The sequence below is a fragment of the Streptomyces sp. NPDC004539 genome (assembly GCF_040610055.1).
Classification (GTDB): domain Bacteria; phylum Actinomycetota; class Actinomycetes; order Streptomycetales; family Streptomycetaceae; genus Streptomyces.
Map to the genome: position 1 here is coordinate 56,297 of NZ_JBEXLS010000001.1, position 56,438 is coordinate 112,734.

General features: G+C 71.0%; 50 protein-coding genes and 5 tRNA genes (2 of these 55 running past the window's edge). 19 read left to right on the plus strand and 36 right to left on the minus strand.

What is annotated here, in order from left to right:
* The 4 genes from ABZX85_RS00280 to ABZX85_RS00295 form a co-directional block, all read right to left on the minus strand.
* Positions 1–1,211, minus strand: partial view of a [protein-PII] uridylyltransferase gene (locus tag ABZX85_RS00280; RefSeq protein ID WP_355861062.1) — the beginning only. It extends 1,228 nt beyond the left edge of the window; 1,211 of the gene's 2,439 nt are visible here — the first part of the coding sequence; the start codon lies at positions 1,209–1,211; its stop codon lies beyond the left edge, outside the window.
* A 26-nt stretch (positions 1,212–1,237) separates the two neighbouring features.
* Complete coding sequence (locus ABZX85_RS00285) at positions 1,238–1,576, minus strand: P-II family nitrogen regulator (RefSeq protein ID WP_003997576.1); 339 nt, start codon at positions 1,574–1,576, stop codon at positions 1,238–1,240.
* Complete coding sequence (locus tag ABZX85_RS00290; RefSeq protein WP_355861064.1) at positions 1,573–2,910, minus strand: ammonium transporter; 1,338 nt, start codon at positions 2,908–2,910, stop codon at positions 1,573–1,575. The genes ABZX85_RS00285 and ABZX85_RS00290 overlap by 4 nt, the downstream gene beginning before the upstream one ends.
* Positions 2,911–3,226: 316 nt before the next feature.
* On the minus strand, positions 3,227–4,705 hold the full coding sequence (locus ABZX85_RS00295; RefSeq protein WP_355861066.1) for a hypothetical protein: 1,479 nt from the start codon (positions 4,703–4,705) through the stop codon (positions 3,227–3,229).
* A 461-nt stretch (positions 4,706–5,166) separates the two neighbouring features.
* On the opposite strand from ABZX85_RS00295, the gene ABZX85_RS00300 reads away from it, so the two are divergent.
* A complete protein-coding gene (locus ABZX85_RS00300) occupies positions 5,167–5,820 on the plus strand; it encodes a bifunctional DNA primase/polymerase (protein WP_355861068.1) in 654 nt (217 codons plus the stop codon).
* 133 nt (positions 5,821–5,953) lie between these two features.
* On the opposite strand, the gene ftsY is transcribed toward ABZX85_RS00300, so the two are convergent.
* Complete coding sequence (gene ftsY / locus ABZX85_RS00305; RefSeq protein ID WP_355861070.1) at positions 5,954–7,138, minus strand: signal recognition particle-docking protein FtsY; 1,185 nt, start codon at positions 7,136–7,138, stop codon at positions 5,954–5,956.
* Positions 7,139–7,259: 121 nt separating this feature from the next.
* Between ftsY and ABZX85_RS00310 the strand changes: the two genes are divergently transcribed.
* The gene (locus ABZX85_RS00310; protein WP_355861072.1) at positions 7,260–8,231 is read left to right on the plus strand and encodes an LLM class flavin-dependent oxidoreductase; all 972 of its coding nucleotides are present in this window, start codon (positions 7,260–7,262) and stop codon (positions 8,229–8,231) included.
* 103 nt (positions 8,232–8,334) lie between these two features.
* Here the strand turns inward: ABZX85_RS00310 and ABZX85_RS00315 are convergent, their stop codons facing one another.
* The 4 genes from ABZX85_RS00315 to ABZX85_RS00330 form a co-directional block, all read right to left on the minus strand.
* Positions 8,335–9,753 carry a sugar porter family MFS transporter gene (locus ABZX85_RS00315; RefSeq protein ID WP_355861074.1) on the minus strand — a complete coding sequence of 473 codons (1,419 nt, stop codon included), beginning with the start codon at positions 9,751–9,753 and terminating at the stop codon, positions 8,335–8,337.
* A gap of 167 nt (positions 9,754–9,920) precedes the next feature.
* Positions 9,921–13,646, minus strand: coding sequence for an AAA family ATPase (locus ABZX85_RS00320; protein ID WP_355861076.1), 3,726 nt, complete (start codon positions 13,644–13,646; stop codon positions 9,921–9,923).
* A gap of 209 nt (positions 13,647–13,855) precedes the next feature.
* A complete protein-coding gene (locus ABZX85_RS00325) occupies positions 13,856–14,059 on the minus strand; it encodes a hypothetical protein (protein ID WP_010353869.1) in 204 nt (67 codons plus the stop codon).
* A 378-nt stretch (positions 14,060–14,437) separates the two neighbouring features.
* Complete coding sequence (locus tag ABZX85_RS00330; protein WP_355861078.1) at positions 14,438–14,719, minus strand: acylphosphatase; 282 nt, start codon at positions 14,717–14,719, stop codon at positions 14,438–14,440.
* A 259-nt stretch (positions 14,720–14,978) separates the two neighbouring features.
* On the opposite strand from ABZX85_RS00330, the gene ABZX85_RS00335 reads away from it, so the two are divergent.
* Positions 14,979–15,914, plus strand: coding sequence for a CAP domain-containing protein (locus ABZX85_RS00335; RefSeq protein ID WP_355862269.1), 936 nt, complete (start codon positions 14,979–14,981; stop codon positions 15,912–15,914).
* Between the two features lie 76 nt (positions 15,915–15,990).
* The gene (locus ABZX85_RS00340; protein ID WP_355861080.1) at positions 15,991–16,389 is read left to right on the plus strand and encodes a helix-turn-helix domain-containing protein; all 399 of its coding nucleotides are present in this window, start codon (positions 15,991–15,993) and stop codon (positions 16,387–16,389) included.
* Here ABZX85_RS00340 and mutM read toward each other — a convergent pair.
* The 8 genes from mutM to recG all read right to left on the minus strand — a co-directional run bounded on the left by mutM (position 16,362) and on the right by recG (position 23,565).
* Complete coding sequence (gene mutM / locus ABZX85_RS00345; protein WP_355861082.1) at positions 16,362–17,222, minus strand: bifunctional DNA-formamidopyrimidine glycosylase/DNA-(apurinic or apyrimidinic site) lyase; 861 nt, start codon at positions 17,220–17,222, stop codon at positions 16,362–16,364. The genes ABZX85_RS00340 and mutM overlap by 28 nt on opposite strands.
* A 73-nt stretch (positions 17,223–17,295) precedes the next feature.
* The gene (gene rnc / locus ABZX85_RS00350) at positions 17,296–18,084 is read right to left on the minus strand and encodes a ribonuclease III (protein WP_355862271.1); all 789 of its coding nucleotides are present in this window, start codon (positions 18,082–18,084) and stop codon (positions 17,296–17,298) included.
* A gap of 17 nt (positions 18,085–18,101) precedes the next feature.
* Positions 18,102–18,275, minus strand: a complete 174-nt coding sequence (rpmF, locus tag ABZX85_RS00355) for a 50S ribosomal protein L32 (RefSeq protein ID WP_007493396.1) — start codon at positions 18,273–18,275, stop codon at positions 18,102–18,104.
* A gap of 2 nt (positions 18,276–18,277) precedes the next feature.
* Positions 18,278–18,925, minus strand: coding sequence for a YceD family protein (locus tag ABZX85_RS00360; protein WP_355861084.1), 648 nt, complete (start codon positions 18,923–18,925; stop codon positions 18,278–18,280).
* A gap of 135 nt (positions 18,926–19,060) precedes the next feature.
* On the minus strand, positions 19,061–20,143 hold the full coding sequence (locus ABZX85_RS00365; RefSeq protein ID WP_355861086.1) for a cell division initiation protein: 1,083 nt from the start codon (positions 20,141–20,143) through the stop codon (positions 19,061–19,063).
* Between the two features lie 67 nt (positions 20,144–20,210).
* The gene (coaD, locus tag ABZX85_RS00370; protein ID WP_355861088.1) at positions 20,211–20,690 is read right to left on the minus strand and encodes a pantetheine-phosphate adenylyltransferase; all 480 of its coding nucleotides are present in this window, start codon (positions 20,688–20,690) and stop codon (positions 20,211–20,213) included.
* A gap of 26 nt (positions 20,691–20,716) precedes the next feature.
* Entirely contained in the window at positions 20,717–21,364 is a 648-nt protein-coding gene (gene rsmD, locus ABZX85_RS00375) for a 16S rRNA (guanine(966)-N(2))-methyltransferase RsmD (RefSeq protein WP_355862273.1), read from the minus strand.
* Complete coding sequence (gene recG / locus ABZX85_RS00380) at positions 21,361–23,565, minus strand: ATP-dependent DNA helicase RecG (RefSeq protein ID WP_355861090.1); 2,205 nt, start codon at positions 23,563–23,565, stop codon at positions 21,361–21,363. The genes rsmD and recG overlap by 4 nt, the downstream gene beginning before the upstream one ends.
* Before the next feature lie 170 nt (positions 23,566–23,735).
* On the opposite strand from recG, the gene ABZX85_RS00385 reads away from it, so the two are divergent.
* Both ABZX85_RS00385 and ABZX85_RS00390 read left to right on the plus strand, forming a co-directional pair.
* Entirely contained in the window at positions 23,736–25,568 is a 1,833-nt protein-coding gene (locus ABZX85_RS00385) for an HSP90 family protein (RefSeq protein ID WP_355861092.1), read from the plus strand.
* Positions 25,561–28,548: a tetratricopeptide repeat protein gene (locus tag ABZX85_RS00390; RefSeq protein ID WP_355861093.1), complete on the plus strand. Its 2,988-nt coding sequence runs from the start codon at positions 25,561–25,563 to the stop codon at positions 28,546–28,548. The genes ABZX85_RS00385 and ABZX85_RS00390 overlap by 8 nt, the downstream gene beginning before the upstream one ends.
* A 4-nt stretch (positions 28,549–28,552) precedes the next feature.
* On the opposite strand, the gene ABZX85_RS00395 is transcribed toward ABZX85_RS00390, so the two are convergent.
* Complete coding sequence (locus ABZX85_RS00395; RefSeq protein WP_355861095.1) at positions 28,553–30,235, minus strand: DAK2 domain-containing protein; 1,683 nt, start codon at positions 30,233–30,235, stop codon at positions 28,553–28,555.
* Between the two features lie 204 nt (positions 30,236–30,439).
* Between ABZX85_RS00395 and rpmB the strand changes: the two genes are divergently transcribed.
* The gene (gene rpmB / locus ABZX85_RS00400) at positions 30,440–30,625 is read left to right on the plus strand and encodes a 50S ribosomal protein L28 (protein ID WP_003973430.1); all 186 of its coding nucleotides are present in this window, start codon (positions 30,440–30,442) and stop codon (positions 30,623–30,625) included.
* 82 nt (positions 30,626–30,707) lie between these two features.
* On the opposite strand, the gene thiD is transcribed toward rpmB, so the two are convergent.
* Positions 30,708–31,496 carry a bifunctional hydroxymethylpyrimidine kinase/phosphomethylpyrimidine kinase gene (gene thiD / locus ABZX85_RS00405; RefSeq protein ID WP_355861097.1) on the minus strand — a complete coding sequence of 263 codons (789 nt, stop codon included), beginning with the start codon at positions 31,494–31,496 and terminating at the stop codon, positions 30,708–30,710.
* Positions 31,493–32,455: a thiamine-phosphate kinase gene (locus ABZX85_RS00410; protein ID WP_355861099.1), complete on the minus strand. Its 963-nt coding sequence runs from the start codon at positions 32,453–32,455 to the stop codon at positions 31,493–31,495. The genes thiD and ABZX85_RS00410 overlap by 4 nt, the downstream gene beginning before the upstream one ends.
* A gap of 206 nt (positions 32,456–32,661) precedes the next feature.
* Between ABZX85_RS00410 and ABZX85_RS00415 the strand changes: the two genes are divergently transcribed.
* Together ABZX85_RS00415 and ABZX85_RS00420 are read left to right on the plus strand one after the other, a co-directional pair.
* Positions 32,662–32,895 carry an Lrp/AsnC ligand binding domain-containing protein gene (locus ABZX85_RS00415; protein WP_355861101.1) on the plus strand — a complete coding sequence of 78 codons (234 nt, stop codon included), beginning with the start codon at positions 32,662–32,664 and terminating at the stop codon, positions 32,893–32,895.
* 20 nt (positions 32,896–32,915) lie between these two features.
* A complete protein-coding gene (locus ABZX85_RS00420) occupies positions 32,916–33,398 on the plus strand; it encodes a DUF3515 domain-containing protein (RefSeq protein WP_355861103.1) in 483 nt (160 codons plus the stop codon).
* Here ABZX85_RS00420 and ABZX85_RS00425 read toward each other — a convergent pair.
* From ABZX85_RS00425 to ABZX85_RS00435, 3 genes are all read right to left on the minus strand, one after another.
* Positions 33,395–34,549: a D-alanine--D-alanine ligase family protein gene (locus ABZX85_RS00425; protein ID WP_355861105.1), complete on the minus strand. Its 1,155-nt coding sequence runs from the start codon at positions 34,547–34,549 to the stop codon at positions 33,395–33,397. The two genes, ABZX85_RS00420 and ABZX85_RS00425, sit on opposite strands and share 4 nt — an antisense overlap.
* Before the next feature lie 106 nt (positions 34,550–34,655).
* Positions 34,656–35,666, minus strand: coding sequence for an NAD(P)H-dependent glycerol-3-phosphate dehydrogenase (locus ABZX85_RS00430; protein ID WP_355861107.1), 1,011 nt, complete (start codon positions 35,664–35,666; stop codon positions 34,656–34,658).
* Complete coding sequence (locus ABZX85_RS00435) at positions 35,663–36,427, minus strand: lysophospholipid acyltransferase family protein (RefSeq protein WP_355861109.1); 765 nt, start codon at positions 36,425–36,427, stop codon at positions 35,663–35,665. Before ABZX85_RS00435 ends, ABZX85_RS00430 begins: the two co-directional genes overlap by 4 nt.
* 160 nt (positions 36,428–36,587) lie before the next feature.
* Between ABZX85_RS00435 and cofC the strand changes: the two genes are divergently transcribed.
* Both cofC and ABZX85_RS00445 read left to right on the plus strand, forming a co-directional pair.
* Positions 36,588–37,226, plus strand: coding sequence for a 2-phospho-L-lactate guanylyltransferase (cofC, locus tag ABZX85_RS00440; RefSeq protein ID WP_355861111.1), 639 nt, complete (start codon positions 36,588–36,590; stop codon positions 37,224–37,226).
* 9 nt (positions 37,227–37,235) lie between these two features.
* Entirely contained in the window at positions 37,236–37,439 is a 204-nt protein-coding gene (locus tag ABZX85_RS00445) for a hypothetical protein (RefSeq protein WP_355861113.1), read from the plus strand.
* An 82-nt stretch (positions 37,440–37,521) separates the two neighbouring features.
* Here ABZX85_RS00445 and ABZX85_RS00450 read toward each other — a convergent pair whose 3' ends face one another.
* The 4 genes from ABZX85_RS00450 to leuC form a co-directional block, all read right to left on the minus strand.
* Complete coding sequence (locus tag ABZX85_RS00450) at positions 37,522–38,109, minus strand: HU family DNA-binding protein (RefSeq protein ID WP_355861115.1); 588 nt, start codon at positions 38,107–38,109, stop codon at positions 37,522–37,524.
* Positions 38,110–38,245: 136 nt separating this feature from the next.
* The gene (locus ABZX85_RS00455; protein WP_355861117.1) at positions 38,246–38,476 is read right to left on the minus strand and encodes a hypothetical protein; all 231 of its coding nucleotides are present in this window, start codon (positions 38,474–38,476) and stop codon (positions 38,246–38,248) included.
* A gap of 254 nt (positions 38,477–38,730) precedes the next feature.
* Positions 38,731–39,324, minus strand: coding sequence for a 3-isopropylmalate dehydratase small subunit (gene leuD / locus ABZX85_RS00460; RefSeq protein ID WP_355861119.1), 594 nt, complete (start codon positions 39,322–39,324; stop codon positions 38,731–38,733).
* Positions 39,325–39,329: 5 nt separating this feature from the next.
* Positions 39,330–40,763: a 3-isopropylmalate dehydratase large subunit gene (gene leuC / locus ABZX85_RS00465; protein ID WP_355861121.1), complete on the minus strand. Its 1,434-nt coding sequence runs from the start codon at positions 40,761–40,763 to the stop codon at positions 39,330–39,332.
* 185 nt (positions 40,764–40,948) lie between these two features.
* On the opposite strand from leuC, the gene ndgR reads away from it, so the two are divergent.
* Complete coding sequence (ndgR, locus tag ABZX85_RS00470; protein WP_007384919.1) at positions 40,949–41,665, plus strand: IclR family transcriptional regulator NdgR; 717 nt, start codon at positions 40,949–40,951, stop codon at positions 41,663–41,665.
* A gap of 122 nt (positions 41,666–41,787) precedes the next feature.
* Here ndgR and ABZX85_RS00475 read toward each other — a convergent pair.
* The 9 genes from ABZX85_RS00475 to ABZX85_RS00515 form a co-directional block, all read right to left on the minus strand.
* Positions 41,788–41,860: transfer RNA gene (locus ABZX85_RS00475), tRNA-Glu, on the minus strand.
* 4 nt (positions 41,861–41,864) lie between these two features.
* A tRNA-Gln gene (locus ABZX85_RS00480) sits at positions 41,865–41,936 on the minus strand.
* A gap of 21 nt (positions 41,937–41,957) precedes the next feature.
* Positions 41,958–42,030: transfer RNA gene (locus tag ABZX85_RS00485), tRNA-Glu, on the minus strand.
* A gap of 62 nt (positions 42,031–42,092) precedes the next feature.
* Positions 42,093–42,165: transfer RNA gene (locus tag ABZX85_RS00490), tRNA-Glu, on the minus strand.
* A 25-nt stretch (positions 42,166–42,190) separates the two neighbouring features.
* Positions 42,191–42,262 (minus strand) — tRNA-Gln (locus tag ABZX85_RS00495).
* Between the two features lie 94 nt (positions 42,263–42,356).
* Complete coding sequence (locus ABZX85_RS00500) at positions 42,357–43,088, minus strand: HAD family hydrolase (protein ID WP_355861123.1); 732 nt, start codon at positions 43,086–43,088, stop codon at positions 42,357–42,359.
* 68 nt (positions 43,089–43,156) lie between these two features.
* A complete protein-coding gene (gene gltX, locus ABZX85_RS00505) occupies positions 43,157–44,641 on the minus strand; it encodes a glutamate--tRNA ligase (RefSeq protein WP_355861125.1) in 1,485 nt (494 codons plus the stop codon).
* Positions 44,625–45,401, minus strand: a complete 777-nt coding sequence (locus tag ABZX85_RS00510) for a fumarylacetoacetate hydrolase family protein (protein ID WP_355861127.1) — start codon at positions 45,399–45,401, stop codon at positions 44,625–44,627. The genes gltX and ABZX85_RS00510 overlap by 17 nt, the downstream gene beginning before the upstream one ends.
* Before the next feature lie 434 nt (positions 45,402–45,835).
* Complete coding sequence (locus tag ABZX85_RS00515) at positions 45,836–46,003, minus strand: hypothetical protein (RefSeq protein ID WP_355861129.1); 168 nt, start codon at positions 46,001–46,003, stop codon at positions 45,836–45,838.
* A 558-nt stretch (positions 46,004–46,561) separates the two neighbouring features.
* Here ABZX85_RS00515 and ABZX85_RS00520 point away from each other — a divergent pair.
* The 7 genes from ABZX85_RS00520 to ABZX85_RS00550 all read left to right on the plus strand — a co-directional run.
* On the plus strand, positions 46,562–50,368 hold the full coding sequence (locus ABZX85_RS00520; RefSeq protein WP_355861131.1) for a nitrate- and nitrite sensing domain-containing protein: 3,807 nt from the start codon (positions 46,562–46,564) through the stop codon (positions 50,366–50,368).
* 9 nt (positions 50,369–50,377) lie between these two features.
* Entirely contained in the window at positions 50,378–50,791 is a 414-nt protein-coding gene (locus ABZX85_RS00525) for a roadblock/LC7 domain-containing protein (protein ID WP_003993189.1), read from the plus strand.
* A 121-nt stretch (positions 50,792–50,912) separates the two neighbouring features.
* A complete protein-coding gene (locus tag ABZX85_RS00530; RefSeq protein WP_355861133.1) occupies positions 50,913–51,311 on the plus strand; it encodes a DUF742 domain-containing protein in 399 nt (132 codons plus the stop codon).
* A complete protein-coding gene (locus ABZX85_RS00535) occupies positions 51,292–51,867 on the plus strand; it encodes an ATP/GTP-binding protein (RefSeq protein ID WP_010354691.1) in 576 nt (191 codons plus the stop codon). The genes ABZX85_RS00530 and ABZX85_RS00535 overlap by 20 nt, the downstream gene beginning before the upstream one ends.
* A gap of 369 nt (positions 51,868–52,236) precedes the next feature.
* Positions 52,237–55,488, plus strand: coding sequence for a nitrate- and nitrite sensing domain-containing protein (locus ABZX85_RS00540; protein ID WP_355861135.1), 3,252 nt, complete (start codon positions 52,237–52,239; stop codon positions 55,486–55,488).
* Between the two features lie 10 nt (positions 55,489–55,498).
* Complete coding sequence (locus ABZX85_RS00545) at positions 55,499–55,912, plus strand: roadblock/LC7 domain-containing protein (protein WP_007384910.1); 414 nt, start codon at positions 55,499–55,501, stop codon at positions 55,910–55,912.
* A gap of 99 nt (positions 55,913–56,011) precedes the next feature.
* Positions 56,012–56,438, plus strand: the 5' portion of a protein-coding gene (locus tag ABZX85_RS00550) for a DUF742 domain-containing protein (protein ID WP_355861137.1). The gene runs 152 nt beyond the window's last position; only the first 427 of its 579 coding nucleotides appear in the window; it begins with the start codon at positions 56,012–56,014; its stop codon lies off the right edge, out of view.

Genomic DNA, 56,438 nt, shown 5'->3' on the forward strand with positions numbered 1-56,438 from the left:
TCCAGCGCCTCCCAGACGTCGATGGTGGGCTGCCCGGAGCCGAGGAGGGTGACGAGCTGTTCGCGGGCCTCGGCGGGCCAGGGCGTCGGCAGGGGCCGTACGGTCGCGGCGAGGCGGCGTACGGCGTGCAGGGAGAGCGGGAGTCCGGCCTGGGCGGCTGCCGCGGCGGCGCGCAGCGGGAGGACCGGGTCGCGTTCGGGGCGGGCGGCGCGGGCGAGGACGACCTCGCCGTCCTGTTCGACCACGCCCTCGGCGAGGGGCGACCGTTCGACGACCTGTTTCCCGCCGCCGAGCATGGCCCGCAGCCGGGGCCGGACGGCGCGGGAGCGCAGCACCCGGCTCACCTCGCGCCAGGTGACGTCGCTGGCGTAGGAGATGACGCGGGCCGCTTCGTATACCTGCCGCAGCAGGGTGTCGGCGTCGAGGAGGCCGAGTTCGGCGGCGACCTGGTCCTGTTCCTGGAGGGCGAGGCGGTCGGTGGCGCGGCCGGTGGTGAGGTGGAGGGCGTCGCGGACGTCGAGGAGCCGGCGGCGGGCGTCGTCGAGTCCTTCGCGGGGTGCGTCGGCGAGCCAGGAGGCGGCTACGGCGCGCAGGGCGGTGGCGTCGCGCAGGCCGCCGCGGGCCTCTTTGAGGTCGGGTTCGAGGAGGTACTGCAACTCGCCCTGGCGTTCGGCTCGTTCGGCGCAGAGTTCGCGGAGTTCGGGGAGGCGTCTGGGGGCCTGGTTGCGCCAGTCGGCGAGGATCGCGGTGCGCAGTCCGGAGGTGAGGCCGAGGTCGCCGGCGAGGTGGCGGGCGTCGAGGAGGCCGAGGTGGACCTTGAGGTCCTCGCCCGCGGTCTTGCGGGCCTCTGCGGGGGTGCGCACGGAGTGGTCGAGGTCGAGGCCGAGGTCCCAGACGGGGTACCAGAGGCGGTCGGCGACGGTGGCGACGGCTTTGGGGTCGCTGCCGTCGTGGAGCAGGAGGAGGTCGAGGTCGCTGCGGGGGGAGAGTTCGCCGCGTCCGTAGCCGCCGACGGCGACGAGGGAGACGCCCTTGAGGTCGGCCGCGGCCGAGGTGAGGAGCCCTGCGAGCCAGTCGTCCGTCAGTTCGGAGAGGGCGGTACGGCGCGGCGGCCCGGACCGCGCCCCCTCGGTGAGGAGGTGCAGCCGGGCCGCCGCGTAGCCGCTGGGTCCCGAGTCCTCTGTTTCGCTTCGCTCGTCCGTACTCGTCACCCAGCGACTCCTGTTCTGTTCTTCGGTCAGAGCGCGTCCGGGCCGCGCTCGCCGGTGCGGACCCGTACGGCCGTCTCGACCGGGAGGGACCAGACCTTGCCGTCACCGATCTTGCCGGTGCGGGCGGCCTTGACGATGACGTCGATGAGCTGCTCGGCGTCGTCGTCCTCGGCCAGTACCTCGATACGGATCTTGGGGACGAGGTCGACGGTGTACTCGGCACCGCGGTAGACCTCGGTGTGTCCCCGCTGACGACCGTAGCCGCTCGCCTCGGTGACCGTCAGTCCGTGGACCCCGAACGCCTGGAGGGCTTCCTTGATCTCGTCGAGCCGGTGGGGCTTGACGACGGCGGTGATGAGCTTCATGCGTCCACCTTCTTGGAATCGGCTCCGACTCCGGCCGGGACGGCGGTGGCGGACTTGACGATGCCGCCGCCGGCGCCGCTGAAGTCGTAGGCGGTCTCGGCGTGTTCGGCCTGGTCGATGCCGGAGACCTCCTCGTCCTCGTCGACGCGCATGCCGATCGTCTTGTCGAGGAGGAAGGCGAGGATCGCGGAGGCGATGAGGGAGTAGGCGAGGACGCCGAAGACCCCGGCGCACTGCTTCCAGAACTGGTCGAGGCCGCCGCCGTAGAAGAGGCCCTTGACGTCGGACTGGCCCTTGCCGCTGGCGAAGAAGCCGATGAGGAGGGAGCCGAGGATGCCGCCGACCATGTGGACGCCGACGACGTCGAGGGAGTCGTCGTAGCCGAACTTGTACTTGAGGCCCACGGCCATGGCGCACAGGACGCCGGTGATGACGCCGATGGCGATCGCGCCGACGGGGGTGATGGCGCCGCCGGAGGGGGTGATGGCGACGAGGCCCGCGACCGCGCCGGAGGCGGCGCCGAGGGTGGTGAAGGCGCCGTGGCGGATCTTCTCGTAGGCGAGCCAGCCGAGCATGGCGGCGGCGGTGGCGATCTGGGTGTTGACGAACATCAGCGCGCCGACGCCGTCGTCGTTGCCGAGCCAGGAGCCCGCGTTGAAGCCGAACCAGCCGAACCACAGGAGGCCCGCGCCGAGCATGACCAGCGGGAGGCTGTGCGGGCGCATCGGGTCCTTCTTGAAGCCGACGCGCTTGCCGATGACGAGGATCACGCCGAGCGCCGCGGCGCCCGCGTTGATGTGGACGGCGGTACCGCCGGCGAAGTCGATGACGCCGAGTTCGAAGGCCCAGCCGCCGGTGCCCCAGACCCAGTGGGCGACGGGGAAGTAGACGACGGTGGCCCACAGGGCGACGAAGAGCGCCCAGGCGGAGAACTTGACGCGGTCGGCGACGGCGCCGCTTATCAGGGCGGGGGTGATGATGGCGAACATCATCTGGAAGACGGCGAAGACGAACACCGGGATGGTGTAGCCGGACCAGATGTCCATCTTGTCGATGCCGGACCAGCCGACGAAGTCGGATTCCCAGCCGATGAGGGAGCCGTGGTCGGTGCCGAACGCCATGGAGAAGCCGTAGAGCACCCAGAGGATGGTGACGATGCCCATGCTGATGAAGCTCATCATCAGCATGTTCAGGGTGCTTTTGACCCGGACCATGCCTCCGTAGAAGAAAGCCAGGCCAGGCGTCATGATCAGCACGAGCGCTGAACAGATGAGCATGAAGCCTGTGTTGGCGGCAGACAGCTTGTCTGCGGCGAGCGTGATGGCTGGAGCCATCGGCGTCTCCTCGTCGTCGTACGGCCCCGTGCGGGCGAAGCCTCGGCTGCGGAGTGGGGGCGGGCCGGTTATGAGCCTTGAGATTGGCGCAGCGCGGTTTCGGTCGGCGCCCCTCGCTGTTTCACGGCGGTGACGAAGGAGTCGTGTGTGTTACGCGTCGATGAATTGCCTGATGTCCGGCTCGGGGATCGTTATCGTGGCGCAACCTTCCCCTTCCGGACACAGGCCGGCCGCGGCAGGACCTCCGAATGACCGGGCATGGGGGAGCCGAGTCGGGCAGTTCGGGAGGGCCGGCCGCGGCCGGGGTCTCGGTGGGTCAGACCGCTTCGGCGGTCTCGGGGAGTTCGGCGGCGAGGCGGTCGGTGAGGTCGACGACGTCGGTCAGGTCGCCGAATTCGCGGGCGGCGTTGTCGACGGTCTTTCGGATACGAGTGTTGACGCGTTCGGAACGGACCCGCTTGGCGGCGGCCATCGCCTCGGTGGCGTATTTCGCGCTCTCCTCGGGCTCGCGCTTGAGGAGGTGGACGGTGGCGACGCCGATCAGGTTGAGGGCGTAGGAGCGCTGGTAGTCGTCGGACTCCCGCGCGAAGAGGTCGACGGCGCGCAGCATGAGGGGTTCGGCGAGGGAGGCGTACGTGGGGCTGCGGCCGGCGACGTAGGCGAGGTCGCGGAAGGAGTGGGAGTTCTCGCCGTACAGCTCGGCCTCGGTGAAGAAGCCGATCCAGTCGGGGTCGGGCTCGTCCCAGTCGGCGGCGTCGGAGAAGGTGTCCTCGGCCATCCGCACGGCCCTCTTGCAGCGGCCCGGCTGGCCCATGTTGGCGTAGGCGCGGGCCTCCATCGCATACAGCATCGACTGGGTGCGCGGGCTCGCGCAGTCGCGGCTGCCGTACTGCGCGAGGTGGATGAGTTCCAGGGCGTCCTCGGGGCGGCCGAGGTGGATCATCTGGCGGCTCATGTTGGAGAGGATGTACGACCCGAGGGGCCGGTCCCCGGCTTCCTTCGCGGCGTGCAGGGCGAGGACGAAGTACTTCTGGGCGGTGGGCTGGAGGCCGACGTCGTACGACATCCAGCCGGCGAGTTCGGCGAGTTCGGCGGCGACCTTGAAGAGGCGTTTGGCGGTGTCCTCGGGGTGGGGTTCCTGGAGGAGGTCGGTCACCTCGTGGAGCTGGCCGACGACGGCTTTGCGGCGCAGGCCGCCTCCGCACTGGGCGTCCCACTTGCGGAACATCGTGGTCGTCGCCTCCAGGAGCTCCAGTTCCTGCCGGGAGAGGCGGCCTCGGGCGCGGCTGGTGGGGAGGGGGCCGCTGGCGCGGGGGGTGCTCGGCGGGGAGGGGACGAGCCAGCGCTGCATCGGTTCGATGAGGGTGGGTCCGGCGGAGAGGGCGAGGGAGGTGCCGAGGAAGCCGCGGCGGGCGAGCATGAGGTCGCTGCGGGAGAACTCGCTGAGCAGGGCGATGGTCTGGGGGCCGGTCCAGGGGAGGTCGACGCCGCTGGCCGAGGGGGACTGGCGGGCGGCGCGCAGGCCGAGGTCCTCGACGGAGACGACGCAGCCGAACCGCTCGGAGAACAGCTCGGAGAGGATGCGCGGGATGGGTTCGCGGGGGTTCTCGCCGTCGAGCCAGCGGCGGACGCGGGAGGTGTCGGTGGAGATGTGGTTGGCGCCGAGCTGGCGGGCGCGGCGGTTGACCTGGCGGGCGAGTTCGCCCTTGGACCAGCCGCTGCGGACGAACCAGGAGGAGAGCAGCTCGTTGGGGCGCTTGTCCGCGCTCGTCCCGCTGCCTTCGTTGCCGCTCACTGGAACGCCCCCATCCCTGAGACCACCTGCCGTACGGACCGCGTCGCCCGTACTGCGCCAAGCCTTATCAGAATGCCGGTAAATAGCCCTGCCGTCCGGCGTTTGTCACCCTTCGAACAGAAGGGCGACTTGCCTCCGGCATACCCACCGGTGCGTGTACCCCCAGGCCCCGCACACTCAAAGTAATCCTACGATCACCCGTCCGGCCATGGCGTTCCGGGAATCGCCACCATTCGCCACCCCTTCGGATGAACTCAGGGTGGCGCGCACGCGATTGACTTGACGTGGGACAGCCCGAGCGAACGGAAGGATGCACTCGGGGGCGCGCACGGGCGGGTTCACCACCCTCGCGCTTCAGTGCGCCGCCCCGGTCCGAGGGCATTCCGGAGATCATGAGTACGGAGAGTCACGCCTCACGTCTTTTGCGTGACCACCGGTGCGTCGGACCCGTTGGAGGGGGCATGGGCTTCACGATCGGCGGCATTCGCGAGATCCGTTCCGGCGCGCGCAGGCGCGGTCGCTCCCCCGAGTGCACGGCCATCGCCGAGTTCACGGGCCTGTGGGGATGGGACGTCGTCCCCGGAGCGCACGTCCTGGCCGGCGCCTGCTCCTGCGGCCGTCCCTGCCGCACCCCCGGCGCACACCCCCTCGACCACACCCCCCACCTCCCCGCGGGCGCGACCCTCGACGAGGTCACGTCCCTCTGGTCCGACCTCCCCGACGCCGCGGTCATGCTCCCCGTCGGCCACAGCTTCGACGTCATCGAGGTGGCGGAAGCGGCGGGTCGCCGCGCGTTAAGCCGCCTGGAGCGCATGGGCCTGCCCCTGGGCCCGGTGACAGCGACTCCGGAAGGCCGCGCCCACTTCTTCGTCGCCCCGGGCGCCGCAGCCTCCCTCCCCGACCTCCTCTACCGCATGGGCTGGGACGACCCCACAACCCTGGACCTACGGGGCCTGGGCAAGGGCTCCTACATCACGGCCCCGCCCTCGGATCGAGCGGGCCTGGGCCCGGTGACCTGGCTCCGCCCCCCGGACCTGGACTCAGCGACGAAGCCCCCGGCGGCAAGGCTGCTACTGGGCACGCTGGCGTACGTGGCACACAGATCGAGGGCGTAGAAAAGGCAAAAGTGCCCGCTCCTATGAAAGAAACGGGCACTATCTGCCGCCCAGGGGCGCGGGGAACTGCGCGACAAGCCACATCGGACCCGCACCCGCCCCACCACAGAACCAGGCACCCCAATAGGCGCCCCTAGTCCCCGATAAGCGCATCGACGAACGCCTCAGGCTCGAACGGCGCCAGATCATCCGCCCCCTCCCCCAGCCCGATCAACTTCACCGGCACCCCCAGCTCCCGCTGCACCGCCACCACGATCCCGCCCTTCGCGGTCCCGTCCAGCTTCGTCAGCACGATCCCGGTGATGTCCACGACCTCCGCGAACACCCGGGCCTGAACGAGCCCGTTCTGCCCCGTGGTCGCGTCCAGCACGAGCAGCACCTCGTCGAGCGGCGCCTGCTTCTCGACGACCCGCTTGACCTTCCCCAGCTCGTCCATGAGCCCGGTCTTCGTGTGCAGCCGCCCGGCCGTGTCGATGAGCACCACGTCGACGCCCATCTCCTTGCCCTCCTTCACCGCGTCGAACGCGATGGAGGCGGGGTCACCGCCCTCGGGCCCGCGCACGGTGTACGCCCCGACCCGCTCCCCCCACGTCTGCAACTGATCGGCGGCGGCGGCGCGAAACGTATCCGCAGCCCCGAGCACGACGGTCCGCCCGTCCGCGACGAGGACGCGCGCCAGCTTCCCGGTCGTGGTCGTCTTCCCGGTCCCGTTGACCCCGACGACCATGACGACACCCGGCTTGCGCCCCTCGGGCTCGGTCTTCACGACCCGGTCCACGTCCGTGCCGACCAGCTTGAGCAGCTCCTCCCGGAGCAGCCCGCGCAGCTCCTCCGGCGTCCGCGTGCCGAGCACCTTGACGCGCTCGCGCAGCCCGTCGACGAGCTCCTGCGTCGGCGTGACACCGACGTCGGCGGTCAGCAGGATCTCCTCGATCTCGTCCCACGTGTCGTCGTCGAGGTGCTCGCGCGACAGCAGCGTGAGGAGGCCCTTGCCGAGGGCGTTCTGGGAGCGGGAGAGCCGGGCGCGGAGCCGGACGAGGCGGCCGGCGGTGGGCTCGGGGACCTCGATCGCGGGAGACTCGGGGGCCTCCTCGACGGCGACCGGGAGGTCGACTTCCTCTATGGTGCGCCGCTCTTCGTCGCGCGGCGTCTCGGCCTCGTCCCCGACGTGGGGTTCGGCCGGCGGCGCGGTCAGGTCGGGCGTGGCGGAGGGCGGCGGCGCGGGCAGCGACTTCTTGCGCCGCCCTCCGACCACGAGCCCGCCGATCGCACCGAGCAGGACGACGGCGATGATGACTACAAGGATGACGGTTTCCATAACCCGTCCAGTATGCGTGACCTCTCCCGTCCCGCACGGTCCCCGGCGCCGCTGTGCCATGCCCCTGGTCACCTGACGCACTGTCAGCTATGGTCCCTCCCCGTCGACGAAGGGGCCTGCCATGCCGGTGTCCGTGCTCCGCTTCAATCTGGCCGCGCCGGGTGCCACGCCCGCCGAGCTGGCGGACCGCTATCAGGGGGCGCTGCGGATGGCCGCGCACGCCGACGCGCACGGGGTGACGACCGTGCAGACGGAGGAGCATCACGGCGCGGAGAACAACTGGCTGCCGTCGCCGTTCACGTTCGCGGGGGCGGTGCTGGGGGCGACGGAGCGGATGTCGGTGACGGTCTCGGCGGCGATCGGTCCGCTCCACGACCCGCTGCGGCTCGCCGAGGACATCGCCGTCCTCGACCTGCTGGGCGGCGGGCGGCTCATGACGGTCGTCGGCATCGGCTACCGCCGCGCGGAGTACGACCGGGCGGGCGTCCCCTGGGAGCGGCGGGGCCGCCTCCAGGACGAGCTGCTGGAGACCCTCCTGCAAGCGTGGACGGGCGAGAGGTTCACGTACCGAGGCCGTACGGTACGGGTCACCCCGCGCCCGGCGACCACCCCCCACCCCCTCCTCCTGGTCGGCGGCTCCTCCGAGGCGTCGGCCCGCCGCGCCGCCCGCCTCGGCCTCCCCTTCTTCCCCAGCGCCCACCTCCCGGCCCTGGAGACGTACTACGAGGCCCGCCTCGCGGAGTACGGCACGGCGGGCTGGACCCTGATGCCCCCGGCGGAGACCCCGCTGCTCCACCTCTCCGAGGACCCCGACAAGACCTGGGCCGCCTATGGCCACCACTTCCTCCACGAGGCCCGCACGTACGCCGCCTGGCAGTCGACGGACATCCACTCGGTGGTCCGCTCGACGGCGGCCACGATCGACGAACTCCGCGCCGAGGGCATCTACCGCGTCCTCACCCCGGACCAGTGCCTGGCCCAGAACCTCGACAACCTCGTCCTCCACCCCTTGGCCGGCGGCATGCCCCTGGACGAGGGCTGGCGCAGCCTGCGCCTGTTCACGGAACGGGTACTGCCGGAGGCCGGCCGCTGAGCCTTCGTACACAAAACCCGCCGCCCCGGGAATCCGGGAGCGGCGGGAGTGTTCGGGGAGAGGGACAGCGGGGGATGTGGTCCCTCTCCCCGGGATCAGGGGGTCAGCCCATCTCCTCCAGGGACTTGCCCTTGGTCTCCTTGACGAACTTGAGGACGAAGGGGATGGAGAGGGCGGCGAAGGCGGTGTAGATGATGTACGTGGCGGAGAGGTTCCAGTCCGCGAGGGACGGGAAGCTCGCCGTGATGGCCCAGTTGGCGATCCACTGGGCGGAGGCGGCGACGCCGAGGGCGGCTGCGCGCAGGCGGTTGGGGAACATCTCGCCGAGGAAGACCCAGACGACGACACCCCAGGACAGCGCGAAGAAGAGGACGAAGATGTGGGCGGCGATCAGGGCCGTCCAGCCCTGGGCCGTGGGCAGCTTGCCGTCCACGAGGTCGTACGAGAAGGCCCATGCCTCCAGCGCGAGGCCGATGACCATGCCGACGGAGCCGACGAGGGCGAGCGGCTTGCGGCCCACCCGGTCGACGAAGATCATCGCGATGACCGTACCGACGATGTTGATGATCGACGTCGTGAAGGAGTAGAAGAACGAGTCCGTCGGGTCGACGCCCACCGACTGCCACAGGGTGGACGAGTAGTAGAACGCGACGTTGATGCCGACGAACTGCTGGAAGACGGAGAGGCCGATGCCGATCCAGACGATCGGCATGAAGAAGAAGCGCCCGCCGAGCAGGTCCTTGAACGTCGACTTGTGCTCGCTCTTCATCGCCTGCTCGATCTCGGCGACCCGCGCGTCCAGATCCGCGCTCTCCCCCTCGACCTCCACGAGGATCTCCCGCGCCCGCTCCCGCTTCCCCACGGACAGCAGGAACCGCGGCGACTCGGGGATCGCGAACGACAGCAGCCCGTACAGCACGGCCGGTACGACCATCACGCCCAGCATGACCTGCCACGCCTCAAGCCCCATCAGCTTCCCGCGCTGGTCCCCGCCGGCCGCGTTCAGCAGCCCCCAGTTGACGAGCTGCGAGATCGCGATGCCGATGACGATCGCGGCCTGCTGGAAGGACCCGAGCCGCCCCCGGTACGCCGGCGGCGCGACCTCGGCGATGTAGGCGGGGCCGATGACGGAGGCCATCCCGATGGCGAACCCGCCGACGACCCGCCACAGCGCGAGGTCCCACAGCGCGAACGGCAGCGCCGACCCGACGGCGGAGATCGTGAACATCACGGCGGAGATCTGCATGCACCGGATACGCCCGATCCGGTCGGCGATCCGCCCCGCGGTCGCCGCCCCGATCGCACAGCCGATCAGGGCGATCGCGATGACCTGCGCGAGCGCGGCGGAACCGATGTCGTAGCGGTCCCGGATCGCCTCGACCGCGCCATTGATGACGGAGCTGTCGTACCCGAAGAGGAACCCGCCCATCGCGGCTGCGGCGGCGATGAAGATGACGTGCCCGAGATGATCGGGATGAGCCGGGGCTCCCCCTGAGGTGGACGCCTGCGCTGTGCTGGTCACGATCAACTCCTCGGTCGGCCCCCTCCAGTGGCGCACAGCAGGCCGCCGCCCACCACCCGAAGGGAAAAGCAACGAACCAGAGACTATGCCTTCAAGTTATGAACTCCAACGCGGGGTGATGTGAGATGGCAGTCACTCTCAACCGGGAATGAGTTCAAGACTTGAACTCATCGCAGCCGCTGCGAGATCACCTTCGACACCCCGTCCCCCTGCATCGACACCCCGTACAGCGCGTCCGCGACCTCCATCGTCCGCTTCTGGTGCGTGATGACGATCAGCTGCGACGACTCCTGGAGCTCCTGCATGATCCGGATCAGCCGCTGGAGGTTCGTGTCGTCGAGGGCCGCCTCCACCTCGTCCATCACGTAGAACGGACTCGGCCGCGCCTTGAAGATCGACACCAGCAGCGCGACGGCCGTCAGCGACCGCTCCCCGCCCGACAGCAGCGACAGCCGCTTCACCTTCTTGCCCGGCGGACGCGCCTCGACGTCCACCCCCGTCGTCAGCATGTTGTCGGGGTCCGTCAGGATCAGCCGCCCCTCGCCGCCCGGGAAGAGCCGCCCGAAGACCCCCTCGAACTCCCGCGCCGTGTCCCGGTACGCCTCGCTGAAGACCTGCTCGACCCGCTCGTCGACCTCCTTCACGACCTGAAGGAGATCCGTGCGCGTCTTCTTCAGGTCCTCAAGCTGCTCGCTCAGGAACTTGTGGCGTTCCTCCAGCGCCGCGAACTCCTCAAGGGCCAGCGGGTTCACCTTCCCGAGCTGCTGGTACGCCCGTTCGGCCGCCCTCAGCCGCTTCTCCTGCTCGGCACGGACGAACGGCACCGGCCGGGGCTCCTCGTCCGCCGGGTCCTCCCCCTCCGCCGGGGGTGAGGGCGGGACGAGCTGATGCGGGCCGTACTCCGTGACGAGGCCCTCCGGTTCGACGCCCAGTTCCTCCAGCGCCTTCGTCTCGACCTGCTCGATCCGCATCCGCTTCTCGGCGCCGAGCACTTCGCCCCGGTGCACCGAGTCGGTCAGCTTGTCCAACTCGCCCTTGAGTTCCCGGCCGACGGTCCGTTCCGCGGCCAACTCCTGTTCCCTCGCGGCCTTCTCGGCCTCGGCCTCGGCGCGGTCGGCCGCCGCCTGTCGCACGGAGGTCTCGACGTGGGCCAGCAGCCGCCGCGCGCCCTCCGCGACCGCGCCGGCGACCTCCGCCTCGTACACCAGACGCCGTTGCCGCTGCTCCGCACGCGACCTCGCGTCGCGCTCCGCCCGTGCCGCGCGGTCCAGTGAATCGCCCCTGCCCGCAAGGCCCTTCACCCGTTCCTCGTGCGTACGGGCCTGGAGGCGGGCCTCCATCTCGGTCTGCCGCGCGTTCGCGCCGTCCGCCGCGAGGCGGTCCCGGACGGAGGTGTCGGGTTCCTCCTCGACGGGCAACTCCTCGGCCACCGCCAGGCGTTCGGCGAGGATCTCGACTTCCTCCAGGGCTTTGTCGAGGGCGTCCTGTGCGCGGGCGGCTGCCGCCGTGGCTCGTTCTGCCTCGCCTGCCGCGCCTCTCGACTGGCCCGCGAGGCGGCCGAGTTGCTGGGCGACGGTGGACTTCTCCTTGTCGGCGGCGCGTCGGCGGTCGGTGAGGTTGTCGAGCGACTCGGCGCACTCCGCGCGGCGTTGCTTCGCCGTGGCCTGCCGCTCCGTCAACTCCTCGCACGTGGCCGCCAGTTCCTTCAGCTCCGCCGCCGCTTCGTCCACGGACGCCTGGACTTCGAGGAGGCTGGGGGCGCCCGCGGAGCCGCCGTGGGCGAAGTGGGCTGCCAGGAGGTCGCCTTCGGTGGTGACTGCGGTGAGGTGGGGGTGGGTGCGGATGAGTTGTTCGGCCTGGTCGAGGGTGTCCACCACGGCGATGTCGTGGAGGAGGTGGTGAATCGCGGGGGTGAGGTGGGAGGGGGCGCGGACGAGGGTGGTGGCCAGGGGGGCGTGGGCGGGTGCGGGTTGAGTGTGGCTGATCGCGCAGTTCCCCGCGCCCCTAAATGATGTGGTTGCGCTTGGTTCGTCGGCCGCGGGATCAACGTCGCTGGTCGCGCCCACGCGGCGGCAGCCGCACGTCGGACACAGCCCCGCGCCCCTGAAGGACGTGGTGGCGCTTAGTTCGTCGGCCGCGGGTTTGCTGTGGATTCCCCCACCGCTGAAAGACTCGCCCCCCGCCAACACCAGCGTCGCCCGTCCCCCCTCCTGCTTCCTCAGCAACCTGATCGCCTCCGCCGCCGCCGACGGACCGCTCACCGCCACCGCGTCCGCCGCCGCTCCGAATGCTGTCGCCAGCGCGACCTCGTACCCCGGTGTGATCGTCAACAGCTCTGCCGCCGGGCCCAGTACACCCGTGAGGCGGTCCTTCGCCGCGAGCAGTATTCCCGTGCCGTCCTTGCGGCGGAGGCCCAGCGACAGGGCCTCGTGTCTCGCCTTGGTGGCCGCTCGGCGGCGTTCCGCTGTCGTGAGCGTCTCTCGGGCCGCGCTCGAAGCGGCCTCCGCCTCCGACAGTTCGCGCTTCGCCGTCGCGTGGGCCTCCGCCAGGTCCGCGTCGTCGGCGTCGAGGCCGTCCACCTCCGCCTTCAGCGCCTCGTACTCCTCCTGTGCCGTCACCGCGCGCTCGACCGCCTCGTCCCGTGACGCGGTGAGGCGGTCGATCTCGGACTGGGCCGAGGACGCGCGGGAGCGGGCCGCGTTGACCTGGCCGGTGAGGCGGGCGAGACCCTCGCGGCGGTCGGCGATGGCGCGGGCGGCGTCCTTGAGGCGGCGCTCCTCGGCGGCCAGCTCGCGTTCGAGGTCGGCGCGGTGGGCGACCGTGTCCTCCAGGGCGCGTTCGGCGGCTTCGAGGGCGGCCTCCAGCTCCGCTTCCTGCTCGCGGACGCGGGCCGCCTCACGTTCGAGGTCCTCCGGGTCGCGGCCCCGGCGCTCCTCGGGGGGCGCGGACGTCGCGCTCTTCACCCGGGCGTCGGCGAGGGAGATGGTGCCCCGGACACGTTCGGCGAGCTGGGACAGCTCGTACCAGGTCTGCTGGGCGCGCTGGAGGCGCGGGGTGAGGCGGCGGACCTCGTCCTCCAGCTGCCCCTCGCGCTGGAGGGCCTTCTTGAGGTCCTGCTCGGCCGTCTCCTTGCGCTCCTTGAGGGCGGCCTCGTCCGCGATCTCGGTCTGGAGGGCGGCGCGCAGGCGGACGAGGTCGTCGGCGAGCAGCCTGAGGCGCGCGTCCCGCAGGTCCGCCTGGATGACGGCCGCCCGGCGGGCGACGGCGGCCTGCCGGCCCAGCGGCTTGAGCTGGCGGCGGAGTTCGTCGGTGAGGTCCTGGACGCGGGAGAGGTTGGCCTGCATCGCGTCGAGCTTGCGCAGCGCCTTCTCCTTGCGCTTGCGGTGCTTGAGGACCCCGGCCGCCTCCTCGATGAAGGCGCGGCGGCCCATGGGATCGGCGTGCAGGACGGAGTCGAGCTGGCCCTGGCCGACGATGACGTGCATCTCGCGGCCGATGCCGGAGTCGGAGAGGAGTTCCTGGATGTCGAGGAGGCGGCAGGTGTCGCCGTTGATCTGGTACTCGCTGGAGCCGCCCCGGAACATGATCCGGGTGATGGTGACCTCGGCGTACTCGATGGGCAGCGCGCCGTCGGAGTTGTCGATCGTGAGGGAGACCTCGGCGCGGCCGAGCGGGGGGCGGCCGGTGGTGCCGGCGAAGATGACGTCCTCCATCTTGCCGCCGCGCAGGGACTTCGCGCTGTGCTCGCCCATGACCCAGGTGAGGGCGTCGACGACGTTGGACTTGCCCGAGCCGTTGGGCCCCACGACGCAGGTGATCCCCGGTTCGAACCGGAGCGTGGTCGCGGAGGCGAACGATTTGAACCCGCGGAGGGTCAGGGCCTTGAGGTGCACGCCGTCGGACTCTACCCGCCGGGTCGGCGGCGCCCGGTGAACGCCGGGCGGCCTCGCGGTTTCGCGGGTGAACGCTCCGGGCACACCACACGTTAAAGAGAGGGGCAGGGCGAGCGGGGGCTCGGGGGAAGAAAGAAAAGAAGGGACGCCTGGGCGTCCCTTGCAGATCTTGACAACTCAAACGGTGCCGTGGAGCGGTGCAGCAGCGATCAGGTGAACGCGGGCTCCGGCTGGTGTGCGTCGATGCTCTCCATGAGCCTGTCGTGAGAAGCGGCAGCCGTCAGAGCGTCGTTCTCGGCCTGGATGCGGCCGAGCTCGGATTCCAGATCCTGGACGCGCTGCTGGAGCCGTCGCATCTCGGCGAGGAGTCGCGGGTCGGAACCGCCGACGTAACCGAGAAGCGCCTTTGCCATGATGGATGGTCCTCCACACTGAGTGACCGACCGAAACGGTGTGGGTCGTGAGGGATTCGCACCCGACCTCTGGGCAGGATCTGGTTGTTGCTGCCGTTCATCCATGCCAAACAGCTAGGTGCGCGGGGTTCCCTCAGAGTCTCACCAAAAAGTTTGACGGTCAACACGATCACGCCCCGTGCGGAGGGCTCCGCGGGGCGGACGGAACGGTGAGCGGCGGCGGCACGGCTCCGGGAGGACACGGGGCCTCGGCGATCACAGTTGAACGGGGAGCCTGCCAGAGCACGCGCTTCTTGGCAACCACCTGCTTCTTTCCGCCCGGAGCCACCCTCGGCCACCACCCCCGGCAGACCTCCGAGGCGCCGGTGCCCGCCGGGCTCACCGGATCGCGAAGCCGTCGTACCCGCCGCGCGGTGTGTCCCAAATCTCGGTGACACCGTCCACGCGGCCGGGCGTGTCGGCTCCCGTCAGCCAGTCGAGCAGCCCTTCGCAGTCGCCACGGGCCCCTTCGGCGACGACCTGTACGCGCCCGTCGGCCAAATTGAGAGCAAAACCACTCAGCCCGCCGATCTCCAGCGCCTTGGCCCGGGTGAACCAGCGGAATCCCACGCCCTGTACGTGTCCTCGGACCCAGGCGACCAGTCGCGCATCCTCACTCATGGAGGCAACCTAACCGGCCCGATGTCGCACAGGACACTTCCTCCCCGGGCGTCATGGGGTACCGTCCCCACCCGACGAAACTCACCCGATCGAGTGATTCAGGGCGACCGCGAGGAGTCAGCGACACAGGGGCTCGGGGACCGCAGTGCTCAGGAACGCCGCAGGACGAGGAAGGCCAGACATGGGACGCCACCGACGCTCAGGCGCCGAGACGGGCCATACGCACGCCGCCGAGACCCCCGCGCAGCACACCCCGGGCATGGGCACCCCGCTCCCGGAGGCGTACGCCGACGCCAACGCGAGAAGCGCCGAGTACCTGTACGCGACGGAGACCGACCCGGACGGCCACGGCGACGGCCCGCGCCGGCGTCGTAGGCGCGGCAGGAAGACCGTGCGGACCGGGCTGCTCGGGGTCTCCGCGGCGGTCGCGCTCGGGACGGTCGCGGTGACCTCGGGGCTGATTCCGGGGCTGGAGAGCTACAAGCTCGGCGGGGACAGCGCCTCGGACGCCTCCGGGGACCGGGTCCGGGTCTCGGACTCGCCGACCAACGCGGCCTCCGAGCAGGGCGGCGCGGCGGGTACGGCGGACGGCGCGAGCGGTACGGCGCCGCGGGCGTCCGTGCCGTCGGCGGCCCCGTCGGCCTCCGCGACGCCGTCCTCGGCGCCGGAGAAGGAGAAGAAGGCCCCGGCGAAGAAGACCGCCGAGGCGAAACCTTCCGCCACCCCGTCGAAGACGCCGGTGGCGGAGGAGACGCCCGCGAAGGCGCCCGCCGCGCAGCAGCCGGAGAGCTCGAAGGCGGCCACGGCCGTGTCGGCGGAGCTCCAGGCGGCGGCCCAGGTCCTCGTGCTCGTCAACGAGGAGCGCGCGAAGGTGGGTTGCAGCGCCCTGTCCGCGAACAGCGCCCTCGCCGACCTCGCCCAGAAGTTCAGCGAGGACATGGCCGCGCGCGGTTTCTTCGACCACACCGACCCCGACGGCAAGTCTCCCTGGGACCGGGCCGCGGCGGCCGGGATCACCGATCTCGCGGGCGAGAACATAGCCCGCGGCCAGGCCGACCCCGCCGCCGTGATGGAGGCGTGGATGAACAGCCCCGGCCACAAGGCGAACATCCTGAACTGCGACTTCAAGACGCTGGGCGTGGGGGTGCACTTCGGTTCGGGCGGGCCGTGGTGGACGCAGGACTTCGGGTACTGACCCGCCCGCCCACTGCTCACTAACCGAAAGAAAGTGCAACCTGCCGGTTAGCGCTGAATTCGCTTACCCTTTTCCTATGACCAGCACCCAGGAGACTCCCGCCGAGGAGCTGCCGTTCAACGTGTTCGCGCGGGCCTGTCCCTCACGGACGACGCTCGAACACGTCACCGGCCGCTGGGGCGGGCTGACGCTCGGGGCGCTGTACGAGGGCTCGCTCAGGTTCAACGAACTGCGGCGGCGGGTGGACGGCGTCAGCGAGAAGATGCTCTCCCAGACGCTGCACGCGCTGGAGCGCGACGGCCTCGTGCACCGCGAGGCCCAGCCCACCAACCCCCCGCGCGTCGACTACGAGCTGACGCCGCTCGGCCGCCGGGTCGCCGAACGCCTGCTGTCCCTCATCGACCTCGTCGAGGGACACATGGACGAGGTGATGACCGCCCGCGTCCGCTACGACGAGACGCGCGGCGGGCGCTGACACCTCGGGCAGAAGTAGCTGGAGCGGTTCATCCACGCCCGCCGGGCCATCGGCGTCCCGCACCGCTTGCACGGCTCGCCCTCGCGGCCGTACGCGTCGAGGGAGCGGTCGAAGTAGCCGGACTCGCCGTTGACGTTGACGTACAGGCTGTCGAAGCTGGTGCCGCCGACGGCGAGGGCCGCGGTCATCACGTCCCGGACATGGCCGAGGAGTTCCGCCGTGCGGGGGCGGGTGAAGCCGGGGGTCGGGCGGTCGTAGTGCAGCCGGGAGCGCCACAGCGCCTCGTCCGCGTAGATGTTGCCGACCCCGCTGATCAGCGACTGGTCCAGCAGGGCCCGCTTGACCGTGGTGCGCTTGCGGCGCAGGGCCTCGTGGAACGCCTCGTCGTCGAAGAGCGGGTCCAGGGGGTCGCGGGCGATGTGCCCGATGACGTCCGGCAGCCCGTCGTCCGTCGTCTCGTGCAGCGAGAGCCCGCCGAAGGTCCGCTGGTCGACGAAGCGCAGTTGCGTCCGTACGTCGTCGGCGAACCGGACCCGGATGCGCAGGTGCTTCTCGTCGGCCGCGTCCGGCGGCTGGACCAGGAGCTGGCCGCTCATCCCGAGGTGCGCCAGGATCGCCTGGCCGCCGTCGTCCAGCGGCAGCCACAGATACTTGCCGCGCCGGGCGGGCGTACCGATCCGGTGGCCCTTCAGCCGGTGCGCGAAGTCGTCGGCGCCCGCGAGATGGCGGCGTACGGCCCTGGGGTGCAGGACCTCCGCGTCGGCGACCGTGCGCCCGGCCACCCACCGCTCCAGACCCCGCCGGACGACCTCGACCTCGGGCAATTCGGGCATGGCACTCCCCCGGAAGGTGAACGGACCGAGCGCCCGGCCCCGTTCGGCGGGGCGGGCGCTCGGCACTGCGTACTTATGCGGAGGCGGACTCGGCGTCGGTGGCGGCGGCTTCGGCAGCCGCGGCCTCCTGCTTGATCCGTTCGTCCGCCGCGGCGCGGATGGCGCGCCAGGCGGACTCGGCGGCTTGCTGCTCCGCCTCCTTCTTGCTGCGGCCGGTGCCGGTGCCGTACGAGACGCCTCCGACGCGGGCGGCAGCAGTGAAGGTCTTCTCGTGATCGGGACCGGTCTCCGTGACCAGGTACTCGGGGACTCCGAGCCCTTCGGTCGCGGTGAGCTCCTGGAGACTGGTCTTCCAGTCCAGGCCGGCACCGAGGTTCGAGGACTTCTCGATGAGCGGGTCGAACAGGCGGTGCACCAGTTCGGAGGCCGCGTCGAGGCCCTGGTCGAGATAGACCGCGCCGATCACCGCTTCGAGGGTGTCGGCGAGGATGGACGCCTTGTCCCGGCCGCCCGTGCCCTCTTCACCCCGGCCGAGCCGGATGAAGGAGCCGAGTTCGAGGCCGCGGCCGACTTCCGCCAACGCGCGCGAGTTGACCACCGCGGCCCGGAGCTTGGCCAACTGGCCTTCCGGGAGGTCCGGGTGGGTCGTGTACAGCGTGTCGGTGACGACGAGACCGAGCACGGAGTCCCCGAGGAACTCCAGCCGCTCGTTCGTCGGCAGACCGCCGTTCTCGTACGCGTAGGAACGGTGCGTCAGCGCACGCACCAGAAGGGCGGACTCCAGCTGATAGCCGAGCCGCCCTTCCAGAAGCGTGTGGGACGAGGCCGTGTTGTCCGCTGAGTTTTTCTTCGGCGTGGACACAGTGCCTCTCACCAGCCTCAGACTTCGAGGACCTGGCGCTTGTTGTAGGTGCCGCAAGACGGGCACGCGATGTGCTGCAACTTGGGCTCGTGGCAGCGCTCGCACGCAACCAGGGTGGGGACCGCAGCCTTCCACTGCGACCGGCGGTGGCGCGTGTTGCTGCGCGACATCTTCCGCTTCGGAACAGCCACGGCTACTTCTCCTGCTTCTCGTCGACGCCGGTTTCAGCGCCGCTGGTCTTGTTCTTCTCGTCGGATTCGAGCGAACCCGAGAGTTCCTGCAATGCCGCCCAACGGATGTCGACGGCGTCGTGACGGTGGCCCGGGTCGTCCGCGAGCCGTACTCCGCACTCGGAGCACAGGCCCTGGCAGTCTTCCCGGCACACCGGCTGCATCGGCAGTGCGAGCACCACCGCGTCCCGCAGCACGGGTTCGAGGTCGAACAGGCCGTCCTCGATGAAGAGCCTGTCCTCGTCGTCCTCGGCGTCGTCGTCGGGCTCCGCCTTCTTCGGGCGGCCCCGCTCATCGGCGTCGGGGTACGAGAACATCTCCTGGAACTCCGCGTCGAGCTCCAGCTCGACCGGCTCCAGACACCTTACGCACTCCCCTTCGGCCTGTGCACGGACGGTGCCTGTGACAAGCACCCCTTCCATGACCGACTCCAGACGGAGTTCCAGCTCCACGGGGGCGCCTTCCGGCACCCCGACGACTCCTTGGACACCGAGGTCCTTGGGGGCGTCGATCTCACGGGTCAGGCGTTGGAGCGCGCCAGGACGCCGGCCCAGCTCGTGCGTGTCGAACACGAGGGGGTTGCGGTGGTCGAGGCGGGCGTTCGCGGCCATTCCTGTTTTCGATCTCTTCCGAGCGGGAGGGGACGCCGCCCAGCGGTGCTTCGGGGCAGCGGTGATCGCGGACGTGCACGCGACCGAAGAGCCAGGATACTGGAGCTTTCCCGCATAGCCCAATCCGGGTCCTGGCTAGAGCCCTCGCCCCTGCTCGTAGGCGCGGAGCTGCTCCGGGGTGATCATGCCGGTGTCGAAGAGGCTGGTCTCGTCGAGGGCGTACGCCTGCTGCGCGTGCTGCTGCTGGGCGTGCTGCTGCGGCTGTGCCTCGTACGTCTGCTGACCGCCGTCGTAGCCCTGGCCCTGGTAGGCCGCCGCCGCGTAGGGGTCGGCCTGCTGGTAGCCGTACGGGTCCGGCTGGGCGTACTGCTGGTCGTAGCCGGTGTAGCCGTCCTGGTAGCCGTAGGCGGGCTGCTGCTCGTAGCCGTGGACGACGGGCTGCTCGGCCGGGGGCCGGGGCGGGGCCGGGGTGGAGCCGGTGCGGGAGGACTCCTCGCGGTCGGCGAGGGCCGCGAGGTCGGCGAGGTAGTCGGCGTCGGAGGAGTGCTGGTAGGTCGTGTTGTCGTCGGCGAGGGCGCTGAGGTCGTCGGTGGCGATCCGGCCGTGCAGTTTGTCGCGGCCCCGGCCGACCGCCTCCAGCGTCTTGGCGAGGACCGCCTCGAAGGCGCCCAGCTTGGCGTCGACGTACGCGTCGGCGTCCCGGCGGAGGGTCTCGGGGTCGTGGCTGCGCTCGGGGGCGTCCTCGTCCTCGTAGCCGTTCTCGTCCAGGCCCGGGCCCGTGCCGAGGAGCTTCTCGCGGCCCCGGCCGACCGAGCCGAGGGTCTTGGTGAGGACGACCTCGAAGTTGGCGAGCTTGGAGTCGACGTACTCGTCGGCCTCGGCGCGGACCTCCTCGGCGTCCCTGCGGGCCTCCGCGAGGATGCGGTCGGCCTCGGCCTGGGAGCGGCGGGCGACCTCCGTGCCGGAGATCAGCGAGCCGCGTTCGGCGTGCGCGGTGGTGATGATGCGGTCCGCCTCCTGACGGGCCTGCTCGACCATCTGGTCGCGTCCGCCGATCAGCTCCTGGGCCTGGGCGAGGGAGTCGGGCAGCGCGGCCCGGACCTCCTCCAGCAGGGCGAGCAGGTCGGCGCGGTTGACCACGCACGAGGCCGACATGGGCATCGACCTCGCACCGGACACCGCGGCGACGATCTCGTCGAGCTTGTTCTGTACGTCCACCTAGGCTCGCCACTCTCTACCGCTGTGTTGGAGACGGACAGGGCCGACTGTAGCCCCCGGCGTCCCATCAGTCCTTGCGCAGGCGTTCGTTGAGGGCTTCGAGCACGGCCGGGGGCACCAGGTGCGCGATGTCCCCGCCCCACGTCGCGACCTCCTTGACGAGCGAGGAGGACAGGAAGCTGTACGCCGGGTTCGTCGGCACGAACAGCGTCTCCACCCCGGAGAGGCCGATGTTCATCTGGGCCATCTGCAACTCGTAGTCGAAGTCGCTGACCGCCCGCAGCCCCTTGACGATCGCGGGGATGTCCCGCTGCTTGCAGAAGTCGACCAGCAGCCCGTGGAAGGACTCCACCCGTACGTTGCCGTACTCGGCCGTGACCTGGCGGATCAGGTCGATCCGCTCCTCGACCGTGAAGAGGCCGTGCTTCGATTTGTTGATCATCACCGCGACGTACACCTCGTCGTAGAGGCGGGAGGCGCGGGAGATGATGTCGAGGTGTCCGTTGGTGATCGGGTCGAACGACCCGGGACAGACGGCTCGGCGCACTGGTGATCCCTCGCTCTCCGGTCCGGTCATCGTGCGTCTTCGCACGTAGAGGCGGTGTCGGCCTCGGCGGCGCGACCGTACCAAAACGTTCCCTCGCCGTAGCGACGGGTCTTGACCGACTCGAATCCCGCCGGCCAGTGGAATTCTCCGCCTCTGGTGCTGCGCTCCACGGTGACGATCGCGTCGTGCGTGAGCCAGCGTTCGGTGCGGAGTGTGAGGAGGATCTCGCGAAGATCGTGATCCGTGACGGCGTAGGGGGGGTCGAGGAAGGCGATGCCGTACGGGGCGGGTGGAGAGGTCCGGATGAGTTGTTCGGCTTTCCCCGGTCGGACTTCGGCGCCGGGGAGACCGAGGTTCTTCACGTTCTCGCGGATGGTTCTGACCGCTTTGGGGTCGGCTTCCGCGAGGAGGGTGTGGGACGCGCCTCGGGAGAGCGCCTCCAGGCCGACCGCGCCTGAGCCCGCGTAGAGGTCGAGGACCCGTTCGCCGGTGAGGGGCCCGCCGAGGAGGGACTCCCAGGTGGACATGAGGGCTTCGCGTGCGCGGTCCGATGTCGGGCGAGTGCCGGTTCCCGGGGGGACGGCCAGTCGACGTCCGCCGGCGGTACCGGCGATCACGCGAGTCATCTTTGAAGTCCTTGGTAGAGGGACGAGTACAGCTCCAGTGTGGCTCAGCCCTTTTCCAAGTACTGCTCCCTCTCCTTGTCCAAGAGAGCGTCCAGCGCCGTCCGCAGAGCTGGGTACTTCTTGAGTTCGGGGTCTTCCAGGACAACCGCCGTCGCCTCCTCCCTCGCCTCCGCGATGACCTCCTCGTCCTCGATGACCTCCAGGACCCGCAGGGACGTGCGCGCTCCCGACTGTGCCTGCCCCAGCACGTCGCCCTCTCGCCGCTGCTCCAGGTCGATGCGGGACAGTTCGAAGCCGTCCAGCGTCGACGCGACCGCGTTGAGGCGCTGGCGTGCCGCGCTCGCTTCCGGCATGTCCGTGACCAGGAGGCAGAGACCCGGCGCCGATCCTCGTCCCACCCGGCCTCGCAGCTGGTGGAGCTGAGAGACCCCGAAGCGGTCCGCGTCCATGATCACCATGGCGGTGGCGTTGGGGACGTTGACGCCGACCTCGATGACGGTCGTCGCGACCAGGACGTGTGTCTCGCCGGCCGCGAACCTCCGCATCACCGCGTCCTTGTCGTCGGGGTGCATACGGCCGTGCAGGACCTCCACCCGGAGGCCGGTGAGCGGGCCCTTGGCGAGCTGGTCGGCGACGTCCAGGACGGCCAGCGGGGGGCGTTTGTCGCCGTCCGGGGTCTCCTTCTTCGCCTTCTTGGCGTCCTCCTCGTCCCCGATGCGGGGGCAGACGACGTACGCCTGATGGCCCTTGGCGACCTCCTCGCGGACGCGTTCCCAGGCGCGGGCGAGGAAGTGGGGTTTGTCGGCGGCCGGCACGACGTGCGTGGCGATCGGGGAGCGGCCCGCGGGGAGCTGGTCGAGGACGGACGTCTCCAGATCGCCGAAGACGGTCATCGCGACCGTCCGCGGGATCGGCGTGGCGGTCATCACCAGCAGATGCGGCGGCTGTTTGCCCTTGCCCCGCAGCGCGTCCCGCTGCTCGACGCCGAACCTGTGCTGTTCGTCCACGACGACGAGCCCCAGGTCGTGGAACTGCACCTTGTCCTCGATCAGCGCGTGCGTCCCGATGACGATGCCGGCCTCGCCGGTCACCAGGTCGAGCAGCGCCGACCTGCGCGCGGCCGTCCCCATCGAGCCGGTCAGCACCACGACCTTGGTCGCCCGGTCGGAGCCACCGAGCATCCCGCCCTCGGCGAGATCCCCCATCATCTCCACGACCGACCGGTGGTGCTGCTGCGCGAGCACCTCGGTGGGCGCGAGCATCGCGGCCTGCCCGCCCGCGTCGACGACGGCGAGCATGGCGCGCAGGGCGACCAGCGTCTTCCCGGAGCCCACCTCCCCTTGCAGCAGCCGGTGCATCGGGTGGTTCGTCGCGAGGTCGTCGAAGATCTCCTTCGAGACCTTCTGCTGGCCGTCGGTGAGGGTGAAGGGGAGGCGGTCGTCGAAGGCGGTGAGGAGGCCGTCGGGGGCGGGGACGCGGGGGACGGCGGGGAGTTGGGTGTCGGCGTGGCGGCGGCGGGCCAGGGCGACCTGGAGGACGAATGCCTCGTCCCACTTCAGGCGGGCGCGGGCCTCGGCGACGTCCGACTTGGTGTGGGGGCGGTGGATCTTGAGGAGGGCCTCGGGGAGGGAGACGAGGGAGCGGCCCTCGCGGAGGGCGGGCGGGAGGGGGTCCAGGGCTTCCTGGGCGGTGGGCAGGACCGTCTGGATCGCCTTGGCGAGCTTCCAGGACTCCAGTTTGGCCGTGGCCGGGTAGAGGGGGATGAGGGTGCCGGCCCAGGTCTCCACAGACTCGCCCTCCTCCGAGTCGTCGCCTTTGAGGAGCTGGTACGCGGGGTGGGCCAGCTGGAGGCGGCGGTTGAAGACGGAGACCTTGCCGGAGAACATCGCGCGGGTGCCGGGGAGGAGGTCCTTGTGGGGTTTGTGCACGCCGTTGCCGAAGAAGACGAGCTGGAGCCGGCCGCTGCCGTCGGTGATGGTGACTTCCAGTCGCTGGCCCTTGCCCCGGGGGGCTTTGGAGGAAGCGAACGTGTGCAGCCGGGCGTCGGCGACCATCGCGACGACCGTCACGTGTTCGTCCATCGGGAGGTCCGCGAGGTGCGTGAGCTGGCCGCGCTCCTCGTATCTGCGCGGATAGTGGTGCAGGAGGTCACCGACCGTGTGCAGGCCGAGGTGCTCGGCCATCACCTTCGCGGTGGCGGGGCCGAGCACTTTTTTGAGTGGTTCTTCCAGTGCGGGCACGAGATCCATTGCACACCACACCACTGACAATGCCCTACACGTGTCTTGAAACCCCTGGTCAGACGCGTCGCTTGGGCCCTAGTATGTCGCGCCTCACGCCATCCCTTCCGCGGTCACCGCCCCATTACGGGACCGCCCGACCCCGCGCCGAGGCACCTCCCCCCACCGGCGCTGCGACGATGGACTCCCAGACCTCGAAGTCATCCCAGGCATCCCAGTCACCTCACACGTTCCAGGTCGACCTGCGTGGTCTGGTGGACCTGCTCTCCCATCACCTCTACTCCAGTCCCCGGGTCTACCTCCGCGAACTGCTCCAGAACGCGGTGGACGCGATCACCGCCCGGCAGGCAGAGGACCCCGGCGCCCCGGCGCGCGTGCGGCTGTTCACGGACGGCACGGAGCTGCGGGTGGAGGATTCCGGCATCGGTCTGACCGAGGCCGACGTGCACAGTCTGCTGGCCACGATCGGGCGCAGCTCCAAGCGGGCCGAGGGCCTCCAGGAGGCGCGTTCGGACTTCCTGGGCCAGTTCGGGATCGGCCTGCTGGCCTGTTTCGTGGTGGCCGAGCGCATCCGGGTGGTCTCCCGGAGCGCGCGCACTCCGGGGGCGCGTCCCGTGGAGTGGACGGCGCGCGACGACGGCTCGTACTCCGTGCGCACGCTCCCGGACGAGGCGCGTCCCGAGCCGGGGACGACGGTGTACCTGCGGGCGCGGGCGGGGGCCTCGGAGTGGCTGTCGCAGGCCCGGGTGCTGGCGCTGGCGAAGGACTTCGGCTCGCTGCTGCCGTACGACGTGCGGGTGGGCGAGGAGGCGGTCACGGACCTGCCGGCGCCCTGGGACCGGCCGTACCCCTCCCCCGCGAACCGGCGGGTGGCGCTGGCCCGGCACTGCCACGCGCTGTTCGGGTTCACGCCGCTGGACTCGATCGAGCTGTCGGTGCCGCTGGCGGGCATCCGGGGCGTGGCGTACGTGCTGCCGGCGGCGGTGTCCCCGGCGCAGCGGGCGACGCACCGGGTGCACCTGAAGGGCATGCTGCTGACGGAGCGCGCCGAACAGCTCCTGCCGGACTGGGCGTTCTTCGTGCGCTGTGTCCTGGACACGGACTCCCTGCGGCCCACGGCGTCGCGCGAGTCGCTGTACGAGGACGAGACGCTGGCGGCGGTCCGGGAGGCGCTCGGGGAGCGGATCAGGGCGTGGCTGACGGGTCTCGCGGCGGGCGACCCGGAGCGGCTCGCGGCGTTCCTGGCGGTGCATCACCTGGGCGTGAAGTCGCTGGCGCGGCACGACCCGGAGATGCTGCGGACGATGCTGCCGTGGCTGCCGTTCGAGACGACGGACGGCCGGCTGTCGCTGGAGGAGTTCGCGCAGCGCCACCCGGTGGTGCACTTCACGCGCACGGTCGAGGAGTACCGCCAGGTCGCCCCGATCGCGTCGGCGCAGGGCATCGGCGTGGTGAACGGCGGTTACACGTACGACAGCGAGCTGGTCGAGGCGCTGCCGTCGGTGCGTCCGGGCACGTCGGTCGCGGAGCTGGACGCGGACACGGTGACGGCTCATCTGGACGCCGTGGACACGGCGGAGGAGCTGGCGCTGTCGGCGTTCCTCGCGGCGGCGCGGGCGAAGCTGGACCCGCTCGGGTGCGACGTGGTGCTGAGGGCGTTCCATCCGCTGTCGGTGCCGGCGCTGCATCTGGACGACCGTCAGGCGCGGCACGAACAGGCGCGCGCGGAGGCGGAGTCGCAGGCGGACGACCTGTGGGCGGGCATCCTGGGCTCGCTGCGGGGCGGTGCTCCGCGCGCGCGGCTGGTGCTCAACCACCTCAACCCGCTGATCCGGCGGATCAGTTCCCTGCGGGACCCGGAACTGATCGGGACGGCGACGGAGTCGTTGTACGGGCAGGCGCTGCTGATGGCGCAGCGCCCGCTGCGACCGGCCGATTCGGCTTTGCTGAACCGGGCGTTCATCGGTCTGCTGGAGTGGGCCACGCATGGTGAGGGCGGCAAGGATGAGTGACATCGGGGATTTCGACGCGCTGCGGCGGGCGATGGCGGAGAACGGTGAGGAGCCGGAGGGTCCGGCGCGCAACGCGCGCGCGGAGGCGCTGCTCGGGGAGGCCGAGAAGCTGAACGTGCCGCTGGCGGTGATCGAGGCGCTCGGGCATCAGCTGAAGGTCTACAACTACAGCTCCGAGAAGGCGAAGATGTTCGTCCCGTTCGCGCGGCTGCTGCGCATGTGGGACGAGCGTCCGGAGGACTTCGACGAGTACGAGGCGCACTCGCTGCACTGGGTCTTCAAGTGGATGTCGGCGGGGATGCTGGACCAGCCGCACATCCCGCTGGCGTCGGTGGAGAAGTGGCTCGGCGAGATGGAGCACCGCTACCGGCTGGCGGGGCACTCGGAGCGGGCGGTGCGCAGCGCGGAGTTCAGTGTGGCCGCGCATGTGGGCGATCTCCCGCGCGCGGAGCGGGCGTTCGCGGCGTGGCTGGCGGCGGACCGGGACCAGATGGCCGACTGCCACGCGTGCGAGCTGCACGGCCAGGGCTGGTGGCACGCGGAGTGCGGGCGCGACGACGAGGCGCTGCGGCTGTGGGAGCCGGTCCTGGAGGGCGAGTACACGTGCGCGCACGAGCCGCACACGGTGCTGGCGTCGTCCCTGCTGCCGCTGCTGCGCCTGGAGCGGCTGGACGAGGCGCGGGCGAACCATCTGCGGGGGTTCCGGCTGGTGCGGTCGATGGAGTCGATGCGGGGCGCGTACGCGGACCATGTCGAGTTCTGCGCGCTGACGGGCAACGAGGCGCGGGCGCTGGAGCTGCTGGCGGAGCGTCCGGCGTACTTCACGGACGCCGGTCATCCGCGCAGCAAGCTGGACTTCCTGAGTGTCGTGGCCCTGCTGACGGACCGGCTGACGGCGCTCGGTCTGGGCGGGCAGCGGGTGCCGGGTCCCGCGGGCCGGTCGTGGACGGCGGCGGAACTGGCGGCCCACGCGCGCGAGGAGGCGCTCGGGCTGGCGGGGGCGTTCGACGCCCGCAACGGCACGGCGCACGTGACGGAGCGGGCGCTGGCGCGGATGGCGCAGGAGCCGCTGGCCGGGAGGCTGCCGCTGGGGGTGCGCGGGGCGCGTCCGTCGGCGGGGTCGGCGTCTCCGGCTCCGGTGCCCGCGCCCCGGGTGCCCGCGGAGCCGTCGGGTGAGCCGGATCTCGTGGGGCTCCTGGAGGAGGCCCGCCGGCAGTCGGACACGCTCCAGCCGCGCGCCGTGGAGGCGTGGGTGGCGGTGGGCGAGGCGGTCGCGGCGGCCGGGGACGTGACGCTGGCGCCCCGGGACCGCGCGGAGCTGGCCGAGCACGAGGGCATGGCCCGGGGCGTGGAGGGTCTCGCGTCGTTCGAGGAGGCGGCCCGCTGGTACGCGGAGGCGGACGACCCGGGCGAGTCCCTGGCGGCACGCGCGCGTGGGGCGTACGTCCGGGCGCTGGCCGGTGACGTGACGGAGGCCCTCGCGGCGGTGGAGGAGCCGTACGACCGGGTCCTCGCCCTGTACGCGGAGGACGGCACCGGGGTGCGTCAGGCGGCCGGGGTGCTGATGAGCCGGGCACGGATTCTGATGCGGTGCGCGCACGGCGCGGCGGAGGGCGTGGAGGGCCAGGAAGGTCAGGAAGGCGACGAAGGCGAGGGGGACGCGCGGGAGGAGGCGTTCGGGGTCGCGGAGGCCGCGGTGCGGGAGGTGCTGGCGCTGGTCGGCGGGCGGGCCGGGGACGACGTCCGGCTGCACGCGCGCGTGGCGGAGGCGCACGCGATGCTCGCGGAGCTGGCGGCGCTGGGCGGCGACCCGGAGGGCGCGGCGCAGCTGTTCGCGCGGGCGTCCGCCGAGTTCGTCGCGGCGGGCCTGCCGTGGTTCGCGGTGGAGTACGAGGCGCGGCTCGCGTCGCTGGCGCACCACCTCGGGGACATGACGCAGGCCGAGCGGGCGCTGCGGGCGGCCCTGGAGCACGGCGGGCCGGTCCTGGAGCCCGTGGGGCGGGCTCAGCTGCATCTCCAGCTCGCGGAGGTCGTCGGGGGCCGGGGAGAGGCCGAGGAGGCCGCCGAGCACGCCCTGGAGGCCGCGCACTGGGCCGACGAGGCGGGCGAGGGGCCGACGTTCGGCGCCTGGGCCCGGCATCAGCTGGGCGGTCACCTGGTCCGGCAGGGCCGGTGGGCGGAGGCCGCGGAGGTGCTGGAGTCGGCGCTCGCGGACCTGACGGCGGAGACGCACGGCGACGGGACGGTCGTCCAGACGAAGTGGTGGCTCGGGGACTGTCTGAGCGAGCTGGGCGAGCACCGGGAGGCCGCCGAGCGGCGTCTCCAGGCGGCCGAGATCGCCCGGCACTGGCCGGAGCAGCACGACCACGCGACGCTGGCGCACCTCGCGGCGGAGTCGCTGAGCCAGGCGGATCTGCTCCCGGAGGCGGACCAGGCGTACACGCGCGCCGGTGAGCTGTGGCGGTCCCTGGGGAACGTGCACGGTCTGGTGCGGTCCCTGCGCGCCCGCGCGTGGCTGGCGCTGCGCACCGACGACGGGGTGGACAGCGCGCGGGAGCTGATGACGGCGGCGGTCACGGAGTGCGCGGACGCGCTGGACGCGGCGGACGACGAGGAGTCCCGGTTCCGGCTGGTCTCCGAGCTGGGCCACACGCACCGCCAGTTCGGCGATCTGCTGGCCCGGTCGGCGCCGGAGGACGGGGACGACGACGCGATCCGCGCGGCCCTGGAGGAGGCGCTCGCGCAGATCTCCGACGCGGTCGCCGTCTTCGCCTCCCTCGCGGAGGACGCCCTGCACGCGCGCACGTCCGCCGAGCTGGCCGCGGGCTGGCTGGAGGCCGACCTGGGGCGCCCGCTGGACGCGGCGGCCCGCGCGCGGGGGGTGCTGGCGGCGTACAGGCCGGGAGGCGACGACGAAACGGTCGCGTCCCGTCGTACGGAGGCGGAGCAGCTGCTTCAGGGGGTGCGGGAGGAGGGGTGAGCGGCTACTCGACGCCGATCAGCAGCAGGGAGCCCTGGCGGCCACCCCGGTAGACGACCGTGTCGACCGCCAGGTACGCCTCCCGGACCCGCGCCTCCAGGTGGCCGGCGACGGTGTCGGGGGCGTCGTCGCCGAGGACGAGGGTGACGAGTTCGCCGCCCGCCGAGAGCATGCGGTCGAGGACCTGGCGGGCCGTGTCGGTGACGTCGGTACCGATGACGGCGACGTCCCCGTCGACCAGGCCGAGGACGTCGCCGGCCTGGCAGATGCCCGCCATGGTCCAGGACTGGCGTTCGGCGACGGTGACCTCGGCGTAGCGGGTGGCGCCGGCGGCGGAGGTCATGGAGACGACGTCCTCGTCGAAGCGCCGGTCGGGTTCGTGGACGGCGAGGGCGGCGATGCCCTGGACCGCCGAGCGGGTCGGGATCAGGGCGACCCGGATGCCCTCCGTGCGGGACTGCTCGGCGGCTGCGGCGGCCGTGTGGCGCAGGTCGGCGTCGTTGGGCAGGAGGACCACCTCGCGCGCGTGTGCGCGCCGGACGGCCTCGACCAGCTCGCCGCTCGCGGGCGGCTCCCCCGGACGCGCCAGCACGGTCGTCGCCCCGGCCTGCGCGTACAGCCCGGCCAGCCCCTCCCCCGGCACGACGGCGACGACGGCCCGCTGCACGCGCTCGCGCGGCACCCGCTCCCCGCGCGTGGTGTGCGCGTCCCCGGCGCCGAAATGCGTGATCCGGATGCGGTACGGCCGTCCCGCCTCGACCCCGGCCTCGACGGCGGCCCCGGCGTCGTCCACGTGCACATGGACGTTCCACAGCCCGTCCCCGCCGACGACGACCAGGGAGTCCCCCAGCGCGTCCAGCCGGGTCCTGAGCCGGTTCACGGCGGTGTCCTCGGCCTCCAGGAGGTAGATCACCTCGAAGGCGGGGCCGTCGCCGCCCTCGGCGCACACCTCGTCGCCGGAGCCCTCCACGCGCGCGTGGACCCCCAGCCCGACGCTGGTGACCCGTGCCCCTGCGGTGAACCCGGCCGGCGCCTCCCCGGTGAACGTCTCCACGAGCGCCCCCAGCACCGCCACCAGCCCCCGCCCGCCCGCGTCGACGACCCCGGCGTCCCGCAGGACGGCGAGCTGTCCCGGGGTGGCCGCCAGCGCCGCGCACGCGCCCCGGTGGGCCGCGCGGGCGACGGTGCCGCAGTCGCCGTCGGCGGCCCCGGCGGCGTCGGCGGCGGCCGAGGCGACGGACAGGACGGTGCCCTCGACGGGGTGGGCGACGGCCTGGCGGGCGGAGTCGGCGGCACGGCGCAGAGCGAGGGCGAGGGCCGGGCCGCCGGCATGCTCGGTGTGAGAGGCGTCACTGTCGTCGGCGAGGATCTGGGCCATGCCGCGCAGGAGCTGGGCGAGGATCGTCCCCGAGTTCCCGCGCGCGCCTATGAGGGCGCCGTGGGCCAGGGCGTGCACCGCGTCGGCCAGTGAGGGGGTGTCCGGTTCGTGGGCCGCGAACACGGCCTCCACCGCGGTCGCCGCGGACTCCAGGGTCAGGTACAGGTTGGTGCCGGTGTCCCCGTCCGCGACGGGGTAGACGTTGATCGCGTCGATCTCCTCGCGGGCCCCGCCGAGGGCCCCCAGCGCGAGGCCGCACCAGGTGCGCACCGCGAGAGCATCGAGGAATGTCTGCGGCACCTGCGCCACCTGCGCCTCCCTGAGCTGCTGGATTGGACGCAGCGTAGACCGATCGTGGTAGTTTCGTTCAACGGAAGCAGTCGTTGTATGCTGCTCCGGTTGCCCGATCTCGATCGGGCCATTCCCCCCGGCACCGCCACTTCCAGATCCTCGATCTCGATCCCGGCATGCCGGGATCATCCGTAAGTGCATCTGAAGTCTTTGGAGTGACCGGTGGCTGCTAACTGCGACGTCTGCGGCAAGGGTCCGGGCTTCGGCAACAACATCTCGCACTCGCACCGCCGTACGTCCCGTCGCTGGAACCCGAACATCCAGCGCGTCCGTACGGTTGTCAGCGGGACGCCGAAGCGCGTGAACGCCTGCACCTCGTGCATCAAGGCCGGCAAGGTTTCGCGCTGACGCTTCGCCGCTGAGCGCGTGGCCACTGCTGGTTCGCCGCATAGAGCCGATCCACCCCCGGGTGGATCGGCTTTCTGCACATCTACCGCCTGAACGCCCAGCCGTGATCCACCGGCCCGATCCCCCCGCCGAGCGCGAACCCGCCCCGGATCGCCCCGGTGACGTAACTCTTGGCCGCCGTCACCGCGTCCGGTACGGCCGCCCCCTTCGCCAGCTCCGACGCGATCGCCGAGGCGAGCGTGCAGCCGGTGCCGTGGGTGTGGCGGTTGTCGTACCGGGGTGACCTGAGCCAGTGCTCCTCGTGCCCGTCCGTGAGCAGGTCGACGGCGTCGCCGGGCAGATGCCCGCCCTTGATCAGCGCCCACCGCGGGCCGTACGCCAGCACCGCCGCCGCGGCCTCCCGCATCCCCTCCTCCGACTCGACGCGGACGCCGGTCAGCTGGAAGACCTCGTCGAGGTTGGGGGTGGCGACCGTGGCCGCCGGGAGGAGCCGGTGGCGTACGGAGTCGAGGGCGGAGGCGGCGAGGAGGGGGTCGCCGTGCTTGGAGACGCCGACGGGGTCGACGACGACGGGGGCGTCCGTCGTCGCGAGGAGGTCGGCGACCGTCTCGACGAGGGCGGCGGAAGCCAGCATGCCGGTCTTCACGGCCTGGACGCCGATGTCGTCGACGACGCTGCGGTACTGGGCGCGGACGGCGTCGGCGGGGAGTTCCCACACGCCCTGCACGCCCAGGGAGTTCTGGGCGGTGACGGCGGTGACGACGCTCATGCCGTGCACGCCGAGGGCGAGCATCGTCTTCAGGTCGGCCTGGACGCCGGCGCCCCCGCCGGAGTCGGAACCGGCGACGGTCAGCACCCGCGCCGGGGTCATTCGACGTCCCCGAAGTGGTCCCAGCCGCCCTGCCGGGTCCAGGGGGCGCCGTCCACGGTGACCTGGGGCAGCGTGGAGGGGCCCAGGACCTCGCCGATGACCTTCCAGCGGGCGGGGAGTTTCACGTCCGGCGGGAAGGTCGCCACGATCGCGTGGTCCTCTCCGCCGGTCAGCACCCACTGGATCGGGTCGACGCCGACGGCGTGGCCGATGTCGTTCATCTGGGTGGGGATGTCGATCGCCTCGGAGCGGATGTCGATCCTGACCTTGCTGGCCTCGGCGATGTGCCCGAGGTCGGCGATCAGGCCGTCGCTGACGTCGCACATCGCGGTCGCGCCGAGCCCCGCCGCCGCCGGGCCCGCGTGGTACGGCGGCTCCGGGCGGCGGTGCGCCTCCACGAAGGCGCGCGGCGAGCGGAACCCGCGCGCGAGGACCGCGTACCCGGCCGCCGACCAGCCCAGCCAGCCGGTCACCGCGACCAGGTCGCCCGGTTTCGCGCCGCCGCGCGTGATCGGCTCCTGGCCGCGCAGATCGCCGAGGGCGGTGATCGACACCATGATCGTGTCGCCGCGGACGACGTCCCCGCCGACCACCGACGCGCCCGCGACCTGGCACTCGTCCCGGATGCCGTCCATCAGCTCCGTCGGCCAGGTCACCGGCAGCTCGGCCGGGACGACGAGGCCGAGGAGCAGGGCGGTCGGTACGGCGCCCATCGCGGCGATGTCGGCGAGGTTCTGGGCGGCGGCCTTGCGGCCCACGTCGTAGGCGGTGGACCAGTCCCGGCGGAAGTGCCGGCCCTCCAGCAGGATGTCCGTGCTGGCCACGACCCTGCGGTCGGGCGCGGCGACCACCGCGGCGTCGTCCCCCGGGCCGACCCGGACCGCCGGGGTGGTGGTGAGCCGGGAGGTGAGCTCACGGATGAGCCCGAACTCGCCCAGCTCACCGACAGTGCCCTTCATCGCCCTAGAGCCCCTTCTGTGCCTGTCCGCGCCCGGTCGCGCGGGACCAGTGTCCTCGATACGGTCGAGGTGACCGTCAACTTCCGTCCCGCGCTCGCCCCGGCGCGCGGTCCCCGGTCCTCGCGGGTCTCCCCTGTGCGCGCGGCGACGCGATACCGTGGCGTTCCTTTTCCCCACATGATCCTCGTGGCCGCCCTGGAGGTTCCGTGGTACAGGCGTACATCCTGATCCAGACAGAGGTCGGCAAGGCGTCGACCGTCGCCGAGGCGATCGGCAAGATCCCTGGCGTCGTCCAGGCCGAGGACGTGACGGGGCCGTACGACGTGATCGTGCGGGCCCAGGCGGACACGGTCGACGACCTCGGGCGGCTGGTGGTCGCCAAGGTGCAGCAGGTGGAGGGGATCACCCGGACCCTGACCTGCCCCGTCGTCCATCTGTAGCCCCCGTCTACCCTTGGCCGGTGAACTTCTTCCGTCACCGGCTCAGTGGTGTGTCCGCCCTCGTACTGCTGTGCGCCGTCGCCGGCTGCTCATCGGCAGACGACGACGCGTCGACCGTGGTTCCCAGTCCGTCCGCGAAAGCCGCGCAGATATGCCGGAAGCTGGACGCCGCGCTGCCGGCCGAGGTGGACGGACTCCGGCGCCGGGACCCCGAGCCCGCGTCGACGCTGACCGCGGGCTGGGGAGACCCGGCGATCATACTGCGGTGCGGTGTCGTGAAGCCGCCGAAGATGGACGACGACGGCGCGGACGCCGGTGAGGCCGACGGGGTCGGCTGGCTGGTCGAGAAGCAGGACGACGGCACGATCCGCTTCACGAGCGCGCTGCGGGTGGTGTACGTCGAGGTCACACTGCCCAAGTCGCGGGCGGCGGAGGGGATGTCGCCGCTGATCGATCTGGCACCGGCGATGAAGAAGACGGTGCCCGAGGGGATCGCCGACTAGCGGAGCCCGGTGGAGCGGCGCAGGGCCGCCTGGATCAGGCGGTCCACCAGCTCGCCGTAGGCGACGCCCGTCTCCTCCCACATCTTGGGGTACATGGAGATCGGCGTGAAGCCGGGCATCGTGTTGATCTCGTTGATGACGAAGTCGCCGTCGTCGGTGAGGAAGAAGTCGGCGCGGACGAGGCCCTCGCAGGAGGCGGCGTCGAAGGCTTCGACGGCCAACGCGCGGACCTCGGCGGTCTGTTCGGGGGTCAGGGGGGCCGGGACGATGCCGGGGACCGAGTCGATGTACTTGGACTCGAAGTCGTAGTAGGCGTGGGTGGCGGGGATCTCGGCGGGGACGGAGGCGCGGGGGCCGTCCTCGAACTCCAGGACGCCGCACTCGATCTCACGGCCCCGGACGGCCGCCTCGACGAGGATCTTCGGGTCGTGCCGCTGGGCCTCGGCGATCGCCTCGTCGAGACCGGCGGGGTCGTCGACCTTGGTGATGCCGATGGAGGAGCCGGCGCGGGCGGGCTTCACGAACAGGGGCCAGCCGTGGTCCGCGGCGAACCCGGCGATCCGCTTGCGCGCCCCGGACTCGTCCTGCGCCCACTCGCGGGGGCGGATCACCAGGTAGGGGCCGACCTTGAGGCCGAAGGAGGTGAAGACGCGCTTCATGTACTCCTTGTCCTGGCCGACGGCGGAGGCGAGCACCCCGGAGCCGACGTACGGCACACCGGACAGGTCCAGCATCCCCTGGAGCGTGCCGTCCTCGCCGTAGGGGCCGTGCAGGACGGGGAAGACGACGTCGACCTCGCCGAGCGCCTTCGGCACCGATCCCGGTTCGCTGTAGACGACTTCGCGGTCGGCGGGGTCCAGCGGGAGCACCACTCCGCCGTCGCCGCCCTCCGCGAGGTCGGCGACCTCGGGGGTGCGGCGGTCCGCGATCGCCATCCGCTCCGGCGCGTCCGCCGTGAGCATCCAGCGGCCCTCCCGCGTGATGCCGATCGGCAGCACGTCGTACTTGTCCCGGTCGACGGCCCGCAGTACGGCGCCGGCGGTCACCACGGAGATGCCGTGCTCGGAACTGCGCCCGCCGAACACGACGGCCACGCGCGGCTTGCGCGCGGGCTGCGACTCGGGGCTCTGGGGAAGGTTCTCGGTGCTCATATCGCGTCGAGAGTACCCGTTGGTAGTCCCCGAGTCAGCGTCCACCACCCCGCTGTCGCTCAGCGTCGCGGGCGGTTCGCGGTACGTCGCGGAACCCCGCTTCCCCCTACCGCCGTTCCGGCTTCGCGCTGCGGGACATCAGTTCCTTCAGGGCGACGACCGGCGGCTTCGCCTCGTGGACGATGTCGACGACCGTCTCGGTGATGGGCATGTCGACGCCGTGGTGGCGGGCGAGGTCGAGGACGGACTGGCAGGACTTGACGCCCTCGGCGGTCTGCTTGGTGACGGCGATCGTCTCCTGGAGGGTCATGCCCTTGCCGAGGTTGGTGCCGAAGGTGTGGTTGCGGGAGAGCGGGGAGGAGCAGGTGGCGACGAGGTCACCGAGGCCCGCGAGCCCGGCGAAGGTCAGCGGGTCGGCGCCCATCGCGAGGCCGAGCCGCGTCGTCTCCGCGAGGCCGCGCGTGATGAGGGAGCCCTTCGCGTTGTCGCCGAGCCCCATGCCGTCCGCGATGCCGACGGCGAGGCCGATGACGTTCTTCACGGCGCCGCCGAGCTCGCAGCCCACCACGTCGGTGTTGGTGTAGGGCCGGAAGTACGGGGTGTGGCAGGCCAGTTGGAGGCGCTGGGCGACGGCCTCGTCGGTGGCGGCGACGACGGCCGCGGCCGGCATCCGGGAGGCGATCTCCCGCGCGAGGTTGGGACCGGTGACGACGGCGATGCGCTCGGCGCCCACCTTCGTGACGTCCTGGACGACCTCGCTCATCCGCATGGTCGTGCCGAGTTCGACGCCCTTCATGAGCGAGACGAGCACGGTGTCCGGCGCCAACAGGGGTGTCCAGTCGGCCAAGTTGGCGCGCAGCGTCTGCGACGGCACCGACAGGACCGTGAAGTCGGCGCCGGCCATGGCCTCGGCGGGGTCCGTGGTCGCCCGGATGCCGGCGGGGAGTTCGAGGCCGGGGAAGTAATCGGGGTTCTGCCGCGCCGAGTTGATCGCCTCGGCGACCTCGGGGCGCCGCGCCCACACCGTCACCTCGCAGCCCGCGTCCGCGAGGACGACGGCGAACGCCGTCCCCCATGAACCTGCGCTGAGGACTGCCGCCTTGACGGGCTCGCTCACTTGCCGATCTCTCCTTCGTGGCCGTGCTGCGCCTCGGTGCGGCGCCGCTGCTCGATCCGCTCCCGGCGCGGGTCGTAGGGCGTCTCGGGCGCCTTCTCGCCGCGGATGTCCTCCAGCAGGCGGGTGATGGCGGCCATGATGACCTCCGTGACCTCCTTGAGGAGGTCGGGGGTCATCTCCTTGCCGTAGTAGGGGGTGAGGTCCACCGGTGGTCCGGCGAGGACGTGGTGGGTCTTGCGCGGGAACACGTCGGGTCTCTTCGCGTACGCGGGGAGCAGTTCGTTGGCGCCCCACTGCGCGATCGGCACGACGGGGCACTTCGTCTCCAGGGCCACGCGTGCGGCGCCGGTCTTGCCGGTCATCGGCCAGCCGTCGGGGTCGCGGGTGAGGGTGCCCTCGGGGTAGAAGACCACGCACTCGCCGCGTTCGACGGCGTCCACGGCGCCCCGGAAGGCGCTGAGCGCGTCGGTGGACTCGCGGTAGACGGGGACCTGGCCGGTGTTCCGCATCCAGGCGCCGACGATTCCCTTGTTGAAAAGGCCGCTCTTCGCCAGGAATCGCGGCATACGTCCGCTGTTGTACTGGAAGTGCGCGTAGGCGAAGGGGTCGACGTAGGAATTGTGGTTCACCGCGGTGATAAATCCGCCGTCGGCCGGAATGTTCTCCATTCCGCGCCAGTCCCGCTTGAGGAGAGGCACCAGCAGTGGTTTGCAGATCACCGCGGCGAAGCGGTACCAGAAGCCGATTCTGCGGCGGGGCACGCGGACACCTACCTCTTCCTTCAAGGGCCGGGAGCCGCACAAGTGTGGCCCCGGTCGGCCTGTCTGTCGAGAACACCGTACGCCCAGAAGGAAGAACCGCCAGATGGGCCAGGTTGCAGCCGGGTGACAATGACCGCGACGAGCAAGGGACGGTAAGCCGGTGCAGTGGACGTTGGTCATCCCCCTGAAACCCCTCGCGCGGGCCAAGAGCAGGCTGTCGGACACGGCCGGGGACGGGGTGCGGCCGGGGCTGGCCCTCGCCTTCGCGCAGGACACGGTGACCGCCGCGCTGACCGCCGCGGCCGTACGGGATGTGGTGGTCGTCACGGACGACCCGCTGGCCGGGCGGGAACTCGTGGCGCTGGGCGCCCGGATCGTCCCGGACGTACCGCGCACGGGCCTGAACGCCGCTCTGGCGCACGGCGAGGGCGTCGTCCGCGCTGTGCGCCCGGAAACGGCTCTCGCGGCCCTGAACGCCGATCTCCCGGCACTGCGCCCGCGGGAATTGAGCCGGGTCCTCGATGCCGCCGCGGAATTCCCGCGCGCATTTCTGCCGGATGCCGCGGGCATAGGCACGACTTTGCTCGCGGCGGCCCCGGGCCACCCCCTGCTGCCCGCTTTCGGCCCCGATTCCCGCCGCCTCCACCGCGCCTCGGGAGCGGCCGAACTCACGCTCCCCCACGTCGACTCCGTCCGCCAGGACGTGGACACCGGCGACGACCTCCGCGCCGCCCTCGCCCTCGGCGTCGGCCCCCGCACCCAGACCGCCACCGCCCGCCTCCTCATCCCCGGCCAGTAGGCTGCGGCCATGCAGGCGACGGCGTACACGTACGACCCCGAGACCCGTACCGGCCAGGTCCTCCTGGACGACGGCACCCCGCTCCCCTTCGACGCGGCGGCGTTCGACGCGGGGGGCCTCAGGCTGCTGCGGGTGGGGCAACGGGTCCGTATCGAGACAGCGGGTCCGGCGGACGGCCCGCGGATCACCCTGGTGACGCTCCAGACGTTCTGACCCGCCCCGACCCCGGACACACCGCGGGCCGGACTCCACGGATGTGGGAGTCCGGCCCGACGCGTGAGTACCGGCGACAGCCCTACGCCTTGGTGGCGGTGGTCTTCTTCGCGGTGGTCTTGCGAGCAGTCGACTTCTTGGCCGGCGCCTTCTTCGCCGGGGCCTTCTTGGCGACGGCCTTCTTGGCGGTGGCCGCCTTCTTGGCGGTCGTCTTCTTGGCGGCGGCCGTCTTGGCGGTCGCCTTCTTCGCCGGGGCGGCCTTCTTCGCGGCGGCGGTCGCCTTCTTCGCGGGGGCGGCCTTCTTCGCGGCGGCCTTCTTGACCGTCGCCGAAGCCGTGCCGCTCAGGCTGCCCTTGGGCGCCTTCTTGACCGCGACGTCGTTCTTCGGGAGCTTCTTCGAGCCGCTCACCAGGTCCTTGAAACCCTGGCCCGCACGGAAGCGCGGGACGGAGGTCTTCTTGACCCGGACCCGCTCGCCCGTCTGGGGGTTGCGGGCGTACCGCGCCGGGCGGTCGACCTTCTCGAACGAGCCGAAACCGGTGACCGAGACCCGGTCCCCCGCGACGACCGCGCGGACGATCGCGTCCAGAACCGCGTCGACCGCCTCGGCGGCGTTCTGACGGCCGCCGACCTTGTCCGCAATCGCTTCTACGAGCTGCGCCTTGTTCACGTCTTCCCCTTCGGAGACATTGCTGGAACGAAAGTGTCCAGGCTTTTTCGCACGTTAGGCAGATATATACCGCAAATCAAACACGAAACGGGCCTATCACCCTTGTGCCGCAACGGACTCGACCGCATTGGGCTGTTCAGCGTTCCCCGTCGGGGATTCGCCCCGCGTCGAGGTCCGCCATGAACCGCTCCAGCCGCCTTGTCGCATCGGCGAGATCGTGCTTGGCCGCGGCCGTAATGACCAGCAGCTTCCGGGTCAGCGCCATCCGTACGCCCTCCGGGACTTGCAGTGCGCGCACCCTTCTGTGCGCTTCCTTGAGTTGGTCCGCGACCGCCGCATAGAGCTTGAGTTGGCCGTCGTGTTCCATGCACAGATTGTGCCATCTAGGGCGAGTTGTCGCCCGCCAGGGGTGCAACTGCCGCCTCAAACAGCCGTCCGAGCACTGTTGGACGTCGTGTCCACAGCCGTCGCGTACCCAGTCAACCACCGCTCTAACGTTGGCAGTTGGGAAGATTTCGGGGAGATGTGCGGGGCCGAACGGGTGCAGAAAACGCCGTACCCCCGATCGGACGGATCGGGGGTACGGCGTGGCTCTTCGGTGGCCGAAACTCGCTCCGGCGGTCAGACCTGGAGGGTGCGCGGCTTGTAGGAGGGCCGCTTCGCCTCGTACGCGGCGATGTCCGCCTCGTTCTGGAGGGTGATGGAGATGTCGTCCAGCCCGTTCAGCAGCCGCCAGCGGGCGTTCTCGTCCAGCTCGAAGGCGGCGGTGACGCCCTCGGCGCGGACCTCCAGCGCCTCCAGGTCGACGGTGATCTCGGCCTGCGGGTCGCTCTCGACGAGGTCCCACAGCGCGTCCACGACCTTCTGGTCGAGGATGACCGTCAGCAGGCCGTTCTTCAGGGAGTTGCCCCGGAAGATGTCGGCGAAGCGGGACGAGATGACGGTCTTGAAGCCGTAGTTCTGGAGCGCCCACACCGCGTGTTCACGCGAGGAGCCGGTGCCGAAGTCGGGGCCGGCCACCAGGACGCTCGCCCCCGCGCGCTCGGGGCGGTTGAGGACGAACTCCGGGTCCTTGCGCCACGCCTCGAAGAGCCCGTCCTCGAAGCCGTCCCGGGTCACCTTCTTGAGCCAGTGGGCGGGGATGATCTGGTCGGTGTCGACGTTGGAGCGGCGCAGCGGGACGGCCCGGCCGGTGTGCGTGGTGAATGCTTCCATGGCTCTCAGACTCCAGCGGGCGTGCGGTCGGCGGGCGCGTCGGTCAGGTCGGCGGGCGAGGCCAGATGGCCCAGTACGGCCGTGGCGGCGGCGACCTGCGGGGAGACCAGGTGGGTCCGGCCGCCCTTGCCCTGCCGGCCCTCGAAGTTGCGGTTGGAGGTGGACGCGGAGCGCTCACCGGGGGCCAGTTGGTCGGGGTTCATGCCCAGACACATCGAGCAGCCCGCGTGCCGCCACTCGGCGCCGGCCTCCTTGAAGACGACGTCCAGCCCCTCGGAGACGGCCTGGAGCCCCACCCGCGCGGAGCCCGGGACGACGAGCATCCGTACGCCGTCGGCGACTTTGCGGCCCTTGACGAGCTCGGCGGCGGCGCGCAGGTCCTCGATCCGGCCGTTGGTGCACGAACCTACGAAGACGGTGTCCACCTTGATGGACCGCAGCGGCTGCCCGGCCTCCAACCCCATGTATTCCAGGGCCTTTTCGGCGGCGAGCCGCTCCGAGGCGTCTTCGTACGAAGCGGGATCGGGGACGTCCGCCGAAAGGGGCGCGCCCTGGCCGGGGTTGGTGCCCCAGGTGACGAACGGGGAGAGTTCCTCGGCCTTGATGACGACCTCGGCGTCGAACTCGGCGTCGTCGTCGGTGCGCAGGGTCTTCCAGTACGCGACCGCGGCGTCCCAGTCCTCGCCCTCGGGGGCGTGGGCGCGGCCCTTGAGGTAGGCGAAGGTCGTCTCGTCGGGGGCGATCATGCCCGCGCGGGCGCCGGCCTCGATGGACATGTTGCAGATGGTCATCCGGGCCTCCATCGAGAGCTTCTCGATGGCGGAGCCGCGGTACTCCAGGACGTAGCCCTGGCCGCCGCCGGTGCCGATCCTCGCGATGATCGCCAGGATCAGGTCCTTGGCGGTGACGCCGTCGGGCAGGTCGCCGTCGACCGTGATGGCCATGGTCTTCGGGCGGACCAGCGGCAGGGTCTGGGTGGCCAGCACGTGCTCCACCTGGGAGGTGCCGATACCGAACGCCAGGCCGCCGAAGGCGCCGTGCGTGGAGGTGTGGGAGTCGCCGCAGACGACGGTCATACCGGGCTGCGTGAGCCCGAGCTGGGGGCCCACGACGTGGACGACGCCCTGCTCGACGTCGCCCAGGGGGTGCAGGCGGACACCGAACTCGGCGCAGTTCTTGCGCAGGGTCTCCAGCTGGGCGCGGGAGACCGGGTCCGCGATCGGCTTGTCGATGTCGAGGGTCGGGGTGTTGTGGTCCTCGGTGGCGATGGTCAGGTCGAGGCGGCGGACCGGGCGGCCGTTCTGACGCAGGCCGTCGAACGCCTGGGGGCTGGTCACCTCGTGCAGCAGGTGCAGATCGATGAAGAGGAGGTCGGGCTCGCCCTCCGCCCGCCGGACGACGTGATCGTCCCAGACCTTCTCCGCGAGTGTCCTACCCATCGCTTTCCCTCCGGCCGGACAGGTGGTGTCCCGGCACAACTAGAGATCTTGGAAGCGGCGCCCGCCCCTGTTCCGGGCATCCGCCACCGCGCCCGTCGGTCTGCGGGCGGCTGTACGTCCCAGGGTTGCGCGTCTCACGGGAAAATGAACTTGCGTTTCACAGAGTGAGACGGGAGTATCGTTGCATGGACAACAGTAGCGGCGTCGGCGTTCTGGACAAGGCAGCCCTTGTCCTGAGCGCCCTGGAGTCCGGACCCGCCACCCTCGCAGGACTGGTCGCGGCCACCGGACTGGCTAGACCCACGGCTCACCGGCTGGCCGTGGCCCTGGAACACCACCGTATGGTCGCCCGTGACATGCAGGGCCGGTTCATTCTCGGCCCGCGTCTCGCGGAGCTGGCGGCGGCGGCCGGCGAGGACCGCCTGCTGGCGACCGCCGGTCCCGTCCTCACGCACCTGCGGGACATCACCGGGGAGAGCGCCCAGCTCTACCGGCGCCAGGGTGACATGCGGATCTGTGTGGCCGCCGCGGAGCGGCTGTCCGGACTGCGAGACACGGTCCCCGTCGGCTCGACGCTGACGATGAAGGCCGGTTCCTCCGCGCAGATCCTCATGGCCTGGGAGGAGCCCGAGCGCCTGCACCGCGGCCTCCAGGGCGCCCGCTTCACGGCCACGGCCCTGTCCGGCGTCCGCCGCCGGGGCTGGGCCCAGTCCATCGGCGAGCGCGAGCCGGGCGTCGCCTCGGTCTCGGCGCCGGTGCGCGGCCCCTCGAACCGCGTCGTGGCCGCCGTCTCCGTCTCCGGCCCGATCGAGCGGCTGACCCGCCACCCCGGCCGTATGCACGCGCAGGCGGTGATCGACGCGGCGGCTCGCCTCTCCGAGGCGCTGCGCAGGACGGGCTGACGCCCGCGAGAAGCTCCCGCGACAAGGGCCGGCCTCAACGCCGCGGCAGGCCCTTCTCCCTTCTGACCTGCGGGAACACGAAAAAGCCACTCACCTCTGCTGAGGTGGGTGGCTTCTTTTCGTACCCCCGACCGGATTCGAACCGGCGCTACTGCCGTGAGAGGGCAGCGTGCTAGGCCGCTACACAACGGGGGCGGAGCTGGTCTACCTGGACTCGAACCAAGACTAACTGAACCAGAATCAGTCGTGCTGCCAATTACACCATAGACCAATGTTGGTTTAGACCAGTCAGTACCCCCGACCGGATTCGAACCGGCGCTACTGCCGTGAGAGGGCAGCGTGCTAGGCCGCTACACAACGGGGGCCCTAGCGATCCTGCATCGAGGTCAGCGGGAGCTACCCGAACCGTCCTCGCGGGAAGGATCTGTACCCCCGACCGGATTCGAACCGGCGCTACTGCCGTGAGAGGGCAGCGTGCTAGGCCGCTACACAACGGGGGCTTCGCAGATTTTGAGCTTCTGCAAGCTGGCCTACCTGGACTCGAACCAAGACTAACTGAACCAGAATCAGTCGTGCTGCCAATTACACCATAGGCCACTGGAACGCAAATCCCAACCGGGATCTTGTTCTAGTTGTGCTCCCCCGGGTCCCTGGGCCTCTCGGCCCGCTCCCCGGCGGCGCAGAAAGAACATTACCCGAAGGTGGACGGGGCTCCAAAACGGGTATCCGCGCCGAGCAGCGCGGGGAGTTCGGCGAGGCTCGCGATCCGGTGCCGGCCTGCCAGTTCACCGGCCTCCGCGCCGGCGTCGTAGCGGTCGATCCACACCGACAGCAGGCCCGCCTCCGCCGCGCCGCGGCCGTCGATGTCGGGGTGGTCGCCGACGTAGGCGACCTGCTCGGGCGGGAGCGCGAGGGCGTCGCAGGCCGCGAGGAAGGCGCCGGGTTCGGGCTTGGAGACGCCGAGTTCGGCCGCGCAGATGATCGACTCGAAGCGGTCGTGGACGCCGAGGACGCGGAGCTTGTGGTCCTGGACGTGGATGCTGGAGTTCGACAGGACGGAGTGCCGGTGGCTCGCCGCGAGGGCGTCCAGGACCGGCAGGACGTCCGGGAAGAGGGTCCAGGCGTTCTCGTAGTGGCCCAGGTAGCGCCCGAACCAGTCGTCGGCCTCGGCGTCGGTCAGCTCCTGGCCCGTGAACACCCGGACGCGGTCCCGGCGTTGGCCCTCGAAGGTGGTCTCGCCGGCGGAGAAGCGGGCCCATTGGAGGTCGGTGACCTCGCGCCAGCGGGCGATCGCCTGCCGGACGTCGTCGTAGTCGCTGAACAGGCCCTCGGTGACGAGGTGGTCACGCATGCCGAGGCGGTCGGCACTCGTGTAGTCGAAGAGGGTGTCGTCCACGTCCCAGACCACGGCGCGAATGTCCATGATCCGACGGTACCGGGAACGGGCCGGGGCGGCACCCCGGTTGGGTGCCGCCCCGGTGAACGGCCGTGTTACGCCGCGAGTTTGGCGAGGGCGGCGTCGATGCGGGCCAACGACGCCTCCTTGCCGAGGACTTCGAGGGACTCGAAGAGGGGGAGGCCGACCGTGCGGCCGGTGATCGCGACGCGGACCGGGGCCTGCGCCTTGCCGAGCTTGAGGCCGTGGGCCTCGCCGGCCGCGAGGACGGCCTCCTTGAGGGACTCGGGGGACGTCCAGTCGGCGGCGTCCAGCTTCTCGCGGGCCGTCGTGAGGAGGGCGTCGCTGCCGTCCTTCATCGCCTTCGTCCAGGACGCCTCGTCCGCCACCGGCTCCTTGAGGAACAGGAAGTCGACGTTGTCCGTGATCTCCGAGAGAACGCGCAGCCGGGTCTGGGCGTGCGGGGCGATCGCCTGCCACTTCGCGTCGTCGAAGTCCTCGGGGGCCCAGGGGGCGAAGGGGGCCGCGAGCCAGGGGGCGCAGCGCTCGGTGAAGTCCTTGACGTCCAGCAGGCGGATGTGGTCGCCGTTGATCGCCTCGCACTTCTTCAGGTCGAAGCGGGCCGGGTTGGGGTTGACGTCCTTGATGTCGAACGCCGCGATCAGCTCGTCCGTCGTGAAGATGTCCTGGTCGGCGGAGAGCGACCAGCCCAGCAGGGAGAGGTAGTTGAGCAGGCCCTCGGGGAGGAAGCCCTTCTCGCGGTACAGGTTGAGGGACGCCTGCGGGTCGCGCTTGCTCAGCTTCTTGTTGCCCTCGCCCATGACGTACGGGAGGTGGCCGAACTCCGGGGTGGTCTTCGCGACGCCGAGTTCGATCAGCGCCTTGTACAGGGCGATCTGGCGCGGGGTGGAGGAGAGGAGGTCCTCGCCGCGCAGGACGTGCGTGATCTCCATCAGGGCGTCGTCGACCGGGTTGACGAGCGTGTAGAGGGGGGCGCCGTTGGCGCGGACGATGCCGTAGTCCGGGACGTTCTCCGGGGTGAAGGTCAGTTCGCCGCGGACCAGGTCGGTGAACGTGATCGTCTCGTCCGGCATCCGGAAGCGGACGATCGGCTTGCGGCCCTCCGCCTCGTAGGCGGCCTTCTGCTCGGCGCTCAGGTCGCGGCAGTGGCCGTCGTAGCCGGAGGGCTTGCCGGCGGCGCGGGCGGCGTCCCTGCGGGCGTCCAGCTCCTCCGTCGAGCAGTAGCAGTGGTAGGCGTGGCCGGCGTCCTGGAGCTTCTGGGCGACGTCCTTGTAGAGGTCCATCCGCTGGGACTGGCGGTACGGGGCGTGCGGGCCGCCGATCTCCGGGCCCTCGTCCCAGTCGAAGCCGAGCCAGCGCATCGCGTCCAGGAGCTGGTTGTACGAGTCCTCGCTGTCGCGGGCCGCGTCGGTGTCCTCGATACGGAAGACGAGGGTGCCCTGGTGGTGGCGGGCGAAGGCCCAGTTGAACAGGGCGGTGCGGACCAGGCCGACATGGGGGTTGCCGGTCGGGGAGGGGCAGAAACGTACACGGACGGATGCGCTAGTCACGCTTGACAACCTTGTTGGTGAGAGTGCCGATACCTTCGATGGTGACGGCGACCTCGTCGCCGATCTCCAGGGGGCCGACCCCGGCGGGGGTGCCCGTGAGGATGACGTCGCCGGGGAGGAGTGTCATGGCCTCGGTGATGTTGACGATCAGGTCCTCGATGGGGGTGATCATCTCGCTGGTGCGGCCGAGCTGGCGCTGCTGGCCATTGACCGTGAGCTGGACGGTGAGGTCGCTCGGGTCGAGGTCCGTCTCGATCCAGGGGCCGAGGGGGCAGGAGGTGTCGAAGCCCTTGGCCCTGGCCCACTGCTTCTCGCGCTTCTGGACGTCCCTCGCGGTGACGTCGTTCGCGCAGGTGTAGCCAAGGATGACGTCCTTGACGCGGTCGCGGGGGACCTCTCGGCACATTCTGCCGATGACGACCGCGAGTTCGGCCTCGTGGTGGAGCTCGGTGGAGAACGTGGGGTACTGGATGTTGTCGCCCGGGCCGATCACCGAGGTGGAGGGCTTGAAGAAGGCGAAGGGGGTGTCCGGGACCTCGTTGCCCAGCTCCTTCGCGTGTTCGGCGTAGTTCCTGCCGAAGGCGATGACCTTGTTGGGGAGGACGGGGGGCAGGAGGCGGACTTTGCTCAGTGGAACCTTGGTTCCGGAGAGTTCGAACTCCGCGAAGGGGATGCCCTTGATGATGTCCAGGACGAGTTCGTCGTCCCTGTCTCCCTCCACCGCACCGAACGCGACGTTGCCGTCGATGGAAAACCTGGCAATACGCACGGGTTTCTCGCGCCCCTCACCTGAACCGACCGATCCTGACGCCCCAGGCTAACGCGCCACCTCTTGACCTTCCTCGCGGATTGTGGGTGGGGGGTGCGGCCGGCGGCTGGGGGGCGGCCGGAGTGTGGGTGCGGGTGGGTGGGGGTGGTGCGGGTGGCCGTAGCTGGGGGGCGGGGCTCGGCCGGTGCTCGGTCGGTGGTGCGATCGCGGTCCGGTCTGCGGAGTCGTCGAGGTGGAGCCTCCGGGCCGATGGGCGAGGCGTCGCCAGGGTGTGGGGGGCTTTGGTCGGTGGGGGTGGGGCTTCGTGGGCGTGGCGCTGGTCCGTGTCGAGTGCCGGTGGCCGTGGTCGTGGTGGGGTGTCGGAGCGGCGAGAGGGCGCCTCCTGAATCAGGAGGCGCCCTCTTGGGGTGAGTGTGGGGGGGGTGTTGTGCGTATCAGTCCAGGACCGGGATCTCGGGGGCCACGTCGAGGATCGTGCGGCGGGGGTTGGCCGTTTGGGTGGGGAGGGTGGCCGGGTAGGTCTGGGGCGCGGGGGTCAGGGGTTCGGCGTCCTTCAGGTGGGCCAGGGTGGTGCGCTGCGGGTTGGCGGTCTTGCGGGACATGGGCGGGGCTCCACTGGCTCGTGTCGGATATGCCGAATCTGTAAAGCGTCAGGCTAAACATGGCATTCCCGGGGAAGTCACGGAGGGCCACCGGAGGGGGTGTGAGTTTGCTCACGGAACGGTCGCCAAACCGGTCAATTCAGGCCCGCAAGTGAACGTAATGAAACGGACATTGACCAACTGAAGCGCTCATTCCGCTCCTGATCATGGCGACTAGGACACCTTGATCACTCGCCTACTTCGCCACACTTTGCCCACTTCCGGGCGGATCGATTTCCACAACCGGTGACATCCCGTACGCGAACTGTCACGGATGTCACAGCCCGGCCACCAAACCTTGTTGGAGATCCGGCACTGTGCTGGAATCTCCCGGACCGCCGCGGGATCGAGCCGGCGCGCAGGGGGCGCACAGAAGCGCCCAGTGGCGGTGAGACAGGGGGAGCCAGCGCCGGGTCACTCAACGACCACCCGGGGGGCGCAGTCAGGGCGCCTCTCAAGACGCCGACACCGCCTGTCCGTTCGTTCGGACGGGCGCCTGGTCCAGAGGTTGCGACGCTAGTGCAGGGACGATTCAAGAGGGACGGCAGTGCCCCGGCAGGGCCGGAGCCGCGAGGCGGGACTGGCCCAGGCACAGTCAGCTCCTCGCCGCAGCACGCCCAGAACCCGGGTCCCGCCCAGGCAGGCGACGGCAAGAGCCGCCCCGGCGCGCCCACCACCCCGGTGACCCCCACCGTCATTCCCCCGATACCCCCGGCCAAGCCCGGCAAGGGCGACACCGGCAACCGCGTCGCGCTGCGCAACTGGCGTATCTCCACACGCCTGGTGGCGCTGCTGACCCTCCCCGTGGTCGCGGCCACCACGCTCGGCGCGCTGCGTATCAACCAGTCCATGGAGGACATCCAGCAGCTCGACAACATGCGGCTGCTGACCGACATGACGAAGCAGGCGACCGAGCTCTCGATCGCCCTCCAGAACGAGCGCGACCGCTCCGCCGGCCCCCTCGCGCACGGCGGCAACGCCGGCGACGTCACCGTCAAGGGCCTGCGCACGACGACGGACCGTTCGCTGAACGCCTTCGTCGACGCCTCCGAGGAGATCGACGCAACCAGCAAGAACGGCAACCTCCAGGGCGTCCGCGACAACCTGGTCGGTCTCGTCGGCGACCTCGGCAACCTGGCGAAGCTGCGCTCCACGGCGTACGCCGCCAAGGACAACTCGATGCAGACCGTCGAGGGCTACCACCGGCTGATCACCCGCCTCGTCGACCTCTCCCAGGACATGGCCGAGGCCACCTCCAACCCGGAGATGATCCAGCGCACCCGCGCCCTGGCGGCGTTCTCCTCCGCCAAGGAGTACTCGTCGATGCAGCGCGCCGTGCTGACGGCCGCGCTCCCGGCGAACAGCACCACGTTCGGCACGCTCAGCCCCAACGACCGCAACTACGGTGAGACGGCCGTCGAGGGCGAGGACTCCGAACTCGCGATCTTCCGCTCGATCTACGGCAGCGAGGGCGCCGAGGAGCTCCTCAAGCCGATCGAGTCGGGCAACGCCACCATCGAGGACGCCGACCAGTACGCGAACCGCGCCTTCGCCTCCGACTCCGGTCTGGAGTCCCAGGACAAGCGGTCGTACCAGGACTGGCTGGACGCCTCGGGCACCAAGCTCCAGCAGATGCGCAACATCGAGTCCCAGCTCCTCGAGGACATGGAGCAGAAGGCCCGCGAGCTGCGCAACGAGACCGAGCGCGACGCGATCATCTCGGGTCTGCTGATCCTGCTGGTGCTCGGCGTCTCGCTGGTCGGCGCGTTCGTCGTCGCCCGGTCGATGATCCGCTCGCTGCGCCGCCTCCAGGAGACGGCCACGAAGGTCGCCCAGGAACGGCTGCCCGAGCTGGTCAAGCAGCTCTCCGAGTCGGACCCGCAGGACGTCGACACGTCCGTCGAGTCGGTCGGTGTGCACTCCCGGGACGAGATCGGCCAGGTGGCCGCGGCCTTCGACGACGTGCACCGCGAGGCCGTCCGCCTCGCCGCCGAGCAGGCGCTGCTGCGAGGCAACGTCAACGCGATGTTCACCAACCTCTCGCGCCGCTCCCAGGGCCTCATCCAGCGTCAGCTCTCGCTCATCTCCGAACTGGAGTCCCGCGAGGCCGACCCGGACCAGCTGTCCTCGCTGTTCAAGCTGGACCACCTCGCGACCCGTATGCGCCGGAACGGCGAAAACCTCCTGGTCCTCGCCGGTGAGGAGCCCGGCCGGCGCTGGACGCGGCCCGTCCCGCTGGTCGACGTGCTGCGTGCCGCCGCGTCCGAGGTGGAGCAGTACGAGCGCATCGAGCTGGCGTCCGTACCGACGACCGAGGTCGCCGGCCGGGTCGTCAACGACCTCGTGCACCTCCTCGCCGAGCTGCTGGAGAACGCCACGTCGTTCTCCTCCCCGCAGACCAAGGTCAAGGTCACCGGTCACGCGCTGCCCGACGGCCGCGTCCTGATCGAGATCCACGACACCGGTATCGGCCTCTCCCCCGAGGACCTCGCCGCGATCAACGAGCGGCTGGCCTCGCCGCCGACCGTGGACGTGTCGGTGTCCCGGCGCATGGGCCTCTTCGTGGTCGGCCGGCTCTCCCAGCGGCACGGCATCCGCATCCAGCTGCGGCCCTCCGACTCGGGTGGTACGACCGCGCTGGTCATGCTGCCGGTCGACGTCGCGCAGGGCGGCAAGAAGCCGCAGCCGAAGCCCGGTCAGGGCGGCGCCCCGGCCGGTGGCCCGGCTGCCGCGCAGGCCGCCGCGGGTGCGGCTGCCGCGCGCCGGCAGGGCGGGCCGGGTGCTCCCGGCGCGTTCGGCGGCGGTCCGGTCGGCGCGGGTGCGCCGGGCGGCAAGGGCGGCTTCGGTGCCGGGCCCAGTGGTCCGGGCGGTGGCGCCGGCGGTGCGTTCGGCGGGGGCGGCGCGTTCGGCGCGGGTCCCGGCGCGGGCGCAGCGCCCGGTGGCGGTGCGCTCGGCGGCGGTCCCCGGACCGCGCTGCCCGCCCGGGACGGCGGCGCTCCGCCGCGCGGTCCGCAGCAGGGCGGGCGCCCCTCGGCGCCGGCCCCGGCGGGCACCGGTTCCTTCAACGGGCTCCAGTCCGCTCCCCCGCAGGGTCAGGGCCAGGACATGTTCGGCGGCGGTTCGCGTCCGCCGCGCGGCAAGGACGCCAAGGGCGAGCAGGGGCGTGGCCGGCAGCCGCAGCTCCCGCCGCGCGGTGGTGCCCGGGCCGAGCTGCCGGGCGGCAACCCCCAGCCCCGGACGCCGAGTTGGGGCGACGACAACGCCCGTACCCCGGCACTGGACGCACCGCGCGGGCACGACGAGCCGGATGTGGCGCGCACCTCGCAGCTGCCGCGGATCGAGGGCCCGGGGTCGACCTCCCCGACCTCTGAGATACCCCGGATCGACGACGGCTTCGGGCGGCCCGGCGCGCAGAACACCGGGCAGTTCCCGGCGATCGGCGCCCCGCAGGCCAACGGCAACCGCCGTGGGGCGCAGGACGACTTCCAGGCGACCAGCCAGTTCCCCGCGATCGACGCCGGGGGCCAGTTCGGCCGTACCGAGCAGGGTCCCGGGAACGCCGACAACAGCGGGCAGTTCCAGCGGCCGGACGTGTTCGGGACCTCTCAGCAGCAGAACCCGCCGCGCCGCGCGCCGCAGGGGTACGACACGACGGGGCAGTTCCCGGCGCAGCCGCAGGGGTACGACGGTTCGGCGACCGGTCAGCACGCGCTGCCCGGGGCCCGTACGAACGGGTACGCCGCGCCGCCGCAGCGGCCCGTCGCCCGCCCCGAGCCGGAGGCGCTGCCGCCGGCCGGTCCCGGGGACGGCCGTACGCCGCTGTACGACACGCTGGAGACGAACTGGTTCCACCAGCAGGGTGGCCAGGCGCAGGGCGGGCCGGTCTCCGGTACGCCCGTGCCGGGTGCGCCGCTGTCCGGTGCGCCGGTCTCGGGTGTGCCGCAGCAGCCGCAGGGCCCGGCGTCCGTGCCGGCTCCGGCGGCCTCGTCCGCTCCCGCGGCTCCGCAGCGGCCGGCCGCCGCTCCGGCGTCATCCTCCTGGCGGACCACTCCCAACGACGACCTGGTCCGGCAGGCCGAGCGGGTGCGTCAGCCCGCGTCGGGCGGGATCACGACTTCCGGCCTGCCGCGCCGGGTGCCCCGGGCGAACCTCGTCCCGGGCACAGCACAGCAGCAACAGCACCAAGCGGGTCCGCAGGTCTCGCGCGCGCCCGACGACGTGCGTGGACGGCTGACCAACCTCCGTCGGGGCATCGCTCAGGGCCGTCAGGCCGGGAGCGGTCAGACAGACAGCTTCCCGAGCCCCACTCACCAGCAGGAGCGTTAGTTGAGTCAGATGAGCCAGGCGGCACAGAACCTGAACTGGTTGATCACCAACTTCGTGGACAACACGCCGGGCGTCTCGCACACGGTGGTGGTCTCCGCGGACGGTCTCCTGCTGGCGATGTCCGAGGGCTTCCCGCGGGACCGCGCCGACCAGTTGGCGGCGGTCGCCTCCGGGCTGACCTCGCTGACGGCGGGCGCCTCCCGGATCTTCGAGGGCGGCAGCGTCGCGCAGACCGTGGTGGAGATGGAGCGCGGGTTCCTCTTCCTCATGTCCGTCTCCGACGGCTCCTCGCTCGCCGTCCTCGCCCACCCGGAGTGCGACATCGGCCTCGTCGGCTACGAGATGGCGCTGCTCGTCGATCGCGCGGGCGCGGTGCTCACGCCGGATCTGCGGGCCGAACTGCAAGGCAGTCTGCTCCACTAGACCGCCCCGGCACCACCCACCTCACCAAATCACCGTCCGGTCGGCACAAACTCCCCACCCGGCCACCAGGGACGGCACGAGACCAAGACTTGCCGACTTGCCTGTCCCGCCCGGAGGACTCATGACCCCGCCCACCGCCCATCATGATCCGTACGCGGACCCGTACCTGGACGAGGGCGACCAGCCGCTGGTGCGTCCCTACGCCATGACCGGTGGCCGGACCCGGCCGCGCTATCAGCTCGCCATCGAGGCACTGATCAGTACGACGGCCGACCCGGCGGCGCTCATGGGGCTGCTCCCCGAGCACCAGCGGATCTGCCATCTGTGCCGCGAGGTCAAGTCGGTGGCCGAGGTGTCGGCGTTGCTGACCATGCCGCTGGGGGTGGCCCGGATTCTGGTCGCGGACCTCGCCGAGGCCGGTCTGGTGGCGATCCACCAGCCGGGCGGCGACGAGAACAACGGTGGCGCTCCGGACGTGACGCTGCTCGAAAGGGTGCTCAGTGGACTTCGCAAGCTCTGACGGGGGTCGGGCCACCACCTCCGCGAAGATCGTGGTGGCGGGCGGCTTCGGCGTGGGCAAGACCACGTTCGTGGGCGCCGTCTCCGAGATCAACCCGCTGCGTACCGAGGCCGTGATGACGTCCGCGTCGGCGGGGATCGACGATCTGACGCACACCGGGGACAAGACGACGACGACCGTCGCGATGGACTTCGGTCGTATCACGCTGGACCAGGACCTGATCCTGTACCTGTTCGGTACGCCGGGCCAGGACCGGTTCTGGTTCATGTGGGACGACCTGGTGCGCGGGGCGATCGGCGCGATCGTCCTCGTGGACACCCGGCGGCTCGCGGACTGTTTCCCGGCGGTGGACTACTTCGAGAACAGCGGGCTGCCGTTCGTCATCGCGCTCAACGGCTTCGACGGGAGCCAGCCGTACTCGCCGGACGAGGTGCGCGAGGCGCTTCAGATCGGGCCGGACACCCCGATCATCACGACCGACGCCCGGCACCGCGCGGACGCGAAGTCGGCGCTCATCACGCTGGTCGAGCACGCGTTGATGGCCCGCCTGAGGTGATGATCAAGTAGACGCTGCCGTAGGGCAGTTGCCGTAGACTCATTCGGAGCCGACTGTGGCCTTTGACACGGTCGGCTTCGGTGTTCATAACGTTTCGGCAGAGGAATCGGGTGGTACCGCCACGCGTCGCGGTCGTGCGGTACCGCTGCGCGCATGGTGGCCCCGTCTTTTGGCGGGGCTCGCTCTGTATGACCGTTTTATGAGCGCCTTACATCACACGTAATCGGCTCTTCTCACTGTTTGGAAGAGCACTGTTCGCCATGCTGGAATGCCTGAACTGCCCAATAGTCAATGACGTAACTAGCTACGAACGCAGTCGATGGCTGACTGGGCGTTGAGAGACACTGCCGCCGAGAGGTTGTTGGTCGAGTGAGGCGAAGCAAGAAAAGTCCCGAGCCTGAGGCCCGGGGCAACTTCACCCCGCCGCCGCGCGGAGCGGCGACCGCCCCCGTCCCCGGATCGGAGCCGCAGGCCGCGCCGCCGAAGAGCGGCGGCCGGCTCTCCCCCCGCAACTGGCGGGTGCCGACCAGGCTGAACGCGATCCTGCTCATACCCGTGGTGGTCGGCCTCGTGATGGGCGGCTTCCAGGTGAAGAGCTCGATCGACACCTGGCAGGAGGCCCAGGACGCGGAGAACACCGCGAAGCTGGTGCGCGCCGCGCTCACCTACAGCAACGCCCTCCTCGTCGAGCGCGACGTCACCGCCGCGCCGCTGCTCCAGGGCAAGGGCGAGAACGACCCGACCGTGGTCGCCGCCCGCAAGGCCACCGACAAGGCGTCCGACGCGTTCGACACCGCCGCGCAGGGCATGCCGAACCGGGCCAACCTGGTCCGCCGGCTGGAGGGCTTCCGCAAGGTCGAGCCCCAGCTCCAGACGATCCGCGCCGCCGCCTACACCTCCAAGCTGACCGGCGTGAAGACGGAGGAAGGGTACGTCGAGGTCGAGCACAAGCTCCTGGAGTTCTCCAACGAACTCGGGCTCGGCACCGGCAACATCACCTCCTACGGCCGCACGGTCTACGCGCTCGCACTCGGCCAGGGCGCCCTCTCCCTCCAGCGCTCGATCGGCATGCACCTGCTGATCAAGCCGGGCACCAGCCAGACGAGCCTCTCCCAGCAGCGGGTCGCCCTCACCTCGTACGCCTACCTGGAGAACATCGCGACCCAGGAGTACCAGAGCGGTGGCACCGCCGAGGACATCGCGAAGCTGACCGCCGCGCAGAAGCAGATCCAGGCCGACGCCGCGAACATGATCAGCGAGCAGAAGGCGAAGAACCCGGACTACGTCGCCCCGCCGACGGACCCGGTGCAGTTCCTCACCGCGATCGCCTCGATCCAGTCGACGGACGCCAGTGAGCGCGCCGCCCTCGCCGAGCAGGGGGTGACCGCCGAGAACTGGTGGGCCATGACGACCCTCAAGTTCGACGCGTACCGCAAGATCGAGTCGGGGCTGTCGGACACCGCGGTGAACGAGGCGTCGGACATCGCGTCGAGCGCCCAGCGTGACGCGTACATCACGGGTGCGGCGGTCGTCGTCGCGCTGCTGCTGGCGTTCATCCTGGCCTCCGCGGTCGCCCGGCAGATGTCCCGCTCGATGCGCCAGCTGCGCAACGCGGCCTTCGGGATCGCCGAGCAGCGGCTGCCGATGCTGGTCGACCAGCTCTCGCGGACCGACCCGGGCCGGGTGGACACGCGGGTCGCGCCGATCCCGATCAACACGACGGACGAGATCGGCGAGGTCGCCCGCGCCTTCGACCAGGTGCACCGCGAGGCCGTCCGGCTCGCCGCCGAGCAGGCGCTGCTGCGGGGCAACATCAACGCGATCTTCACGAACCTCTCGCGCCGCAACCAGTCGCTGATCGAGGGCCAGCTGACCCTGATCACCGACCTGGAGAACAACGAGGCCGACCCGGACCAGCTGGAGAACCTCTTCCGCCTGGACCACCTCGCGACCCGTATGCGCCGCAACGGCGAGAACCTCCTGGTCCTCGCCGGCGAGGAGCCGGGCCGCCGCTGGGACCAGCCGGTCCCGCTGGTCGACGTCCTGCGCGCCGCCTCCTCCGAGGTGGAGCAGTACGAGCGCATCGAGCTGTCGGGCGTCCCGGAGGCCGAGATCCACGGCCGTGCCGTGACCGACCTCGTGCACCTGCTGGCCGAGCTGCTGGAGAACGCCACCACGTTCTCCTCCCCGCAGACCAAGGTCCGTGTCACCGCGACCCGGCTGCCCGACGGCCGCGTGATGATCGAGATCCACGACAAGGGCATCGGCCTCACCGCCGAGGACTTCGCGGACATCAACCACAAGCTGGCCAACCCGCCGACCGTGGACGCCGCGATCTCGCAGCGCATGGGCCTGTTCGTGGTCGGCCGGCTGTCCGACCGGCACGGCATCCGCGTCCAGCTCCGTCCCTCGGGCGAGCAGGCGGGGACGACGTCGCTGGTCATGCTGCCGGACGCGATCACGCACGGTGGCGGTGGCGAACACCAGCCGGAGCAGGACCAGTTCACGGTCTCGCAGATCATGCCGGAGCAGCCGTTCGGCAAGCCCGGCGGCGAGAGCTTCGGCCAGCAGCAGCCGATGCGGACGGCGGCGGAGCTCGGCTTCGACGACACCCGCTACGAGGTGCCGGACGACATCCGCGATCTGGACCCGGTGGGCCGTTCGCTGATGCGCGAGGAGCGCAAGGCGGCGCTGGAGGCGCCGCTGCCGCACCCGGACGCGTCGTTCAACGGGCAGGGCCCGCAGACGACGCAGGAGACGCCGCTGTACGGCGATTCCTTCACGGATTCCCCGCAAGTCACCCAGCAGACTCCTCAACTGCCCTACGAATCCCCGCAGAACGGCTTCGACGGGGCCGCCACGGGCTTCGTGGACCAGTCCCAGGCTCCCCAGTCCCCCTACGGGGCGCAGGCGCCCTACGAGGGCGCACAGCAGGCGTCGTACGACGAGCAGTACTTCACTCCGCTCAACGGCGGGGGCTACCCGGAGCCGGTGGCCGAGGAGCGGGCGCCCGCGTCCCCGAACGGGTACCCGGGCTTCGAGGAGCCGTCCTACCAGGACGACTGGCCGCAGCAGGGCGACTACCGCAACGGCTACCAGGACCAGTACGCTCCCGAAGCGGAATCCACGCAGGTCGCTGACGCGGCCGAGGCGGACCGCGTAGGCTTCGACCGTCCGGGACCGGCCCCCTCCGCCGCACACTCGCTGACCGACGCCGGGCTTCCGCGCCGCGGCGGCGGCGGAGTGAACGGCACCGCGCCCGCTGCGCAGCCCGCGCAGCAGCAGGAGACGCCGGCCCCGGCAGCGGCGTCCGACAACGGCGGTGACGGTTCCTGGCGTTCGACGAACGACGAACGCTGGCAGCAGGCTTCGCAGTTGCGCAAGCCCAAGGCGGGCGGGGTCACCTCCTCCGGCCTGCCGCGGCGGGTGCCCAAGGCCAACCTGGTCGAGGGCGCCGCGGAAACCACCCCCCAGGGAGGTCCACAGATCTCCCGCGCCCCGGAGGACGTCCGAGGCAGGCTGAGCAACCTGCGTCGGGGTGTCCAGCGCGGGCGCAGTGCAGGCAGTGAAACGAACGGCCAGGGCTTCAGCCCTGACAGCACCTACAACCAGGAGCGTTAGTGTGAGCCCGATGAGCCAGGCGGCGCAGAACCTGAACTGGTTGATCACCAATTTCGTGGACAACACCCCGGGGGTGTCCCACACGGTGGTGGTCTCCGCCGACGGACTCCTTCTGGCGATGTCCGAAGGCTTCCCCCGCGACCGCGCCGACCAGCTCGCGGCCGTCGCCTCCGGTCTGACGTCCCTGACGGCGGGCGCCTCCCGGATCTTCGAGGGGGGAGCCGTGAACCAGACGGTCGTGGAGATGGAGAGGGGATTCCTCTTCATCATGTCCGTATCCGACGGTTCCTCGCTCGCCGTTCTCGCCCACCCTGAGGCGGACATCGGCCTCATCGGGTACGAAATGGCCCTTCTGGTGGACCGTGCCGGTTCGGTCCTGACGCCCGACCTTCGCGCGGAGCTCCAGGGGAGCCTGCTCAACTAGCAGACGGACGGTGCGTATTGACGTCCCGAGGCCGTAGGGTTTCGGGACGCGGCTTCACACACGGTGCTGGAGCCCGGCACAGTCGGAGGAGGAGAGAAAGTGGCAACACCCCCAGGCGGTTCCCATCCGGGCGATTGGTCGTACGGCCCCGGCCACGGCGACAACGCCCAGAACCCGAACCGCTACAACTTCCCCTCCGCGCCCAGCCAGCCACGGCAGCCGTACGCCCCGCAGGGTCCCGGCCCCTCTCCGTACGACCAGCCGGCCGCGCCGCGCATCCAGCCGGTGCAGCCGCCGCAGCGCCGCAACCCCGAGCCGTCGCCCGCCGGCTCCTCGAACAACCCCCTGGTGCGTCCGTACGCCATGACCGGCGGCCGGACGCGCCCGCGCTACCAGCTCGCCATCGAGGCGCTGGTGCACACCACCGCACAGCCGCACCAGATGCAGGGGCAGTTGCCCGAGCATCAGCGGATCTGCAACCTGTGCCGCGAGATCAAGTCGGTGGCGGAGATCTCCGCCCTGCTGA

Bases quoted from the DNA above. Each gene is read 5' to 3' on its own strand.
- ABZX85_RS00340 (WP_355861080.1), top strand. From the start codon at position 15,991: ATGACCAGCACCCAGGAGACTCCCGCCGAGGAGCTGCCGTTCAACGTG.
- ABZX85_RS00360 (WP_355861084.1), bottom strand. From the start codon at position 18,925: ATGGCCGCGAACGCCCGCCTCGACCACCGCAACCCCCTCGTGTTCGAC.
- ABZX85_RS00385 (WP_355861092.1), top strand. From the start codon at position 23,736: ATGGACTCCCAGACCTCGAAGTCATCCCAGGCATCCCAGTCACCTCAC.
- ABZX85_RS00500 (WP_355861123.1), bottom strand. From the start codon at position 43,088: ATGGACATTCGCGCCGTGGTCTGGGACGTGGACGACACCCTCTTCGAC.
- ABZX85_RS00525 (WP_003993189.1), top strand. From the start codon at position 50,378: ATGAGCCAGGCGGCACAGAACCTGAACTGGTTGATCACCAACTTCGTG.
- ABZX85_RS00330 (WP_355861078.1), bottom strand. From the start codon at position 14,719: ATGAGTGAGGATGCGCGACTGGTCGCCTGGGTCCGAGGACACGTACAG.
- leuD (WP_355861119.1), bottom strand. From the start codon at position 39,324: ATGGAAGCATTCACCACGCACACCGGCCGGGCCGTCCCGCTGCGCCGC.
- ABZX85_RS00530 (WP_355861133.1), top strand. From the start codon at position 50,913: ATGACCCCGCCCACCGCCCATCATGATCCGTACGCGGACCCGTACCTG.
- ABZX85_RS00410 (WP_355861099.1), bottom strand. From the start codon at position 32,455: ATGAAGGGCACTGTCGGTGAGCTGGGCGAGTTCGGGCTCATCCGTGAG.
- ABZX85_RS00545 (WP_007384910.1), top strand. From the start codon at position 55,499: ATGAGCCAGGCGGCGCAGAACCTGAACTGGTTGATCACCAATTTCGTG.
- leuC (WP_355861121.1), bottom strand. From the start codon at position 40,763: ATGGGTAGGACACTCGCGGAGAAGGTCTGGGACGATCACGTCGTCCGG.
- ABZX85_RS00300 (WP_355861068.1), top strand. From the start codon at position 5,167: ATGGGCTTCACGATCGGCGGCATTCGCGAGATCCGTTCCGGCGCGCGC.
- thiD (WP_355861097.1), bottom strand. From the start codon at position 31,496: ATGACCCCGGCGCGGGTGCTGACCGTCGCCGGTTCCGACTCCGGCGGG.
- recG (WP_355861090.1), bottom strand. From the start codon at position 23,565: ATGGATCTCGTGCCCGCACTGGAAGAACCACTCAAAAAAGTGCTCGGC.
- ABZX85_RS00515 (WP_355861129.1), bottom strand. From the start codon at position 46,003: ATGTCCCGCAAGACCGCCAACCCGCAGCGCACCACCCTGGCCCACCTG.
- ABZX85_RS00425 (WP_355861105.1), bottom strand. From the start codon at position 34,549: ATGAGCACCGAGAACCTTCCCCAGAGCCCCGAGTCGCAGCCCGCGCGC.
- ABZX85_RS00325 (WP_010353869.1), bottom strand. From the start codon at position 14,059: ATGGCAAAGGCGCTTCTCGGTTACGTCGGCGGTTCCGACCCGCGACTC.
- ftsY (WP_355861070.1), bottom strand. From the start codon at position 7,138: ATGGAAACCGTCATCCTTGTAGTCATCATCGCCGTCGTCCTGCTCGGT.
- ABZX85_RS00455 (WP_355861117.1), bottom strand. From the start codon at position 38,476: ATGGAACACGACGGCCAACTCAAGCTCTATGCGGCGGTCGCGGACCAA.
- ABZX85_RS00335 (WP_355862269.1), top strand. From the start codon at position 14,979: ATGGGCACCCCGCTCCCGGAGGCGTACGCCGACGCCAACGCGAGAAGC.
- ABZX85_RS00390 (WP_355861093.1), top strand. From the start codon at position 25,561: ATGAGTGACATCGGGGATTTCGACGCGCTGCGGCGGGCGATGGCGGAG.
- ABZX85_RS00290 (WP_355861064.1), bottom strand. From the start codon at position 2,910: ATGGCTCCAGCCATCACGCTCGCCGCAGACAAGCTGTCTGCCGCCAAC.
- ABZX85_RS00285 (WP_003997576.1), bottom strand. From the start codon at position 1,576: ATGAAGCTCATCACCGCCGTCGTCAAGCCCCACCGGCTCGACGAGATC.
- ABZX85_RS00310 (WP_355861072.1), top strand. From the start codon at position 7,260: ATGCCGGTGTCCGTGCTCCGCTTCAATCTGGCCGCGCCGGGTGCCACG.
- mutM (WP_355861082.1), bottom strand. From the start codon at position 17,222: ATGCCCGAATTGCCCGAGGTCGAGGTCGTCCGGCGGGGTCTGGAGCGG.
- ABZX85_RS00445 (WP_355861113.1), top strand. From the start codon at position 37,236: ATGCAGGCGACGGCGTACACGTACGACCCCGAGACCCGTACCGGCCAG.
- ndgR (WP_007384919.1), top strand. From the start codon at position 40,949: ATGGACAACAGTAGCGGCGTCGGCGTTCTGGACAAGGCAGCCCTTGTC.